General features: G+C 73.3%; 55 protein-coding genes and 1 pseudogene (2 of these 56 running past the window's edge). 29 read left to right on the forward strand and 27 right to left on the reverse strand.

Annotated elements, in window-relative coordinates; genetic code table 11:
* On the forward strand, window positions 1–48 hold the 3' portion of the coding sequence (locus ACZ4M5_RS13200; protein WP_467736555.1) for a LacI family DNA-binding transcriptional regulator. Its footprint begins 939 nt before the window's first position; the window shows 48 of its 987 coding nt (coding positions 940–987); the start codon falls outside the window, past its left edge; it ends in the stop codon at window positions 46–48.
* Between the two features lie 6 nt (window positions 49–54).
* A complete protein-coding gene (locus ACZ4M5_RS13205; RefSeq protein WP_467736048.1) occupies window positions 55–873 on the forward strand; it encodes a hypothetical protein in 819 nt (272 codons plus the stop codon).
* Window positions 874–977: 104 nt separating this feature from the next.
* Here ACZ4M5_RS13205 and ACZ4M5_RS13210 read toward each other — a convergent pair whose 3' ends face one another.
* Complete coding sequence (locus ACZ4M5_RS13210) at window positions 978–2,279, reverse strand: DUF6986 family protein (protein ID WP_467736050.1); 1,302 nt, start codon at window positions 2,277–2,279, stop codon at window positions 978–980.
* A gap of 191 nt (window positions 2,280–2,470) precedes the next feature.
* On the opposite strand from ACZ4M5_RS13210, the gene ACZ4M5_RS13215 reads away from it, so the two are divergent.
* Window positions 2,471–3,376, forward strand: a complete 906-nt coding sequence (locus ACZ4M5_RS13215) for an endonuclease/exonuclease/phosphatase family protein (protein ID WP_467736052.1) — start codon at window positions 2,471–2,473, stop codon at window positions 3,374–3,376.
* A 54-nt stretch (window positions 3,377–3,430) separates the two neighbouring features.
* Here the strand turns inward: ACZ4M5_RS13215 and ACZ4M5_RS13220 are convergent, their stop codons facing one another.
* The 4 genes from ACZ4M5_RS13220 to ACZ4M5_RS13235 form a co-directional block, all read right to left on the reverse strand.
* Complete coding sequence (locus ACZ4M5_RS13220) at window positions 3,431–4,393, reverse strand: electron transfer flavoprotein subunit alpha/FixB family protein (protein WP_467736054.1); 963 nt, start codon at window positions 4,391–4,393, stop codon at window positions 3,431–3,433.
* Between the two features lie 52 nt (window positions 4,394–4,445).
* Window positions 4,446–5,234, reverse strand: coding sequence for an electron transfer flavoprotein subunit beta/FixA family protein (locus ACZ4M5_RS13225; protein ID WP_398108468.1), 789 nt, complete (start codon window positions 5,232–5,234; stop codon window positions 4,446–4,448).
* Window positions 5,235–5,463: 229 nt separating this feature from the next.
* Complete coding sequence (locus ACZ4M5_RS13230; protein ID WP_467736055.1) at window positions 5,464–5,955, reverse strand: flavin reductase family protein; 492 nt, start codon at window positions 5,953–5,955, stop codon at window positions 5,464–5,466.
* Window positions 5,956–6,029: 74 nt separating this feature from the next.
* A complete protein-coding gene (locus ACZ4M5_RS13235) occupies window positions 6,030–6,452 on the reverse strand; it encodes a thioredoxin family protein (protein WP_467736557.1) in 423 nt (140 codons plus the stop codon).
* A 78-nt stretch (window positions 6,453–6,530) separates the two neighbouring features.
* On the opposite strand from ACZ4M5_RS13235, the gene ACZ4M5_RS13240 reads away from it, so the two are divergent.
* Both ACZ4M5_RS13240 and ACZ4M5_RS13245 read left to right on the forward strand, forming a co-directional pair.
* The gene (locus ACZ4M5_RS13240) at window positions 6,531–6,947 is read left to right on the forward strand and encodes a DUF4395 domain-containing protein (RefSeq protein ID WP_467736057.1); all 417 of its coding nucleotides are present in this window, start codon (window positions 6,531–6,533) and stop codon (window positions 6,945–6,947) included.
* A gap of 187 nt (window positions 6,948–7,134) precedes the next feature.
* Window positions 7,135–7,863 carry a lysophospholipid acyltransferase family protein gene (locus ACZ4M5_RS13245; RefSeq protein WP_467736059.1) on the forward strand — a complete coding sequence of 243 codons (729 nt, stop codon included), beginning with the start codon at window positions 7,135–7,137 and terminating at the stop codon, window positions 7,861–7,863.
* A gap of 18 nt (window positions 7,864–7,881) precedes the next feature.
* On the opposite strand, the gene ACZ4M5_RS13250 is transcribed toward ACZ4M5_RS13245, so the two are convergent.
* The 4 genes from ACZ4M5_RS13250 to ACZ4M5_RS13265 all read right to left on the reverse strand — a co-directional run bounded on the left by ACZ4M5_RS13250 (window position 7,882) and on the right by ACZ4M5_RS13265 (window position 12,109).
* Window positions 7,882–8,580, reverse strand: a complete 699-nt coding sequence (locus ACZ4M5_RS13250; protein WP_467736061.1) for a B3/B4 domain-containing protein — start codon at window positions 8,578–8,580, stop codon at window positions 7,882–7,884.
* Between the two features lie 273 nt (window positions 8,581–8,853).
* On the reverse strand, window positions 8,854–9,924 hold the full coding sequence (locus ACZ4M5_RS13255) for a threonine aldolase family protein (protein WP_467736559.1): 1,071 nt from the start codon (window positions 9,922–9,924) through the stop codon (window positions 8,854–8,856).
* A complete protein-coding gene (locus ACZ4M5_RS13260; RefSeq protein ID WP_467736561.1) occupies window positions 9,921–10,670 on the reverse strand; it encodes an SDR family NAD(P)-dependent oxidoreductase in 750 nt (249 codons plus the stop codon). Before ACZ4M5_RS13260 ends, ACZ4M5_RS13255 begins: the two co-directional genes overlap by 4 nt.
* A 41-nt stretch (window positions 10,671–10,711) precedes the next feature.
* Complete coding sequence (locus tag ACZ4M5_RS13265; RefSeq protein WP_467736063.1) at window positions 10,712–12,109, reverse strand: DUF6421 family protein; 1,398 nt, start codon at window positions 12,107–12,109, stop codon at window positions 10,712–10,714.
* 250 nt (window positions 12,110–12,359) lie between these two features.
* Here ACZ4M5_RS13265 and ACZ4M5_RS13270 point away from each other — a divergent pair, with 250 nt between their 5' ends.
* Window positions 12,360–13,043 (forward strand): glycerophosphodiester phosphodiesterase, encoded by a 684-nt coding sequence (locus ACZ4M5_RS13270; RefSeq protein WP_467736065.1) that lies wholly within the window; start codon window positions 12,360–12,362, stop codon window positions 13,041–13,043.
* A 27-nt stretch (window positions 13,044–13,070) separates the two neighbouring features.
* On the opposite strand, the gene ACZ4M5_RS13275 is transcribed toward ACZ4M5_RS13270, so the two are convergent.
* Window positions 13,071–13,610, reverse strand: a complete 540-nt coding sequence (locus tag ACZ4M5_RS13275) for a GNAT family N-acetyltransferase (protein ID WP_467736067.1) — start codon at window positions 13,608–13,610, stop codon at window positions 13,071–13,073.
* A 72-nt stretch (window positions 13,611–13,682) separates the two neighbouring features.
* On the opposite strand from ACZ4M5_RS13275, the gene ACZ4M5_RS13280 reads away from it, so the two are divergent.
* Window positions 13,683–14,075, forward strand: a complete 393-nt coding sequence (locus ACZ4M5_RS13280; RefSeq protein ID WP_467736069.1) for a VOC family protein — start codon at window positions 13,683–13,685, stop codon at window positions 14,073–14,075.
* Window positions 14,076–14,178: 103 nt separating this feature from the next.
* A pseudogene (locus tag ACZ4M5_RS13285) lies at window positions 14,179–14,922 on the forward strand (VOC family protein); the annotation flags it as partial.
* Between the two features lie 77 nt (window positions 14,923–14,999).
* Here the strand turns inward: ACZ4M5_RS13285 and ACZ4M5_RS13290 are convergent.
* Together ACZ4M5_RS13290 and ACZ4M5_RS13295 are read right to left on the reverse strand one after the other, a co-directional pair.
* Window positions 15,000–15,551, reverse strand: a complete 552-nt coding sequence (locus ACZ4M5_RS13290; protein ID WP_467736563.1) for a MarR family winged helix-turn-helix transcriptional regulator — start codon at window positions 15,549–15,551, stop codon at window positions 15,000–15,002.
* Window positions 15,552–15,724: 173 nt separating this feature from the next.
* Window positions 15,725–17,392 (reverse strand): FUSC family protein, encoded by a 1,668-nt coding sequence (locus ACZ4M5_RS13295; RefSeq protein ID WP_467736071.1) that lies wholly within the window; start codon window positions 17,390–17,392, stop codon window positions 15,725–15,727.
* 150 nt (window positions 17,393–17,542) lie between these two features.
* On the opposite strand from ACZ4M5_RS13295, the gene ACZ4M5_RS13300 reads away from it, so the two are divergent.
* From ACZ4M5_RS13300 to ACZ4M5_RS13320, 5 genes are all read left to right on the forward strand, one after another.
* A complete protein-coding gene (locus ACZ4M5_RS13300; RefSeq protein ID WP_467736073.1) occupies window positions 17,543–18,109 on the forward strand; it encodes a DUF5134 domain-containing protein in 567 nt (188 codons plus the stop codon).
* Window positions 18,110–18,516: 407 nt separating this feature from the next.
* Window positions 18,517–19,452, forward strand: coding sequence for a M56 family metallopeptidase (locus tag ACZ4M5_RS13305; protein ID WP_467736075.1), 936 nt, complete (start codon window positions 18,517–18,519; stop codon window positions 19,450–19,452).
* 118 nt (window positions 19,453–19,570) lie between these two features.
* Entirely contained in the window at window positions 19,571–20,260 is a 690-nt protein-coding gene (locus tag ACZ4M5_RS13310) for a phosphatase PAP2 family protein (protein WP_467736077.1), read from the forward strand.
* A 117-nt stretch (window positions 20,261–20,377) separates the two neighbouring features.
* Window positions 20,378–21,067, forward strand: a complete 690-nt coding sequence (locus ACZ4M5_RS13315; protein WP_467736079.1) for an HAD family hydrolase — start codon at window positions 20,378–20,380, stop codon at window positions 21,065–21,067.
* A 195-nt stretch (window positions 21,068–21,262) separates the two neighbouring features.
* On the forward strand, window positions 21,263–21,949 hold the full coding sequence (locus tag ACZ4M5_RS13320) for a TetR/AcrR family transcriptional regulator (protein ID WP_467736081.1): 687 nt from the start codon (window positions 21,263–21,265) through the stop codon (window positions 21,947–21,949).
* Here the strand turns inward: ACZ4M5_RS13320 and ACZ4M5_RS13325 are convergent.
* Window positions 21,937–23,439: an LVIVD repeat-containing protein gene (locus tag ACZ4M5_RS13325; RefSeq protein WP_467736083.1), complete on the reverse strand. Its 1,503-nt coding sequence runs from the start codon at window positions 23,437–23,439 to the stop codon at window positions 21,937–21,939. The two genes, ACZ4M5_RS13320 and ACZ4M5_RS13325, sit on opposite strands and share 13 nt — an antisense overlap.
* Window positions 23,440–23,629: 190 nt before the next feature.
* On the opposite strand from ACZ4M5_RS13325, the gene ACZ4M5_RS13330 reads away from it, so the two are divergent.
* Complete coding sequence (locus tag ACZ4M5_RS13330; RefSeq protein WP_467736085.1) at window positions 23,630–24,289, forward strand: DUF305 domain-containing protein; 660 nt, start codon at window positions 23,630–23,632, stop codon at window positions 24,287–24,289.
* Window positions 24,290–24,349: 60 nt separating this feature from the next.
* Here ACZ4M5_RS13330 and ACZ4M5_RS13335 read toward each other — a convergent pair whose 3' ends face one another.
* Together ACZ4M5_RS13335 and ACZ4M5_RS13340 are read right to left on the reverse strand one after the other, a co-directional pair.
* The gene (locus ACZ4M5_RS13335) at window positions 24,350–24,805 is read right to left on the reverse strand and encodes a DUF6214 family protein (protein WP_467736087.1); all 456 of its coding nucleotides are present in this window, start codon (window positions 24,803–24,805) and stop codon (window positions 24,350–24,352) included.
* Between the two features lie 187 nt (window positions 24,806–24,992).
* Window positions 24,993–25,343 (reverse strand): ArsR/SmtB family transcription factor, encoded by a 351-nt coding sequence (locus ACZ4M5_RS13340; RefSeq protein WP_467736089.1) that lies wholly within the window; start codon window positions 25,341–25,343, stop codon window positions 24,993–24,995.
* Window positions 25,344–25,460: 117 nt separating this feature from the next.
* On the opposite strand from ACZ4M5_RS13340, the gene ACZ4M5_RS13345 reads away from it, so the two are divergent.
* On the forward strand, window positions 25,461–26,540 hold the full coding sequence (locus ACZ4M5_RS13345) for an NADH:flavin oxidoreductase/NADH oxidase (RefSeq protein ID WP_467736091.1): 1,080 nt from the start codon (window positions 25,461–25,463) through the stop codon (window positions 26,538–26,540).
* A gap of 379 nt (window positions 26,541–26,919) precedes the next feature.
* Window positions 26,920–27,708: a pectate lyase gene (locus ACZ4M5_RS13350; protein ID WP_467736093.1), complete on the forward strand. Its 789-nt coding sequence runs from the start codon at window positions 26,920–26,922 to the stop codon at window positions 27,706–27,708.
* Window positions 27,709–27,880: 172 nt separating this feature from the next.
* On the opposite strand, the gene ACZ4M5_RS13355 is transcribed toward ACZ4M5_RS13350, so the two are convergent.
* On the reverse strand, window positions 27,881–28,639 hold the full coding sequence (locus tag ACZ4M5_RS13355) for a PaaX family transcriptional regulator C-terminal domain-containing protein (protein ID WP_467736095.1): 759 nt from the start codon (window positions 28,637–28,639) through the stop codon (window positions 27,881–27,883).
* 74 nt (window positions 28,640–28,713) lie between these two features.
* Here ACZ4M5_RS13355 and ACZ4M5_RS13360 point away from each other — a divergent pair, with 74 nt between their 5' ends.
* Together ACZ4M5_RS13360 and ACZ4M5_RS13365 are read left to right on the forward strand one after the other, a co-directional pair.
* Window positions 28,714–30,378, forward strand: a complete 1,665-nt coding sequence (locus ACZ4M5_RS13360) for an acyl-CoA dehydrogenase family protein (protein ID WP_467736097.1) — start codon at window positions 28,714–28,716, stop codon at window positions 30,376–30,378.
* Between the two features lie 118 nt (window positions 30,379–30,496).
* Entirely contained in the window at window positions 30,497–32,548 is a 2,052-nt protein-coding gene (locus ACZ4M5_RS13365; protein ID WP_467736099.1) for a HEAT repeat domain-containing protein, read from the forward strand.
* 187 nt (window positions 32,549–32,735) lie between these two features.
* Here ACZ4M5_RS13365 and ACZ4M5_RS13370 read toward each other — a convergent pair whose 3' ends face one another.
* Window positions 32,736–33,320 (reverse strand): Rv1733c family protein, encoded by a 585-nt coding sequence (locus tag ACZ4M5_RS13370; RefSeq protein ID WP_467736101.1) that lies wholly within the window; start codon window positions 33,318–33,320, stop codon window positions 32,736–32,738.
* Between the two features lie 168 nt (window positions 33,321–33,488).
* Between ACZ4M5_RS13370 and ACZ4M5_RS13375 the strand changes: the two genes are divergently transcribed.
* Complete coding sequence (locus ACZ4M5_RS13375; protein ID WP_467736103.1) at window positions 33,489–34,646, forward strand: WD40/YVTN/BNR-like repeat-containing protein; 1,158 nt, start codon at window positions 33,489–33,491, stop codon at window positions 34,644–34,646.
* 217 nt (window positions 34,647–34,863) lie between these two features.
* Here the strand turns inward: ACZ4M5_RS13375 and ACZ4M5_RS13380 are convergent, their stop codons facing one another.
* Window positions 34,864–35,541 carry a uracil-DNA glycosylase gene (locus ACZ4M5_RS13380; protein ID WP_467736105.1) on the reverse strand — a complete coding sequence of 226 codons (678 nt, stop codon included), beginning with the start codon at window positions 35,539–35,541 and terminating at the stop codon, window positions 34,864–34,866.
* 163 nt (window positions 35,542–35,704) lie between these two features.
* Between ACZ4M5_RS13380 and ACZ4M5_RS13385 the strand changes: the two genes are divergently transcribed.
* Window positions 35,705–36,676: an N-acetylglucosamine kinase gene (locus ACZ4M5_RS13385; RefSeq protein WP_467736564.1), complete on the forward strand. Its 972-nt coding sequence runs from the start codon at window positions 35,705–35,707 to the stop codon at window positions 36,674–36,676.
* A 110-nt stretch (window positions 36,677–36,786) separates the two neighbouring features.
* Window positions 36,787–37,710 (forward strand): sirohydrochlorin chelatase, encoded by a 924-nt coding sequence (locus ACZ4M5_RS13390; protein WP_467736107.1) that lies wholly within the window; start codon window positions 36,787–36,789, stop codon window positions 37,708–37,710.
* 145 nt (window positions 37,711–37,855) lie between these two features.
* On the opposite strand, the gene ACZ4M5_RS13395 is transcribed toward ACZ4M5_RS13390, so the two are convergent.
* Together ACZ4M5_RS13395 and ACZ4M5_RS13400 are read right to left on the reverse strand one after the other, a co-directional pair.
* On the reverse strand, window positions 37,856–38,875 hold the full coding sequence (locus tag ACZ4M5_RS13395; RefSeq protein ID WP_467736109.1) for a lactonase family protein: 1,020 nt from the start codon (window positions 38,873–38,875) through the stop codon (window positions 37,856–37,858).
* A gap of 92 nt (window positions 38,876–38,967) precedes the next feature.
* A complete protein-coding gene (locus ACZ4M5_RS13400) occupies window positions 38,968–40,458 on the reverse strand; it encodes an FUSC family protein (RefSeq protein ID WP_467736111.1) in 1,491 nt (496 codons plus the stop codon).
* Window positions 40,459–40,655: 197 nt separating this feature from the next.
* Here ACZ4M5_RS13400 and ACZ4M5_RS13405 point away from each other — a divergent pair, with 197 nt between their 5' ends.
* The 3 genes from ACZ4M5_RS13405 (at window position 40,656) to ACZ4M5_RS13415 (ending at window position 42,709) form a co-directional block, all read left to right on the forward strand.
* A complete protein-coding gene (locus ACZ4M5_RS13405) occupies window positions 40,656–41,132 on the forward strand; it encodes an Lrp/AsnC family transcriptional regulator (protein ID WP_467736113.1) in 477 nt (158 codons plus the stop codon).
* A 19-nt stretch (window positions 41,133–41,151) separates the two neighbouring features.
* Window positions 41,152–41,847, forward strand: coding sequence for an HAD family hydrolase (locus ACZ4M5_RS13410; protein ID WP_467736115.1), 696 nt, complete (start codon window positions 41,152–41,154; stop codon window positions 41,845–41,847).
* A 100-nt stretch (window positions 41,848–41,947) separates the two neighbouring features.
* Window positions 41,948–42,709 carry a DUF4142 domain-containing protein gene (locus tag ACZ4M5_RS13415; RefSeq protein ID WP_467736117.1) on the forward strand — a complete coding sequence of 254 codons (762 nt, stop codon included), beginning with the start codon at window positions 41,948–41,950 and terminating at the stop codon, window positions 42,707–42,709.
* Window positions 42,710–42,848: 139 nt separating this feature from the next.
* Here ACZ4M5_RS13415 and ACZ4M5_RS13420 read toward each other — a convergent pair whose 3' ends face one another.
* A complete protein-coding gene (locus ACZ4M5_RS13420; RefSeq protein WP_467736119.1) occupies window positions 42,849–43,733 on the reverse strand; it encodes a LysR family transcriptional regulator substrate-binding protein in 885 nt (294 codons plus the stop codon).
* A 114-nt stretch (window positions 43,734–43,847) separates the two neighbouring features.
* Between ACZ4M5_RS13420 and ACZ4M5_RS13425 the strand changes: the two genes are divergently transcribed.
* Window positions 43,848–44,228, forward strand: a complete 381-nt coding sequence (locus tag ACZ4M5_RS13425; protein ID WP_398108504.1) for a DUF5997 family protein — start codon at window positions 43,848–43,850, stop codon at window positions 44,226–44,228.
* Window positions 44,229–44,547: 319 nt separating this feature from the next.
* Window positions 44,548–45,036 carry a hypothetical protein gene (locus ACZ4M5_RS13430; protein WP_467736566.1) on the forward strand — a complete coding sequence of 163 codons (489 nt, stop codon included), beginning with the start codon at window positions 44,548–44,550 and terminating at the stop codon, window positions 45,034–45,036.
* 61 nt (window positions 45,037–45,097) lie between these two features.
* On the opposite strand, the gene ACZ4M5_RS13435 is transcribed toward ACZ4M5_RS13430, so the two are convergent.
* Entirely contained in the window at window positions 45,098–45,301 is a 204-nt protein-coding gene (locus ACZ4M5_RS13435; RefSeq protein WP_467736122.1) for a hypothetical protein, read from the reverse strand.
* A 242-nt stretch (window positions 45,302–45,543) separates the two neighbouring features.
* On the opposite strand from ACZ4M5_RS13435, the gene ACZ4M5_RS13440 reads away from it, so the two are divergent.
* Together ACZ4M5_RS13440 and adh are read left to right on the forward strand one after the other, a co-directional pair.
* Window positions 45,544–46,767 (forward strand): GAF domain-containing protein, encoded by a 1,224-nt coding sequence (locus ACZ4M5_RS13440; protein ID WP_467736124.1) that lies wholly within the window; start codon window positions 45,544–45,546, stop codon window positions 46,765–46,767.
* Between the two features lie 122 nt (window positions 46,768–46,889).
* Window positions 46,890–48,407, forward strand: coding sequence for an aldehyde dehydrogenase (adh, locus tag ACZ4M5_RS13445; RefSeq protein WP_467736126.1), 1,518 nt, complete (start codon window positions 46,890–46,892; stop codon window positions 48,405–48,407).
* Between the two features lie 88 nt (window positions 48,408–48,495).
* On the opposite strand, the gene ACZ4M5_RS13450 is transcribed toward adh, so the two are convergent.
* Window positions 48,496–49,845, reverse strand: coding sequence for an amidohydrolase (locus ACZ4M5_RS13450; protein ID WP_467736128.1), 1,350 nt, complete (start codon window positions 49,843–49,845; stop codon window positions 48,496–48,498).
* A 173-nt stretch (window positions 49,846–50,018) separates the two neighbouring features.
* Between ACZ4M5_RS13450 and ACZ4M5_RS13455 the strand changes: the two genes are divergently transcribed.
* A complete protein-coding gene (locus ACZ4M5_RS13455; protein WP_467736130.1) occupies window positions 50,019–50,195 on the forward strand; it encodes a thiazolylpeptide-type bacteriocin in 177 nt (58 codons plus the stop codon).
* A gap of 132 nt (window positions 50,196–50,327) precedes the next feature.
* Here ACZ4M5_RS13455 and ACZ4M5_RS13460 read toward each other — a convergent pair whose 3' ends face one another.
* The 4 genes in view from ACZ4M5_RS13460 to ACZ4M5_RS13475 are tightly spaced (at most 29 nt apart) and all read right to left on the reverse strand, a layout consistent with a single transcriptional unit that may run on beyond the window.
* Window positions 50,328–52,388 carry a TOMM precursor leader peptide-binding protein gene (locus ACZ4M5_RS13460; protein ID WP_467736132.1) on the reverse strand — a complete coding sequence of 687 codons (2,061 nt, stop codon included), beginning with the start codon at window positions 52,386–52,388 and terminating at the stop codon, window positions 50,328–50,330.
* The gene (locus tag ACZ4M5_RS13465; RefSeq protein ID WP_467736134.1) at window positions 52,385–53,134 is read right to left on the reverse strand and encodes an ABC transporter permease; all 750 of its coding nucleotides are present in this window, start codon (window positions 53,132–53,134) and stop codon (window positions 52,385–52,387) included. Before ACZ4M5_RS13465 ends, ACZ4M5_RS13460 begins: the two co-directional genes overlap by 4 nt.
* Window positions 53,131–54,063 carry an ABC transporter ATP-binding protein gene (locus ACZ4M5_RS13470; RefSeq protein WP_467736136.1) on the reverse strand — a complete coding sequence of 311 codons (933 nt, stop codon included), beginning with the start codon at window positions 54,061–54,063 and terminating at the stop codon, window positions 53,131–53,133. The genes ACZ4M5_RS13465 and ACZ4M5_RS13470 overlap by 4 nt, the downstream gene beginning before the upstream one ends.
* A gap of 29 nt (window positions 54,064–54,092) precedes the next feature.
* Window positions 54,093–54,729, reverse strand: partial view of a site-2 protease family protein gene (locus ACZ4M5_RS13475; RefSeq protein WP_467736138.1) — the 3' portion only. 617 nt of this gene lie beyond the right edge of the window; only the last 637 of its 1,254 coding nucleotides appear in the window; the start codon falls outside the window, past its right edge; its stop codon occupies window positions 54,093–54,095.

A 54,729-nucleotide genomic window follows, 5' to 3' on the forward strand; every position in this document is an offset into this window, starting at 1 on the left:
ACCCGGCTGATCACCCGCGGCTCGGGCGAGCTGCCGCCGGCGGACTGAGCGGCCGTGGACGGGCAGGCGGACCGCACGCTGCGGGCACTCGGGCTGGACGGGGTGCCGCGCCAGGAGCCGCTGCTCTATCCGGGCGCGTGGCCCGCCGCTTCCGGGCTGCTCGACGGCGACCGGTTCCTGCCGCTGGACCGCCTCCGCCACGAGGACCGCACGCCGGTCCTCGCCATCGGCTCCAACGGCTGCCCGGGCCAGCTGCGGCACAAGCTGCGGGAGGCCGGGGCCACGTCGCCGCTGCCGATGGTGAAGGCGCGGGTCACCGGTGTCGACGCGGGAGTGTCGGCACATGTCAGCCTCGCCGGCTACGTCTCGGCCTCTCCGGTCCTGGCGCCGGGCACGGTACGGGAGTTGTTCGTCCTCTGGCTCGACGGGGGGCAGCTCGCGGCGATCGACGCCAGCGAGGGCGTGCCCATGCCGGGCGGCAACTTCGACCGGGCGTGGCTGCCCGACCCCGGCGTCACGGTCGAACTCGCCGACGGCAGCCGCCTGCCCGGGGTGTTCGCCTACGTCAACCGGCACGGGGTCCTGCACGACGGCACCGGCGCGCGGCGGGTCCACCCGGGCCAGCGGGAGCTGCTCGACGGCCTGCTGGCGGAGCTCCCGCGGCTGCGGGAGCTGTTCGGCTCGCTGCCCGAGGAGTTCTGTGCGATGGCGCGGGCCGACCGGCGGCTGTGCGAGCGGGGAACGCGGCTCTTCGCCGAGGAGGGCCTGGTGACGGCGTCGGGGCTCGAACGGTACGCGGCGGTGTGGTCGGCGCGGGCTCAGCAGTACGGCAGCCCGGGGACCGGTGCGTCGTTGCCGCCGCCCTGGACGTAGGCGTCGCCGACCCACAGGTGCCGGTTGCCGGTCGTCGTGGGTCCCCGGCCACGAGGTGGTCGTCCGGCGGCCGTCGGTCTCCCGACGGCCGCGGTCCTGCTGCCTCAGGCGGACGCCGTCAGGTTCCCGCGCCGGGGCACCGCGAAGCTCTCCAGGTCGGCGCGGGTCAGGCCGGTCAGCCGGGCGACCTCGCCGATGTCCAGCGCGCCGCAGTCGAGGCCGCGCAGCAGGTAGCCGCCGAGGGCCTTGGCGGTGGCGGGCTCGTCCATGACGTCGCCGCCGGAGCGGTTGGCGTAGCGGGTGAGCCGGGCGGCGGCCTGCTCGAAGCCCTCGCGGTAGAAGGCGAAGACGGCCGCGTACCGGGTGGGGATGTGGCCGGGGTGCATGTCCCAGCCCTGGTAGTAGGCGCGGGCCAGGGCGCGGCGGGTGAGGCCGTAGTGCAGGCGCCAGGCGGCGTGGACCTTCTCGGTGGGGCCGACCGGCAGGACGTTGGTGGAGCCGTCGCAGACCCGTACGCCCGTGCCGGCCGCGGCGACCTGCATGACGGCCTTGGCGTGGTCGGCGGCGGGGTGGTCGCCGGCCTGGTGGGCTGCGGAGACGCCGAGGCAGGCGCTGTAGTCGAAGGTGCCGTAGTGCAGTCCGGTCGCCCGGCCCTCGGCGGCCTGGATCATGCGGGCGACGGTGGCGGTGCCGTCCGCGGCGAGGATGGACTGGCTGGTCTCGATCTGGATCTCGAAGCCGATCCGGCCGGGTTCGAGGCCGTGGGTCTTCTCGAAGGCGTCCAGCAGCCGGGCCATGGCCGTGACCTGCTCGGCGTAGGTCACCTTGGGCAGGGTGAGGACCAGCCCGGCGGGCAGGCCGCCGGCCTCGATCAGGCCGGTGAGGAAGATGTCGAGGGTGCGGATGCCGCGGGCGCGCACGGGCGCTTCCATGCACTTCATGCGGATGCCCATGTACGGGGCGGCGGTGCCGTCCTCGTGAGCCTCTGCGATCAGCCGGGCGGCGCGGGCGGCGGCCTCGTCCTCCTCGGCGTCGGGGCGGTTGCCGTACCCGTCCTCGAAGTCGACGCGCAGGTCCTCGATGGGCTCGCGCTCCAGCTTGGCGCGCACTCGGGCGTGGACGGGCTCGGCGAGCTCCTCGGGCAGGCCGAGGACGGCGGCGAAGGAGGCGGCGTCCGGGGCGTGCTCGTCGAGGGCGGCCAGGGCCCGGTCGCCCCAGGTGCGGACGGTGTCGGCGGCGAAGGCGTCACCGGGCACGTAGACGGTGTGCACGGGCTGGCGGGTGCCGGGGTCCCCGGGGTAGCGGCGCTCCAGTTCCGCGTCGACCGGCGCGAGGGCGGCGCTGATCTCCTCGCTGACGGCGCCCGCGAGGCTCGTCGCCACCTTCTCCTGCTGGCCCTGGCCCATTCCGGAACCCTCCTATTTTCCACTCTGCGGAATCAACAATCCGTAGAGCGAAGTTATCGGCCGACCTCCGGCCCGGTCAACACCGTCGTGACCGGGATGGCGCATCCGTGCCCCGCAGTCCCTGCAATCCCGTTCCCTTCTTCCGTATTCAGCAGACAACCATCATCCTGACGTGCAAGGGAGTAGATCACGTGCCGAACGAGGCCGGAGTGACGCGCCGCCACGGGCTCAAGGCGGCGACCGCCGTCGCCGTCGCGGGACCGCTGCTCACCACCGCGGGCCCCACCCGGTCCGCCACCGCCGGCGAGCACCCGGGTGCCCTGGACGTCATGACGTTCAACGTGCGCTTCGCGACCGTCGTCGACGCGACACCGCCGTGGTCCGTGCGCCGGCCGGTGATGCGCGAACTGCTGCGCCGCGAGCGACCGCACGTCATCGGCACCCAGGAAGGGCTCTACCGGCAGGTGCGCATGATCGAGAAGGATCTCGGCGAGCACTACGACTGGATCGGCACCGGACGCGGGGGCGGCAGCAAGGACGAGTTCATGGCGATCTTCTACGACACGCGCAGACTCGACCCGATCGAGTTCGATCACTTCTGGCTGTCCGACACCCCGTACACGATCGCGTCGAACACGTGGGACGCGGACTGGCTGCGCATGGTGACCTGGGTCCGTTTCGCCGATCTCGCCGACGGCGGCCGGGACTTCTACGTTCTCAACACCCATCTGGACAGCGTCAGCCAGTACGCCCGCGAACGCTCAGCGGGGCTCATCGGCGAGACGATCGCCGGCTGGGACCGGTCGCTGCCCGTCGTCGTCACCGGCGACTTCAACGCGGCCGCCCACCACAACCGGGTGTACGACCTCATGCTGGGCATCGGACTGGTGGACGCCTGGGACGCGGCCGCCTCGCGGGGGCCCGCGTACGGGACGCACCACCGCTACCGGGCGCCCGTGCCCGGCGGGCGGCGCATCGACTGGATCCTCACCACCCCCGGGGTGACCACGCACCGGGCCGGGATGAACACCTTCAGCCTGCACGGGACCTACCCGAGCGACCATCTGCCCGTGCAGGCCTCGATGACCCTGGGATGAGCGAGGCCCCCGTGACCGGCCGGTCACGGGGGCCCTGCTGCCGCCGGGAGGCGATCAGCCCTTGCGGGCCTTGATCTCCTCGGTCAGGGCCGGGACGACGTCGAACAGGTCGCCCACGACGCCGTAGTCGACGAGGTCGAAGATCGGCGCCTCGGCGTCCTTGTTGACCGCGACGATCGTCTTCGAGGTCTGCATGCCGGCACGGTGCTGGATCGCGCCGGAGATGCCGTTGGCGATGTACAGCTGCGGCGAGACCGACTTGCCGGTCTGGCCCACCTGGTTGGTGTGCGGGTACCAGCCGGCGTCCACCGCGGCACGCGAGGCACCCACGGCCGCGCCGAGGGAGTCGGCGAGGGCCTCGATGATCGCGAAGTTCTCCGCGCCGTTCACGCCACGGCCGCCGGAGACCACGATCGCGGCCTCGGTCAGCTCCGGGCGGCCCGTCGACTCACGCGGCGTGCGGCCGGTGACCTTGGTGCCGGTGGCCTGGGCGGAGAAGGACACGCTCAGCGCCTCGACGGTGCCGGCGGCCGGGGCGGCCTCCACGGCGGCGCTGTTCGGCTTGACCGTGATGACCGGAGTGCCCTTGGAGACACGGGACTTGGTGGTGTAGGACGCGGCGAACACCGACTGGGTGGCCACCGGGCCCTGGTCGCCGGCCTCCAGGTCGACGGCGTCGGTGATGACGCCGGAGCCCAGGCGCAGCGCCAGGCGGGCGGCGATCTCCTTGCCCTCGGCGGAGGACGGCACCAGCACGGCGGCCGGGGAGACGGCCTCGTGGGCGGCCTGGAGGGCGTCCACCTTCGGCACGACCAGGTAGTCGGCGTACTCGGCGGCCTCGTGCGTGAGGACCTTGACCGCGCCGTGCTCGGCGAGGGCGGCGGCGGTGTCACCGGCGCCGTTGCCCAGCGCGACGGCGACCGGCTCGCCGATGCGGCGGGCCAGGGTCAGCAGCTCGAGGGTGGGCTTGCGGACGGCACCGTCCACGTGGTCGACGTAGACGAGAACTTCAGCCATGGGACTTCTTCTCTCCTGCTTGCGAAAGATGAGGGACGGTCGGCGATCGGGCTCAGATGAACTTCTGGCCCGCGAGGAACTCAGCGAGCTGCTTGCCGCCCTCGCCCTCGTCCTTGACGATCGTGCCCGCGGTGCGGGCCGGGCGCTCGGTCGCGCCGTCGACGACCGTGTAGGCGCCCTCCAGGCCGACCTCCTCGGCCTCGAGGTCCAGGTCGGACAGGTCCCAGGACTCCACCGGCTTCTTCTTGGCGGCCATGATGCCCTTGAAGGAGGGGTAGCGCGCCTCGCCCGACTGGTCGGTCACGGACACGACCGCCGGCAGGGAGGCCTCCAGGTTCTCCGAGGCGGCGTCGCCGTCGCGGCGGCCCTTGACCGTGCCGTCCTCGACCGAGACCTCGGAGAGCAGCGTGACCTGCGGGACGCCCAGGCGCTCGGCGAGCAGCGCGGGCACGATGCCCATGGTGCCGTCGGTGGAGGCCATGCCGGAGACGACCAGGTCGTAGCCGGCCTTCTCGATCGCCTTGGCCAGGATCAGGGAGGTGCCGATGGCGTCGGTGCCGTGGATGTCGTCGTCCTCGACGTGGATCGCCTTGTCGGCGCCCATGGACAGCGCCTTGCGCAGGGCGTCCTTGGCGTCCTCGGGGCCCACCGTCAGGACGGTGATCTCCACGTCGTCGTCGGAGTTCTCGGAGATCTGCAGCGCCTGCTCGACCGCGTACTCGTCGAGCTCGGAGAGCAGACCGTCCACGTCGTCCCGGTCGACGGTCAGGTCATCGGCGAAGTGCCGGTCGCCAGTGGCGTCGGGCACGTACTTCACAGTGACAACGATCCTCAAGCTCACGCCGGCTCTCCTACTGCATCGTCATTTCTCGGCTGCCTCTTGCAGGCAGCATAGGCGCCTCAAGCGGCCGATCCCGGTCGGGGCGACCCACGCTCCGAGCGAAATATTACTCGTCAGTACACAGAGTTCGTTCCCGCTAAGCAAGCGCTTTGAACTGTGACCTTCGCAACGCAGCGTAACCGGAACTCGACGGTCGCGCAGCCCGGTGCCGCGGGGACGGGAGCGCCGGTCAGCCGCCGAGCCGGTGGAAGGAGCCCTGGTGGTAGAGCAGGGGGCGGCCGGTGCCCGTGGCGTCCCCGTGCACCACCTCGGCGATGACGAGCCGGTGGTCCCCGGCGGGCACCCGGGCCGCGATCCGGCCCACCAGCCAGGCGGACACGCCGTCGAGCACGGGAACGCCCTCGGGACCTTCACACCAGATGGTCGGCGGGGCGAAGCGGTCGGCCCCGCTGCGGGCGAAGGTGGCGGCCAGCTCCTGCTGGTGCTCGCCGAGCACGTGGACGCCCACGTGCTCGGCTACGGCCAGCGCCGGCCAGCTGGAGGCGCCGGTGCCGACACCGAAGGAGAACAGGGGCGGCTCGGCGGACACGGAGGTCAGGGAGGTGGCGGTGAAGCCCACCGGGCCGTCCTCGCCACGGGCGGTGACGACGGCGACGCCCGCGGCGTGGCGCCGGAAGACCGAGCGCAGCAGGCCGGTCGTGGTCAGGAGGTCCGCAGGCATGCGGTCAGGCTGACGATAAATGGTCGGCGCAGTCAAGTTCGTTCCCTGTTGTGGGAGATGACTCACTGACGGCCTCACGCCCCGTCCACCGCCTCGCCGAGCGCGGCGATCACGTCTGCCTTGCGGGGCTGCCCGACGGCCCTGCGCACCACCCGGCCACCGGCGTCCAGGACCAGCACGGTCGGGGTCTTGAGGACGTCGAGCCGGCGTACGAGGTCCAGGTGGGCCTCGGCGTCGATCTCCACGTGCGCCACACCCGGGACCAGCCCGGCGACCTCGCCGAGCACCCGCCGGGTCGCGCGGCAGGGCGCGCAAAAGGCGCTGGAGAACTGCACGAGCGTCGCCCGCTCCCCCAGTTCCGCACCCAGGTCCGCCGCGTCGAGCCGCTTGCCGTCGTCCCGCCCGCGCACCCGCACCCTCCCGCTCCGCCGCTTGTGCAGCACTCCGAAGGCGCTCGCCGCCGCGAGCACCGCCACGCACACCACCAGTCCGGTCATCACCTGCTGCAAGCGTTCACGAGACCGCAAAGATTCCCGCGCCCACACGTGCGCCGAGCTGCGGAATGCTTGGTTCCCATGGACATCGACGCAAGAGGGCCGCGTTTCGGCGCGGCCGTCACGACCGTGGTGCTGGCGGTCGTCCTGATCACGGGCAGCGCATGGCTGCTGGCATGGCAGACGCTGGCGTTCCTGCTGGGCGCGGCGGGCGGGGTGCGCCGCTCACCGTACGGCGTGCTGTTCGCCCGGGTCGTGCGGCCCCGGCTGGGACCGCCGAGCGCGTTCGAGGCGCCCGAGCCGCCGCGGTTCGCCCAGGCGGTGGGGCTGCTCTTCGCCGGGCTTGGACTGGTCGGCTTCGCGGTGGGACCCGGGTGGCTGGGACTCGCGGCGACCGGCGCGGCGCTCGCCGCCGCCTTCCTCAATGCGGCGTTCGGGTACTGCCTGGGCTGCGAGTTGTACCTGCTCGTGCGGCGCGTGACGGTGCGCACCGGGTAATGCGCACGTAAAAGCACGAGGTGAGATCCACGGGCGACGTGACGAGAATCTCTCCTGCCGCGGGCACGAGGACTGGCTACCCGGCCGTTCTTGGGGCACCATCTGCGACAAGCCGTAAACCTACGGCTGCGTAACTTGTCCGCTGGGAATCCCTTCCCAGGCAGAGCAGGAAGGGTCCGAACCGCCCATGGCAGAGCTCGTCTACCGTCCCGTCGTCGGCTTCGCCCGCACGCTGTTCAAGGTGTGGGACCTCAAGATCGACTGTCAGGGTTCGGAGAACATCCCGCGCTCGGGCGGCGCCGTGCTGGTCAGCAACCACATCAGCTACCTGGACTTCGTCTTCAACGGCCTGGCCGCGCTGCCGCAGAAACGCCTGGTGCGGTTCATGGCGAAGGAGTCGGTCTTCCGGCACCGGATCTCGGGTCCGCTCATGCGCGGGATGAAGCACATCCCGGTGGACCGCAAGCAGGGCGAGGCGGCGTACGCGCACGCCCTGGACTCGCTGCGCTCGGGCGAGATCGTCGGGGTGTTCCCCGAGGCGACGATCTCGCCGTCGTTCACGCTGAAGAGCTTCAAGTCGGGTGCCGCGCGCCTGGCCCAGGAGGCGGGCGTGCCGCTGATCCCGATGGCGGTGTGGGGCACGCAGCGGCTGTGGACCAAGGGTCACCCGCGCAACTTCAAGCGCAGCCACACCCCGATCACGATCCGGGTGGGCGAGGCGATCGAGGCCTCCCGCGACAAGTACGCGGGCGCCCTCACCCGGCAGGTGCGCGAGCGGGTTCAGGAGCTCCTGGAGGCCGCCCAGCGCGCCTATCCGGTCCGCCCGAAGGGCCCGGACGACACCTGGTGGATGCCGGCCCACCTCGGCGGCACGGCTCCGACGCCGGAGCAGGTCCGGGCGGCGGAGGCGCACTGACACCCCCGCCGCCCCCGCTCAGGCGGGCCCGGGGGCGCGGACGTCGATGTCGGCGCCCGGGCTGAACTTCGCCAGCAGCTCGGCGAGTTCCCCCGCGGCGTCCCGCACCTCGGCGACGGGCAGGGGCGCCATGGCCTCCAGCAGGAAGACACCGGACGTCGTCCGCTCGGTCAGACGCGTGCGCGGCCCCTGGCGCCAGTTCCAGCGGCGGCAGGTGACGCCCCGGTCGTCACACCACACGACCTCGCCCGGGTCCGGGTGCTCGACGGCCTCCTCGCCGCCTGCGACGGTCACGAACTCCTCCTCGCCCGTGGCGCGGACCAGGCGCATCTCGCCCTCGATCCGGTCGAGGTCCTCGCCGCCCACAGGGATCAGACGGGCGACGGACACGGCGTTGTAGAGGTCGACGAGCAGGTTGATGCGGGGCAGCCCGGCCTCCGACAGGGCCCGCCTGGCCAGCGCCTCGGCGGAGTTGCGCGTGCGGGAGGGCTTCGAGCCGAAGGCCGTGTACGTCTCGCGCCAGGCGGCCATGTGCGGGTCCTCGTGCGGGGCGCGGCCGTCCAGGCGGGCCGCGAGCCGTCGGGCCGCGTTGTCCAGCAGGGCCGAACTCGCCTCGGTGCTCGGCCCGTTGACCAGACCATGGGCCTCGATCGCGACATGGGTGAAGCCGGGCGCGAGGGCGCGCACGCCGTCCGACACGGTCAGGGTGAGTGTCATGGTGGGGGGCCTTGCCTCGGGAGTGCGGTCGGGAACGGCCGGCCGGGTGCCGCGCGCGGGGCGCGCAATCCCCCCGACGACCGCTGCGGTGCAGCATACAAGACCACGCAGTTCAGTCGACTGGACGCCAGAGGGCGTGCAGGACGACCCTGCTCCGTCGGCAGCGCCCCTGCCCTCGCACAAGACGTCCGCCGCGCCCTCCGGGGAGGTGCGCGGCGGACGCCCGGATCCGTGAGTACGGCGGATCCCCGTGCGGTCGCCAGCGGGCCCTCGCTAGCGGGCCATCTCTTCCTTGAGCGCCGCGAGGAACGCGTCCACGTCGTCCTCGGTCGTGTCGAAGGAGCACATCCAGCGGACGTCGCCCGCGGTCTCGTCCCAGAAGTAGAAGCGGAACCGCTTCTGCAGACGCTCGCTCACGTCGTGCGGCAGCCGGGCGAACACCGCGTTGGCCTGCACCGGGTAGAGGACCTCCACCCCGTGCACCGAGCGCACGCCCTCGGCCAGGCGCTGGGCCATCTCGTTGGCGTGCCGGGCGTTGCGCAGCCACAGGTCCCGGGCGAGCAGAGCCTCCAGCTGCACCGACACGAACCGCATCTTCGAGGCGAGCTGCATGGACAGCTTGCGCAGGTGCTTCATGTGGCTCACGGCGTCCTGGTTGATCACCACGACCGCCTCGCCGAACAGGGCGCCGTTCTTGGTGCCGCCCAGGGAGAGCAGGTCGACGCCGGCCGCGCTGGTGAGCGTCCGCATGGGGACGTCCAGGGTGGCGGCGGCGTTGGCCAGCCGGGAGCCGTCCAGGTGCACCTTCATGCCGTGCGCGTGGGCGTGGTCGCACAGCACCCGTATCTCCTCGGGCGTGTAGACCGTGCCCAGCTCGGTGGCCTGGGTGATCGACACGACCTGCGGCATCGCGCGGTGCTCGTCGTCCCAGCCGTACGCCTGCCGGTCGATCAGCTCGGGGGTGAGCTTGCCGTCGGGCGTGGGGACGGTGAGCAGCTTCAGCCCGCCGACACGCTCGGGCGCGCCGCACTCGTCGACGTTGATGTGCGCGCTCTCGGCGCAGATCACCGCGCCCCAGCGGTCGGTGACCGCCTGGAGGGCGACGACGTTGGCGCCGGTGCCGTTGAAGACCGGGAACGCCTCGGCCGTCGGCCCGAAGTGGCTGCGCACGAGGTGCTGCAGGTTCTCGGTGTACACGTCCTCGCCGTAGGCGACCTGGTGCCCGCCGTTGGCCACGGCCAGGGCGGCGAGCACCTCCGGGTGGACGCCGGCGTAGTTGTCGCTGGCGAAACCGCGGGTGTCGGGGTCGTGGTGGCGTCGTGCGTCGGTCTTCGGCGGGTTCACGGCTTCTCGGTGAGCCACAGACGTTTTCCGTTCACTTCGGCGGCGGGCTTGTCCCAGACCTCGGTGATGGCCTCGGCCAGATCCTTGACGTCGGTGAAGCCCGCGAACTTCGCGTTGGGGCGGTCGGCGCGCATGGCGTCGTGCACCAGTGCCTTCACCACCAGGATCGCAGCCGCCGAGGTCGGGCCCTCGGGGCCCCCGGCCTTGCGGAAGAAGTCGGCCATGGCCAGGGTCCACGCCTCCGCGGCCGCCTTGCCGGCGGCGTAGGCGGCGTTGCCCGCGGTGGGCTTGCTGGCTCCCGCGGCGCTGATCAGGACGTAGCGCCCGCGGTCGCTGCGCTGCAGCGCCTCGTGGAAGGCGAGCGAGGTGTGCTGCACGGTGCGCACCAGCAGCATCTCCAGGAAGTCCCAGTCGTCGAGGCTGGTCCTGGTGAAGGTCTCGCTGCCGCGCCAGCCGCCGACGAGGTGGACCAGGCCGTCGACGCGGCCGAAGTCCTTCTCGATGCGGTCGGACCAGTCGCGGGTGGCCTGCAGGTCGAGCAGGTCGACCGTGTCACCGGTGACGGTCGCGCCGCCGGTCGCGTAGCCCGCCGCGTCGACGGCCTCCGCCAGTCGCTCCGGATCGTTGTCGGAGCCGATGACGGTGGCTCCCGCCTCGGCCAGCCTGAGCAGTGCGGCCCGGCCCGCGGGCCCGCCCGCTCCGGCCACCGCGATCACCGCACCGCTGAGCGCCCCGTTCCCCGCCATGTTCTTCGCCTCCTGAGCAGTGTTCTCGGTACGCCGATCGCTCACGCGGCGATCCGCTCGGTGCTGTCCGCCGTGATGCCCTTGGTGGAGGCGATCACGTTCTTCAGCTTCTTGGACAGTGCCTCATAGAACATGCTCAGCGGAAACTCGTCCGGAAGCACGTCATCGACGAGCTTGCGCGGCGGCTGCGTCAGGTCCAGGGCGTCGGGGCCCTTGGCCCACGTGGAGCCCGGGTGCGGGGAGAGGTAGGTGGAGACGAGCTCGTAGCCGGCGAACCAGTGGACGAGCTTGGGACGGTCGATGCCGTCGCGGTACAGCTGCTCGATCTCGCCGCACAGCTCATTGGTGACCTGCGGGGCGCGCTCCCAGTCGATGGTGAGCTTGTTGTCGGTCCAGCGGACGACGTCGCGCTTGTGCAGGTACGCGAAGAGGAGCTGGCCGCCGAGGCCGTCGTAGTTGCGCACGCGCTCGCCGGTGACCGGGAAGCGGAACATGCGGTCGAAGAGGACCGCGACCTGGACGTCACGGGCCTGCGGGACGCCCTCCTGGGCGAGCTTCACGGCCTCCTTGAAGGCGGTGAGGTCGCAGCGCAGCTCCTCCAGGCCGTACATCCAGAACGGCTGGCGCTGCTTGATCATGAACGGGTCGAAGGGCAGGTCGCCGTGGCTGTGGGTGCGGTCGTGGACCATGTCCCACAGGACGAAGGCCTCCTCGCAGCGCTTCTGGTCGTGGACCATCGCGGCCACGTCCTCGGGCAGCTCCAGGCCCAGGATGTCGACGGCGGCGTCGGTGACGCGCCGGAAGCGCGCCGCCTCGCGGTCGCAGAAGATGCCGCCCCAGGTGAACCGCTCCGGGGCCTCGCGCACGGCGATCGTCTCGGGGAAGAGGACGGCCGAGTTGGTGTCGTAGCCGGTCGTGAAGTCCTCGAACGTGATGCCGCAGAACAGCGGGTTGTCGTAGCGGGTGCGCTCCAGCTCGGCCAGCCAGTCCGGCCAGACCATGCGCAGCACGACCGCTTCCAGGTTGCGGTCCGGGTTGCCGTTCTGCGTGTACATCGGGAAGACGACCAGGTGCTGCAGGCCGTCCGCCCGGTTCGCGGCGGGCTGGAAGGCCAGCAGCGAGTCGAGGAAGTCCGGCACCTGGAAACCGCCGTCGGCCCAGCGCGTGAGGTCCTTGGCGAGGGCCTCGTGGTAGGCGCGGTCGTGCGGGAGCAGCGGGGAGAGCTCCAGGACCGCGTCGACGACCTCGCGGACGGCGAGCTCGGCGTCGGCTGCGCCGGGCGCACCCTCGGCCTCGAAGTCGATCGACCCGTCCTTGGACTGCCAGGGCCGTATCCGCTCCACGGCATCCTTGAGCACGGGCCACGCCGGGTGCTCCACCACCCTGGCCACGGGAGGAACCGTTTCCCCCGAACCCACTTGCACAAGAATTTCCGTCATGTCACACCCTCCACGGGAGAATCTCACGTATGCAGACCGTATACACACGAGGTTCCGTCCAGCAAGGGCCGCCTCGGGAAATTATCCTGCCTCACCCTGGTCTTCACCGCACTTTTTCCTGTCGACGATGCTTGTGCCCGCGCCCGAGCCGGGCATGCCCGCACCTCTGCGCAGGGGGCCGGTGCAGGCGATACGGTCGGGTGGGCCGTCAGGCCCCCACAGCCGCCTGTCGACGGAAGAGAGTCGCGTCTTGAACTTCCTCACGATCGGTCACCGCGGAGTCATGGGTGTGGAGCCCGAGAACACCCTCAGGTCGTTCGTCGCCGCCCAGGAGGCGGGGCTCGACGCCATCGAACTCGATCTGCACCTGAGCAAGGACGGCGCGCTCGTCGTCATGCACGACGCGGACGTGGACCGCACCACCGACGGCACCGGGCCGATCGCCGAGAAGACCCTTGCGGAGCTGCGGACGCTGGACGCGGGCCGGGGAGAGCGGGTGCCGGTCTTCGAGGAGGTCCTGGAGGCCGTGCGGGCGCCCCTCCAGGCGGAGATCAAGGACGCGCAGGCGGCGCGCGCCCTGGCGGAGGTGATGAACGCGCGCGGGCTGGCCGGCCGCGTCGAGGTCTCCTCGTTCCATGACGAGGCGGTGGCCGAGATCGCCCGTCTGGTGCCCGGGGTGCGCACCGCGCTGGTGGCCAGCCGCTACGGCACCGACGTCGTGGACCGCGCGGTGGCGGTGGGGGCGGCGACCGTCTGCCTGAACATCCGCCGGCTCACCCTGGAGATCGTGGAGCGGGCCCGCGCGGCCGACCTGCGGATCCTCGGCTGGGTGGTGAACACGCAGGATCACCTGCGTCTGGTCCGGGCGTTCGGCCTCGACGGCGCGACCACAGACCACCCGGACATCAAGCGCACGGGCCGTTTCACGGCTTAGGGCCGGGAACCGGCGGGCCCGGGGCCGCTATCCGAGCCGCTTGACCAGCAGTTCGAACTCCAGGTCGTCGCGCTGCGGGACGCCGAACCGCTCGTCGCCGTACGGGAACGGGGTCGTCCGGCCCGTGCGGCGGTAGCCGCGCCGCTCGTACCAGGCGATCAGGTCCTCCCGCACGGAGATCACCGTCATCTGCATCTCCGTCACGCCCCAGGTCTCCCGGGCCTGCCGCTCCGCCTCCGCGATGATCAGCTTGCCCAGCCCGGCGCCCTGGAGCGCGGGGCTGACCGCGAACATCCCGAAGTAGGCGTGCTCGCCCTGGTGCTCCAGCTGGCAGCAGGCGACGATCCGGCCGTCGCGCTCGACGGTGACCAGCCGGCTGTCGGGCGACTTGACGACCTCCAGCACCCCCTGCGGGTCGGTGCGCTGCCCTTCGAGGATGTCCGCCTCGGTGGTCCACCCGGCCCGGCTGGAGTCACCCCGGTACGCCGACTCGATCAGCGCGACCAGTTCGTCCACGTCGGCGTCCGTGGCGTCCCGGAAGGTCAGTGCGGTGGCGGCGGTCTCCATGGGCGTGCGTCTCCGTTTTGCTGGCGCGGCTCGGGCAGGGACGAGCGTAACCCCGCCGGTAGGCTCCGCTGCATGGTGCATGTACTCGGCAGCCGCATCCTGCTCCGCCCCACCGACCCCGAGCGGTCCCGGGCCTTCTACGGCGAGCAACTGGGCCTCGCCGTGTACCGGGAGTTCGGCACGGGCCCCGAGCGCGGCACGGTCTACTTCCTCGGCGGCGGCTTCCTGGAGGTGTCCGGCCGGGCCGCCTCCCGCCCGGAACCTGCGGCACGGCTGTGGCTGCAGGTGGACGACGCGGCGGCGGCGGAGGAGGAACTGCGGGCCAAGGGCGTGGAGATCGTGCGGCCCCCGGTGCGCGAACCGTGGGGGCTGATCGAGATGTGGATCGCCGATCCGGACGGCACCCCGATCGTCCTGGTCGAGGTCCCGGCGGACCACCCGATGCGTCACCGGCCCGGCATCTGAGGCGACCGGCACCCGGTGCGCCCCACCGGCGTTCCCGGATGGCACACGCTCCCGGCGGCCGCTCAGCGTGCTGGAGGGGGTCGTCCCCCGCGGAAGGAACGCCTTGAAGCTCGACGCACCGGTGACCGGCGGGCCCTGCTGGGCGGAGCTGGGCACCAGCGACCTGGAGGCGGCCCGGCGGTTCTGCACCCGCCTGTCCGGCTGGCGGCCCGAGACCGACCCCCGCCAGGAGGCGGGCGGCTACGCCGTCGCCCACCTCGAGGACGCGGCCGTCGCCGCCCTCGCTCCCCCGTACCAGCCGGTGGCGTGGAACGTGTCGTTCGCGGTGACGGACGCGGACGCCGCGGCCCGTGCGGTGACGGAGGCGGGCGGGGTGGTGCTGCTGGGCCCGGTGGACGTGTTCGACACGGGCCGCTTCGCGGTCGCCGCCGATCCGGGCGGCGCGGTGTTCGAGCTCTGGCAGGCGCGGGCCTCCCCGGCGCCGGGCTGTTCAACGCGCCCGGGGCGCCGGGCTGGGTGAAGCTGTTCACCCGCGACCCCGAGCAGTCCGTGGCCTTCCACGGCCGCGCGTTCGGCTGGGGCGTCAGCGCCTCACCGCTACACGCAGTGGGGACTGGACGGCGCGGACTTCGGCGGCATGGTGACGAGGGACGACAGGTCCCCGCCGGAGGTGCCGCCGCACCGGCTGCCCTGCTTCGCCGTCGCCGACGTGGACGGGGCGACCGCCGTCGTCCAGCGGCACGGCACCGTCCTGATGGTCCCGACGTCCGTGCCCGACGGTCCGCGCATCGCGGTGCTGCGGGACCCGCAGGGGGCGATGTTCGGGGTGTGTCCGGCGGAGTACGAGTTCTGGGCGAGGGGGCGCGGGACGCGGGAGCCGGACGCGTCGCCCCCGCTCCCGCGCCCCGTGCTCCGGTGGTCCGCTCAGGGCCGCAGCGCGCCCAGACGGCCCTCCAGCTGGCCGAGCAGGTCCCCCAGCAGTGCCGCCAGTTCGCCCTGGTCGCGGGCGTCGAGTCCGGACAGCGCGGCGGCCTCGTAGGCGAGCTGGGAGGGCAGGATCGCGTCGACCAGGTCGCGGCCGGCCTCGGTGAGGCGGAGGTGGACGACCCGGCGGTCGCGGTCGTCGCCGCGGCGCTCGACCAGGCCGCGCTCGGAGAGCAGCTTGAGCCGCTTGGTGACGGCGGCACCGGAGGAGAACGTCTCCCGGGCCAGCTCTCCGGGGGTGAGCTCGTGCCCGGTCCGGCGCAACGCGCCCAGCAGGTCGAACTCCGGCCGGCTGAGCCCCGCCCGGCGCAGGGGCGCGTCCTCGGCCTGCTGGAGGAGCGCGGCGCAGCGGTTGATCCTCCCGATGACCTCCATCGGACCGGTGTCGAGCTCGGGATGCACCGACCGCCACTGGTGGACGACCGCGGCCACGGTGTCGCCCCGGCGGCCGGGGGCCGGGCCGGACGCGGTGCCCTCGCCGGCTCGGGGAATCCCCGCGGGCGGGCTGCCGGCGACCGGACCCTCGCCGCCGGTGCCGGCCCGCGCGGTCCCGGCGGCCCGGTCCGCCGTGGACGGCCGGTCCCGCGCGGCCGGCCCCGCTCCGGCCCCCTCGCGGGGTCCGGCCCCCGGGCCGTTCCCTGCGGGTGACGATCCCTCGGTCGGCGTCATGCCCGTGCGTCCTCCGTCTCCGTGCCCGCGCTCCGCCGCGGGAGCAGCCCCTGGCGTCGTGCCGTAGCGGCGAGCGTACGGTGTCCGGACTGCTCGGTGAGCACGACCCTCTCGTGGGGCAGCGCCCGCTGCCACCACTCCCCGGCCGCGGCATCGGCGGTGGCCCGGAGGGCGGCCAGGGCGACCGCGAGGGCTCGGCGGGCCGATTCCAGCGCGGCCGGGGCGGGGTCGGGCCCGGCCAGCAGGCGGGCGGCGTCCTCACGGGCCCGGTCGGCGGCCGCCAGCGCGCGCTCCACCCGGTCGCCCGCGCGGCGGTCGGTCACCGCCACGGCGGCGGCGAGACCGACCAGCGCCCCGACGACGGTGTCCACGACCCGCTCCTTCATCAGCTCCCCCGGCGCCTGGTACCCGGCGAACTCCGTGATGAGCAGGGCCATCGGCGTCACGCACACGCTGCCCAGCCAGTAGTTCCGGCTGATCAGCACCTCGGCGCCGAAGCTGAACACCAGGCAGCTCAGCACGAGGGCCGCCGGACCCAGGTGCGCCAGGGGGACGACGGCCAGGAAGACGAGGACGCCGGCGACGTTGCCCACCACGCGCTGCACCGCGCGGCTCCAGGTCAGGGTGATGTTGGCCTGGTAGAGCGAGGCGGCGGTGACCAGCGCCCAGTACGGCCGGCCGACGCCCAGCACGAGGGAGGCGTAGCCGGCGAGCGCGCAGCCGAGTGCCGTGCGGGCGGCGAGCGGGGTCAGCGGGCCGAGGCGGGCCCACAGGGGCCGGGCCGCCTCGACGCCGAGGAGTTCCTCGGCGGCGGCCGGCGGGAGCCCGGCGTGCGGTACCGGCCCGTTGCCGCGCAGCTCGCCGGCCCAGGCGCGCAGCCGTGCGGCGTCCGCTTCCGCCGGTGCGGCGAGGGCCACCTCGGCGCGGACGACGAGCCGCTCCAGTGCCCGCCGGGTGCGCGAGGGGGCCCTGGTGGACAGCAGCGACTGCCAGGCGGCCTGCACGGCGGCGTACCCGGCCGTGCGGGCCCGGTCGCCGTCGGTGCCCGTCGTGGCGGTGGCGGCGCAGGCGGCGGCCGCCTTCAGTGCGGCGGCGGTGGCCCGCCGCTCCGGGCCGTGCGGTCGCAGCAGTCCCGGCGCCATGCAGACCAGCCACGCCCAGGCACCCGTGGCGGCGGCGAGCGCCAGGTGGCCGGGGACCTGGGCGAGGCTCTGCGGCACGAACAGGGACGCCGAGGTGACGAAGGCCAGGACGACGTTGCCCGGCGGGCCGACGCGGGTGGCGTCGCACAGCACCTTCTGCGCGGCGGCGAGCAGCGCGCCGACGGTGACCAGGAGGGCGGTGCTGTCGGTGAGCGAGGCCGCGACCAGGGCCACGGCCAGACCGCCGACCATGCCGAGCACCACCCAGACCAGGGCCCGGGCCCGGGCCGCGTAGGGGCGGTTGTGCGTGTACAGGGCGCACAGGGACCCCGCCATCGTGTACATCGCCAGGTCGAGTCGCCCGAGCGCGAGCAGCGTCAGGTTGGGCGGCGCCATCGAGGCGACCACACTCAGCGCGGGCTTGAACCAGATCTCGGAGGGCCGGCCGGGGCGCAGCACACCCGCCAGTGGGAGACGCCGTGGAGTGGTCGAGGCGGTGGGGGTGGGGGGCGCAGTGCTCATGGCCTTCAGATTAACAGGTGTTTTACTCGTGAAACTTATCCTTCCTCTCGCCGTGCTCCCCGGAACGCTCCCCGTGTACACCCTTGCGCTCGCGTGCGCACCGCCCGGCCCGGGCATCGAATGACCGACCGCCGAACGGGGGAGGTACGCGTGCACGGACCGGCATCGTCCGGCTGGCTGCTGGTGGCGCTCTGCGCGGTGACCGGCGCCTACTGCCTGGTGCGGATGCGCAGCGGGGCCGAGGGGGAGCGCGGCACCGCGGGCGGTGAGGCGCTGATGGGTTTCGGGATGGCCGTGATGGCGGTTCCGGCCGCGGTGTTCACTCCGCCCGCGTGGGCCTGGCCGGCGTACGCGGCGGTGTTCGGGGCGGCGGGCCTGCACGCGCTGTGGGCCGCGCGGGCCGGGGCGCACCACCTGCACCATCTGGTGGGAGCCGGGGCGATGGTCTACATGTCCGTCGTCATGGCGGGGTCCCCCGGCCACGCGCACGGCGGGGGCGGCTCGGGGATTCCACTGCTGACGGGGGTGCTGCTGCTGTACTTCGCCGGTTACGTGCTGCTGGCCGGGGCACGGCTGGTGCCGGTCGCGGCCGTGGCGGGGAGCGGCGGCGCGGGCCGGGGGACGGCCGCGAGCGGCTGGGGTGATCGGCCGGAGCTGGCGCGGGCCTGCCGCCTGTCCATGGGGATGGCGATGGTGGCGATGCTGCTGACGTTGTGACACCGCGCCGGTGCGTCCGGCCCGGACGGCGGGCGCCGGTGTCCGCGGGCGGCACCCGGTGCGCGCCGGCCGCTGCTCCCTGGCGGCGGGCCCGAGTCCGGCGACAGCCACGCGCGCACGGACTCGGCCGCCGTCGGGCGCGACGGAGACGGGTACGGCCGCCCGACGCCGGTTCGCCGGCCTTTCCGGCTCGGCGGCACCGAGGCTCCAGGCCCCACTCCCTCCCGAGGCCCCAGGCCCTCACGAGGCCCCAGGCCCCACGCCCTCCATGACCTCGCGGCTCCGAGTACCCGGAGGCCCGGGCCGACGGTTGTGGCATGCGCCGACGGCTGCGGATTTCGTTGCCTGCGTCACTTCGGCCCCACGAGCCGTACCGCCGGCAGGCACCGCCCTCATAGGCTGCGGCCATGATGCTCCCCGCGGCGCTGCTGCTGCTCGGCGCCCTGACGGCCGTGGCCGCTCCCCGGCTGCTCGCCCGGGCGGACTGGCCGGACCGCGAGCCCGTGGTGGCGCTGTGGGTCTGGCAGTGCGTGGTGGCGGCCGTCCTGGTGTGCTGCGCGCTGTCGATGACGCTGAGCGCGGCGGCTGCCTGGCACGCGGTCGGCGGGCACGTCTTCGCGACGGCGCCCGGCCCGGTCGTCGAGGCCTACGCACTCGGCACGGCGGGCACCTGGGCGGCGAGCACCGCGGTGACGCTGGCCTGTGCCGGGTTGTGGAGCGCGGCGATGCTGGTCCGCGAGATCGTCCGGGCCCGGGCGCGGCGCCGCCGGCGCCGCGCCGACCTCCTGGTCCGGGCCCCGCTGATGCCGGGCGAGGTGGCGGTCCCGGGCCGGCTCGTCGTCCTGGAGAGCGAGCGGCCCGACGCCTGGTGGGTTCCCGGAACCCCCGCCCAACTGGTCGTGACCACGGCGGCGTTGCACCGGCTGAAGGGCCGGCAACTGGACGCCGTCCTGGCCCACGAGCAGGGTCACGCCCGTGCCCGGCACGACTGGCTGCTGAACTGCTCCTCCGCCCTCGCGGGCGGCTTCCCGCAGGTGCCGGTGTTCGCCGCGTTCCGCGACGAGATGCACCGCCTGGTCGAACTCGCCGCCGACGACACGGCCTCGCGGCGCTTCGGCCGGCTGACCACGGCCCTGGCCCTGGTCGAACTGAACGAGCACCGGGGCGTGTTCGGGCCGTGCCCGACGCCGCAGGCCCATGTCCCGGCCCGGGTGCACCGGTTGCTCACGCCCCCGGACCGCCTGTCCCCCTCGCGGCGGCTGCGCCTGACGGCGGCGGCCGCGCTGGTTCCGGTGGTGCCGGTGCTGGTGGCGTTCGTGCCGGGGCTGCGCGCGCTGGGCTGACCGGGGCCCGGCCGGGGCGGGGCCGGGTGGACGGGAGGCGTCCGGGACCGGTCGTCCGGGTGGCGGGAGATCGTCCCCGCGCTGGTTTCGGAACCCCGGGTTCGGCGACTATCGCTGTATGCACACCTCGTCCGTCGACTCCCCGCCCCGCCCGCAGCACCACGTCACCGCCACGCTCGCCGGTGCCCTGGCCGTGTGCTCGGCCCTGCTGCTGACCCTCGTCGCGGCGAGATGGAGTCCGCTCGTGACGGCGGACGGCGACATCGCGGCCACCACCCATCGCTGGGCGGTCGAGGAGGGCGGTGTCACCCAGGCGTGCCGCATCCTGACCGACTGGGTCTGGGACCCGTGGACGATGAGGCTGCTGTGCGCGGCCGTCGTCGTGGCGCTGGTGGTGCGGTTCGCGGCGCGCTGGACGGCGGTGTGGCTGGCCGTGGCCGTGGCGTTCGGCACGCTGCTGCAGCAGGGCGTCAAGGCGGCCGTGGACCGGCCTCGCCCCGTGTGGCCCGATCCGGTCGACTCGGCCCACTACGCGGCCTTCCCGTCGGGCCACGCGATGACCGCCACCGTGGTGTGCGGACTGCTGCTGTGGCTCCTGCACCGCCACGGCGTCACCCGCGCGGTGTGGCGTACGGCCCTGGCCGTGGCCGTCGTCTCCGTGGTGGGCGTCGGGATGACCCGGATCTGGCTGGGCGTGCACTGGCCGTCGGACGTGATGGGCGGCTGGCTGCTGGGCGCGACGGTCGTGGCCCTGGCGGTGTGGGCGCACACCCGGTGGCAGCCGGGGCGGCTGGACGAGCGGGACTGAGCGGGTCCCCGCCCCGCTGGTCACCGACCGCCCGGCCCCGTCACGCCCCGAGGGCGTCGGCCGCCGGGCTCCCGGAATGACCGACGGGCGTAGGGCAGTGCCTCGTAGGATCGCCCCATGAACGCCGTGCTGTTCGACTTCTCCGGGACCCTCTTCCGGGTCGAGTCCACCGACGCCTGGCTGCGCGGGGCGACGGCGGGCAACCGGTCCCCGCTCTCCGAGGCCGAGTTGACCGCCGCCGCACGGGCTCTGGAGGCGGTCGGGGCGCTCCCCGGCGGTGGGGATCCGGCCCGGATCCCGGAGGAACTCGCCGAGGCCTGGCAGGTCCGTGACCGCAGCGCCGCACTGCACCGGGCCGCCTACACCGGCCTGTCCCGCCAGGTTCCGCTGCCCGATCCGGCGCTGCACGACGCGCTGTACGACCGGCACATGACCCCGGCCGCCTGGACCCCCTACCCGGACGCCCCGGAGGTGCTGCGGGCCCTTCGGGAGCGCGGCATTCCGGTGGGGGTGGTCAGCAACATCGGCTGGGACCTCCGGCCGGTCTTCCGCGAGCACGGCCTGGACCGCTACGTGGACACCTACGTGCTGTCGTTCGAGCACGGCATCCAGAAGCCCGATCCGCGGCTCTTCGCGACCGCGTGCGAGGCGCTGGGCGCCGATCCCCGCAGGACGCTCATGGTCGGGGACAACCGCGTGGCGGACGGCGGCGCCGGCGCCCTGGGCTGCGCGGTGCACTTCGTGGACCATCTGCCGGTGGCCGACCGGCCCGCCGGGTTGCTGCCCGTCCTGGAGCTGGTGAGCTGACCCCCCGCGGGCGTGGGCCCGGTGTTCGGCCGAGAGGTGGTAGCCCGAGGCGACCACTGGGGCGTTCGCACGTCTGCCTCGGACGATCCCCCGCGTCGCCCGAGGCAGACGGCATTGCCGGCCAGGACCGAGCGGGTCCGGCCGGACACCTCCGAGTATAGTTGGCTGGCAGCCAGTCAACGCAGGAGTTACAGGATGTCCCCGCGCAGCGCCTCGGTCAATGAAGAGTTGCGGCGGCGTTCCCGGGAGCGGCTCCTGCAGGCGGCGGTCGAGCTCGTGAGCGAGCGCGGCTACGAGGCCACCACACTCGGCGACATCGCGGACCGGGCCGGCTCGGCGCGCGGTCTGGTGTCGTACTACTTCCCGGGCAAGCGGCAGTTGGTGCAGTCCGCCGTGCACCGGCTGATGCACCGCACGCTGGAGGAGGCGCTGGAGCGCGAGCCGCGCACCGACGACGGCCGGGAGCGGATGGCCCGGGCCATCGACGCCGTCCTGGGCCTCGCCCGCGACCGGCCGGTGCTGATGCGCCAGCACATGGCGGGGATCCTGGACACCGAGGGCTTCATGCAGTGCCCGGAGCAGCGCCGGCTGGCGGAGCTGCTGCGCGACACGATGGCGCGGCACGGTTCGCGGGACGTCGACAGCGACTACCCGATGATGCGGGCCCTGCTGATGGGCGCGGTGTACGCGGCCCTGGTGCCGGGCGCGCCGATGCCGGTCCCGGTGCTGCGGGCCGAGTTGTTCAAGCGCTACCGGCTCGACTGGGAACTGGGTCTCCCGCCGGAGACCGGAGCCTCCGGCGGGAGCGGCGACGACGATCTGTCGCGGTTCTTCGCGACGGGGGCCGCACCGCGGTGCGGCCCGGCGGATCAGTCGAAGTAGTCGGGCTGGGTCTGCACGTTGAGCTCACGCTGGTGGACCCGGCGGGCCGGATCCGTGCGCCGGTCGTCGACCTTCAGGACGTCGAAGCCCCGGGCGATCTCGTTCGAGTAGATGTAGCCGTTGTAGTAGTACGCCGACCAGGAGCCGGCCGTCGTGATGGTGTCGGTGGTCAGCGGGCCGCGGTCGAAGTAGGCGATCTCCTTCGGCCGGTCCGAGTCCGTGAACTCCCAGACGGAGACACCGCCCTGGTACCAGGCCTGGACCATGATGTCCCTGCCCCTGACCGGGATGAGCGAGCCGTTGTGGGCGACGCAGTTCTCGGTGTCCGCCTGGTGGCGGGGGATCTTGAAGTAGCTGCGGAAGACGAGCTTGCGCTTGTCGCCCTTGCCGACGACGTCGTAGATGCCGTCGGCACCGCGGTCCGGGCCGACCTCGGCGTTGCAGGTGGCCGCGCCGCCGCCGCCCAGCTCGTCGGTGAAGACGACCTTGTCGGCCCTCTGGTTGAACGTCGCGGAGTGCCAGAACGCGAAGTTCACGTTGTCCTGGACCCGGTCGATGACCTTCGGGCGTTCCGGGTCCTTGATGGAGAAGAGGATGCCGTCGCCCATGCAGGCGCCCGCCGCCAGGTCCTCGGAGGGGAGCACCGTGATGTCGTGGCAGCCGGTGGTCTTGGAGACCCCCGGGTTGACCGGGCCGCCCGGGTTGCCGCCGCCGTCCGGGCCCTCACCGGGGAACAGCACGGGGAAGCCGACGACCGCGGCCTTCTCGGGGGCGTGGCGCGGCACCTTGATGACGGAGATGCCGTCGTGCGGCGGCTGGCAGTCGGGGTAGGCGGCGTTCGGCGAGTACGAGGAGACGTACACGTACACGTTGCGGCGCTCGGGCACCAGCGTGTGGGTGTGCGAGCCGCAGGCGGTCTCGACGGCGGCGACGTACTTCGGGTTGCGCTTGTCGCTGATGTCGAAGACCTTCATGCCCTCCCACGAGGACTTCTCGGTCGCCGGCTGGGTGGTGCTGGAGCAACTGCTGTCGCTGCGCGAGGAGTCGGTGGACAGGAACAACAGGTCGCCGGAGACGGAGATGTCGTTCTGCGAGCCGGGGCACAGGACTTCGGCGACGGTCCGCGGTGCCCGGGGGTTGCTGATGTCGAAGATGCGGAAGCCGTCGTAGTTCCCGGCGAACGCGTACCTGCCCTGGAAGGCGAGGTCCGAGTTCGTGCCCTTCAGGACGTCCTTGGGGACGTGCGCCACATGCCGGATGTTGTCGGAGCGGACGATCTCGTCCTGGCCGGGTATGTCGCCGTTCCGGATGGCGTCGCGCACCTCGGCCTGGGCGTTCCTGGACACCTCCTTCGGCGCGGGCGGCGCGTCCCCGGGGTCGGGGGTGGCCCCTGCCGGAGCAGCCGTGAGGAGCGCGGCCAGCAAGCCGCCGGCGGCTGCGACGACTCCCAGTCGTCTGCGGCGTGTTCTGCGGTCGTTCAACAGGATCACTGTTTTCCTCCCTGGTTCCGTTCACTGCGGAACGGTTCACGCACCACGCAGTATCGTCTTCGCCATGCACATACCAATAGGGGGCAACAGAATCGCAATGAAGTTTTGCGATCAATGACCCGCGGAAGCGTGCCAGTACGCCGTCCGCAACACGAGGTGCGCCCCAACCCGCCCGCCCCAGGAGGTCGTTGTGCTCTTCCGCCGTGCGTCCCGTACGTCCCGCGCGTCCGCCGTCGTGACGGGGCTGGTCGTCCTGACCGTGCTCGGCGCGGGAGGCTGCGACTCGGACTCGGACGGTGAGGCGGCGGCGGACGGTCCGGCGGTGATCGCGCCGGGCGAGCCCGGTGAGGCCAACCGCACCCTCTCCCCCGAGGAGGCGGCGGACCGGAGCACGGAGAACGACTCCCCCAACTCGGCCGACGTCTCCTACGTCCGCATGATGATCGAGCATCACGCGCAGGCGCTGGAGATGACCGGGCTCGTGCGGGGACGGGCCGAGTCGAAGGACGTCGCGCGCATCGCCGAGCGCATCGCGGCCGGGCAGAAGCCCGAGATCGAGGCCATGAAGGGCTGGCTGAAGTCGTACGGCAAACCGCTGAAGGCCGAGCGGCACGACCACGCGGCGATGCCCGGCATGGCGACCGAGGCCCAGCTGAAGAAGCTCCGCGCGGCCGAGGGCGGCGCGTTCGACCACCTCTTCCTCACCCTGATGACGACCCATCACCAGGGCGCGATCACCATGGCCACGGAGGTGAAGGGGCAGGGCAACAACATCCGCGTCGAGGAGATGGCCGACGAGGTGATCGCGCAGCAGACGAGCGAGATCACACGTATGCGGAAGATGCTCTGAGCGGCTCGCCCGGCGCCCGTCCGGGTGAGGGCCCGGCCGGCTGCCGTGCGGTCCGGCAGGTCAGCGCCTGGCGCGGCGCGCCGGCAGCAGTCCGGCGTCCCTGGCCTGGCCGATCAGCCGGAGGGAGGTGCGGCGGCCGTGGCCGGTCGCGGACATCACGGCGAGGACCGGGTCGGTTCCGGACCGTTGGGCCGCGCGGTACTCCCGGGCGACGAGCTGCCGGCCCTCGGCGCCGCGCGGGGGCACCGGCCGGGCCCGGCGGCCCGGGCCGTCTCCCCCGCCCTCGGGCCCGGTGGCGCACGCCCCGGCGACCGACTCCTCGATCCAGTCGGCGAGCACGGCCAGATCGTCCAGGGTCAGCGCGGGCTGGGCGCGCACCTCCTCCACGCAGACGGTTCCGCCGGCCACCAGTACCAGCGCGTCGACACGGGCTCCGTCCGCGAAGGCCAGACGGAACTCGAACCAGCGCGTGGCGCCCGCGCTCTCCCGCACTTCCCACGCGGGGCGCACGGACACCGCACCGTCCGCCGGAGAGCGATCAGAAAGATGAAGAAAGGATGCTTCGAGCACACACGGAACGTAACCGCATGATCACATTCCCTACAGATCGGACACGCGCCCCCGGCGACGCACTGCACCCTGTCAGCGGAGCCGCGACGGCGCCGCACGCGCGCCGCCGGACGCCCGGACACCCTTCGCGCCGTCAGTCCGCGAGGCGGGCGGTCTGCCGGTCCGCGGCCTCCAGCAGCGCGTCCAGCAGGCCGGGGAACAGGGCGTCCAGATCATCGCGCCGCAGTCCGTTCATCTTGGCGGTCCCGCGGTACACCTGCCGGACCACCCCGCTCTCCCGCAGCACCCGGAAGTGGTGGGTCGTGGTCGACTTGGTCACCGGCAGTTCGAAGTGGGAGCAGGACAACTCCCCTACCGCGGCGGCCAGTTCCCGCACGATGCGCAGCCGCATCGGATCGGACAGCGCGTGCAGCACACCCTCCAGCCGGACCTCGTCCCGTGCGGGATGCGGCAGAGCACGGCTACTCACGGCGGGGGTCGTCACGGCGGCCTCACTTCCTCGGGGCCTCCCATGGTACGAGAACCTTCGTAGTTTGACACTCGCCGTACTACGAGGTCTATCGTACGAGTCGACCTCGGCCCCTGACGAACGGAGTCCGCCGTGACCGCGCTCTTCGAGCCCCTCACCCTGCGCGATGTGACGATCCCGAACCGCGTGTGGATGCCCCCGATGTGCCAGTACTCGGCCGCTCCGGAGGGCCCGGAGGCCGGCGCTCCGACCGACTGGCACTTCGCCCACTACGCCGCCCGCGCCACCGGCGGCACGGGCCTCGTCGTCGTCGAGGCCACCGGCGTGTCCCCGGAGGGCCGCATCTCGCCCTACGACCTCGGCATCTGGAACGACACGCAGGTGGCGGCCTTCCGCCGGATCACCCGCTTCCTGCGGGAGCAGGGCACGGTCCCGGCGATCCAGCTGGCCCACGCCGGCCGCAAGGCGTCGACGGAGCGCCCTTGGAGGGGCGGCGCCCCGGTCGGCCCGGAGGGCCACGGCTGGGACCCGGTCGCCCCGAGCGCGATCGCCTTCGACGACCGGCACCCGGTCCCGGCCGAGCTGACGGCCGAACAGATCGGGGACGTGGTGCGGCAGTTCGCGGACGCGGCCCGCCGCGCGCTGGCCGCCGGCTTCGAGATCGCGGAGATCCACGGCGCCCACGGCTACCTGATCAACGAGTTCCTCTCGCCGCACTCCAACCACCGCACGGATGCCTACGGCGGCTCCTACGAGAACCGCACCCGCTTCGCGCTCGAGGTCGTCGACGCCGTCCGCGCCGTCTGGCCGGACGACAAGCCCCTGTTCTTCCGCGTCTCGGCGACCGACTGGCTCGACGAGGGCGGCTGGACGGCGGACGACACCGTCCGTCTCGCCGGCGATCTGCGCGCGCACGGCGTCGACCTGCTGGACGTCTCCACCGGCGGCAACGCCTCCGGGGTGCACATCCCCACCGGCCCCGGTTACCAGGTGCCCTTCGCCGCCCGGGTCCGCAACGAGACGGGTCTGCCGGTCGCCGCGGTCGGCATGATCACCGAAGCGGAGCAGGCGGAGAAGATCCTGGCCAACGGCGAGGCGGACGCCGTCCTGCTGGGCCGCGAGCTGCTGCGCAACCCCTCGTGGGCCCGGCACGCCGCGCGGGAGCTCGGGGGTGAGGTGCACGTGCCGGACCAGTACCACCGCTCGGTCTGAGCCGGCCTCCGCACCCGCCGTCGACCGGCCGCGCACGCCCCCCGGGGCGCCGGCGCGGCCGGTTTCGGCGTTCCCCAGCGAGCGTTCGACCACCGGGACACCCGACCGGGACCGGCCGGACGGACGGCCGGATGTGGTCTGTGCGAAGCGTTGACCAGAAAGCGCTTACCGTCTACGTTCCGTTCAGCGGGTTGACCCGGATGTGCCTCAGCGGGGCACCTGTCGCGCCCTGCCCGACCCCAGGAACTGCACATCGTGGCCTAGGCAGGCGCACGCCGGGACACACGCGCAACCGCACAACGGACGACAGCATGACCATCGTTCATGTACATGAAGCACCCGAACCTGATCCGCCCCCACGACAGAAGGAATCGGGACCATGACGTCTGCGACCCGACCACGCGCCCGCGGGCGCGCACTGACCGGCACACTGGCCACGCTCGGCCTCACGGTTGGCATGATCATGACCACGCAGGCCCCGGAGGCGAGCGCCGCCACCTGGCCCACCCCCAACGGCAGCCAGGGCACCTCCTCCACCATCTCGGTGTCCGGCACCAAGGACTACGGGATGAAGCGGTACTACGGCACCGGCGACCTGGCCGGCGACGGCCAGGAGGAGGGCCAGGACCCCATCTTCCGGCTCGCGGACGGCGCGGTGCTGAAGAACGTCGTCCTGGGCGCCCCGGCCGCCGACGGCATCCACTGCGAAGGCAGTTGCACGCTGCAGAACGTCTGGTGGGAGGACGTCGGCGAGGACGCCGCGACCTTCCGCGGCGGTACCGGCGCCACCTACCACGTGATCGGCGGAGGGGCGAAGAAGGCGGCGGACAAGGTCTTCCAGCACAACGGCGGTGGCACGCTCAACATCTCCAACTTCGCCGTGCAGGAGTTCAAGACGCTCTACCGCTCCTGCGGCGACTGCTCCACGCAGTACACCCGCAAGGTCAACCTCAACACCATCGACGTGACCGGTACGGGGTCCACCGCGCGGCTCGTCGGCATCAACGTCAACCGGAACGACGTGGCGACCCTGCGCGGCATCACGATCCGCAACGACTCCGCGCGCAAGGTCGTCCCCTGCCAGAAGTACAACAACAACACCGCGGTCGGGTCCGGCCCGGACAGCAAGAACTGCCTGTACTCCACCTCGGACATCACGTACCGCTAGTCCGGGGAGACTTCCCCCCACGGTGACGGCGGCCGTGCGGAGCGCCCCGGCGGGCGTTGCGCACGGCCGTCCACGCTGTTGCCTCCGCCCCGTCCCGACCGGTCGGACCGTCCGGGTCGAGCCGTGCGGGTCGGCCTGTGCGGGTCGAGCCGTGCGGGACGAGCCGTACGGGTCATGTGCCGCGCACGCGCGCGTGCACCGCCCTGGTCAACTCCCACTGGTAGGCGGTGTAGGCGGCGCGCAGTTCGTCCCCGGGCCAGTCGGCCGGCAGGAGTTCCGGGGGCAGCACCGGGTCGGCGAGCAGATGCCGGACGACCGCGGCGTACACGGAGAGGCGGTCAGCGGGCCGGTCCGCCCCGGCGATGTGGGCCAGGAGGTCCCGGGCCGTGCCGTACCAGGTGTCCAGCGGCCACAGCGACGCGGCGAGTTCGCGGGCGGGGCGCTCGGGACGGGCCGTGTACCGCTGGACGACCTCACCCAGGTCCGTGGGGAGTTCCCGGGCGAGATTGGCGGGCCTGAGCCAGACGCCCTCGCGCAGTTCGGCCAGCCGCAGGCCGGTCAGCCGGGCCCTCAGGTCGGCGCGCTCGGCGGGCCCCCGGCCGGTCGCGGTGACGACGGCCATCTCCCAGTCGCCGTCCCACGCGCGCGTGCGCGGCCGTACGGCGTCGTCCTGGCGGCGCTGACGGTCCAGCAGGCGGTCGTTGAGCCGGTAACCGGCGTCGGTGCGCCGCAGATCGCCGGCGGCCACCATCCGGCTGAGCGCCGCGCGCAGGGTGGAACCCCCGACGCCGAACCCCTCGACGAGCGGCACCAGCTCCCGGGCCGCCAGCTCCGGGGGGTGCGTGCCGAGCAGGAGGCTCAGCACGACCGACCGCGCGGACAGGGGGCGCAGACCGAGCGCGCCGGACCGCGCGGGCACGTTCCTGGGCATGGTCACGTACTGTACGCGGCGACCTCCGCTGTTGCACTATTGCTGCGACCGCAGACGAAGTGCAACACTCGGGCATGGTCTCGACACCGGAGGAACCGCGGGCGTACGGCTCACCCGCCACGCACGACGTCACCAACCAGGCCCCGCCCCTCAATCCGTACGACGCCTCCGAGGACGCGGCCCTGCTGGAGGGGCTGCGGCGGGAGGGCGCCGGCTGGGCCGAGGCGGACCTGCGGCGGCTCGGCCGGCAGGCCGGCAGCGTCCAGGCGCAGGAGTGGGCGGATCTGGCCAACCGGCACGAGCCGGAGCTGCGCACGCACGACCGGTACGGCAACCGCGTCGACGAGGTCCGCTTCCACCCGAGTTGGCACCACCTGATGCGGACGGCCGTCGCGGAGGGGCTGGCGGGGGCGCCCTGGGCGGACGGCCGGCCGGGCGCGCACGTCGCCCGGACGGCCGGCGGCCTGGTCTGGGGCCACACCGAGGCCGGACACGGCTGCCCGACGTCGATGACGTACGCGGCAGTCCCCGCCCTGCGCCGCCAGCCGGAGCTGGCCAAGCTCTACGAGCCGCTGCTGACCAGCCGCGAGTACGACCCCGCCCTGCGCGAGCCCACCGAGAAGCGGGGGCTGCTCGCCGGCATGGGGATGACCGAGAAGCAGGGCGGTTCCGACGTCCGCACGAACACCACGACGGCCACACCCACGGCCGAGCCCGGGGTGTACACCCTGCGCGGGCACAAGTGGTTCACCTCCGCGCCCATGTGCGACGTGTTCCTGGTGCTGGCCCAGGCCCCGGAGGGCCTGTCCTGCTTCCTGGTACCGCGCGTGCTGCCGGACGGCTCCCGCAACACGTTCCGCATCCAGCGCCTGAAGGACAAGCTGGGCAACCGGTCCAACGCCTCCTCGGAGCCCGAGTTCGACGGCACGGTGGCCTGGCTGGTCGGCCCCGAGGGACAGGGCGTCAAGACGATCATCGAGATGGTCAACTGCACGCGTCTGGACTGCGTGATGATGTCGGCCGCGCTGATGCGCAAGTCCCTCGTGGAGGCGGGGCACCACGCGCGGCACCGCAGGGCGTTCGGCGCACGGCTGCTGGACCAGCCGCTGATGCGCAACGTACTGGCCGATCTCGCGCTGGAGTCGGAGGCCGCGACGGCGCTGACGGTGCGGCTGGCCGGGGCGGCCGACCGGGCCGTCCGCGGGGACACGCGGGAGAGCGCGTTCCGCCGGATCGCCACGGCGGTGGGCAAGTACTGGGTGACCAAGCGGGGTCCGGCCTTCACCGCCGAGGCCCTGGAGTGCCTCGGCGGCAACGGCTACGTCGAGGACTCGGGCATGCCCCGGCACTACCGCGAGGCCCCCCTGCTGTCCATCTGGGAGGGCTCCGGGAACGTCAACGCGCTCGACGTGCTGCGGGCGCTGGGCCGCGAACCCGGCACGGCCGACGCCCTGTTCGACGAACTCGCCCTGGCACGCGGCGCGGACGCCCGGCTGGACGCGGCGGTGGCACGGCTGAGGCAGCAGCTGACGGAGGCGACACCGACGACGGCACGCCGCCTCGTCGAGGAGATGGCCCTGGCGCTCCAGGGCTCGCTGCTGGTGCGGCACGCCCCGCCCGCGGTCGCCGACGCCTTCTGTGCGACCCGGCTCGGCGGCGACTGGGGGCACGCCTTCGGGACACTGCCGGAGGGGGCGGCTCTCGACGCGGTGGTGGAGCGGGCGCTGCCCGGGCACTGACCGACAGTCAGCCAACCAGCAGACAGATTGCGCACAGTCACCCCCTGCTTCCGCTTCGTTGTCGGTGCCGTGGTGCAGACTCCCCGTCAGTCGGCACTTCGCGCCTGGGGAGGACAACGTGTTCAGGGGGATCGACGAGGTCGACTGGGCCTCGCTGCGGCACGCGGACGGCAGTGCGGGCGATGTGCCCGGGCTGCTGCGGGGACTGGCCTCCGCCGATCCCGCCGAGCGGGAGACCGCGCTCGACGGGATGTACGGCGCCGTGCACCGACGGGGGGAAATGTACGACGCGACGCTCGCGTGCGTCCCGTTCCTCCTCTCGCTCGCCGTCCGCGAGGAGGTGCCGGACCGGGCGGAGGTGGTGGAACTCCTCGTCAGCATCGGGGACCTCGGCGGTGACGGCGACGCGCTCGCGGCCCGGGCCCGGGCCGCGCTCCGCGCGCGTGCCGAGTTGTTCGTACGGCTCGCGGGGGACGCCGACAGCGGGGTGCGCCGGGTGGCGCCGGGGGCGCTCGTGCGGTTCCTCGACGGGCCGGCCCGGGTGCTGTCGCTGCTGCGGGAGCGCATCCTCGTGGAGCGGGACGACCGGGTGCTGACGGCCCTGGCGGAGGCCCTCGGCCTGTTCGTCCGGCGGCACGGACACGCCGCGGCGGCCCGGTGGCCCCGTCGGCACCGGTTACGCCTCGGCCCCGATCACGGCGCCGAGGCCGTGCGCCTGCTGGAGGCGCTGAGCGGGCCCCCGTACGGCCCGGCCCTGCGGCTCGCCGCCCTCGGCCAGCTCGCCGGGTGCGCCCCCGAGCGGCTGCCCGGCGACCTGGTCCAGGTCGCCGTCGGGCTGCTCAGGGAGAGATCCGGTCGGCGGGCGGTGGCCGGCCCTGCCTGCGGCGATCCCGGTCCCGAGACCCTCGCCGGGCGGCTGCGGCGGCTGCGTCCCTCCGACGAGGAGGGTTCCCGGCTGCTGCGCACACTGCACTGCGCGCTCGGGAGCCGCGTGGCCGACCGGTCCGAGCTGCTGTGCGGGCAGTTGACCAGCCCCGACGCCCTCGACCGGTGCAACGGGGTGTGGATGGCGGCCGGGTTCTTCCGGAAGTGGCGCGACGGTCACGAGCGGCCGGTCGCCCTCATCGGTGCGCAACTCGGGTGCCGCGAGGACCGGTTGCACGATGCCGCGGTGACCGTCCTGGCGGAGTTGCACGCCCTCGCGGCGCCCGCCGCAGGGCCTCTCCACGCCCTGGTGACGTCCCGCCCCGAGTTCCGCGTACGGCACGGCGAGCGGGGCGGCCCCGCGCTGGGCGGTGCGCTCAAGGCCCTCGCGAGAGCGGGGGACGTGCGGGCCACGCCGGTGCTGGCCGAGGTGCTGGCCGGCCCGGTCGTGCCGCACGATCTCGGCCGGGTCATACCCCACCTGGGCCGGGCGGCCGCGCCCCTTGCCCCGGCCCTGCGACGGCGGCTCGCCCGCGTGCCGCCGGACAGCCCCCGCACCCACGAGCAGGCCGTCCCCCTGCTGACGGCACTCGGGTCCCTGGGCGACGTCTCGTCCCTGCCGGAGGTTCTGCGGCTGCTGCGCGGCATGCCGGAGCGGGCGCGGGGCCGTGAGGCTGTCGTGCACGCGGCGGTCGCGGCCCTGGGTGCCTTCGGTGGGCCGGCGCGGGAGGCGGTCCCCGACCTGCGGGCGCTGCTGGTGACCGGTTGTGCCGGCGCCGCCGCGGAGGCGCTGTGGTCGGTCACGGGGGACGCGGACGCGGTCGTGCCCACGCTGCTGCGGGAGGTGACGGGGCCGGGGCGGGACCGGCGGCGACGCGCGGCGGCCGTCCTCGCCCGGCTCGGACCGGCGGCCCGTCCGGCCCTGCCGGAACTGCGCCGCATGGCAGGCTCCGGCGACCCGTTGGACCGTGCGACCGCAGCGTGCGCGGTGTGGCGGACCACGGGTGAAGCGGACCGGGTCCTGCCCGTCCTGCGCGCCGGATGGACCGACCACCCGCACACGCGCGTGGTGATCGCCGGGTGCGCCGCCGCCCTGGGGCCCGGAGGCACGCCTCTGCACGACCTGCTCCGCGAGGAAATCGCGTCTCCCCGACGGCACAGGACCGACCTGGCAGGCGGCCGCGCCCTCCACGAGGACCTGGTGCTGCTGCGGCTCTGCGAGGAGGCGTTGGGGGCGGCGATGTAATCGCGTCGGGGGCCGGGGCGCGGCGCGTCACGGGCTGTCGGGCCCTGGGAGAGGAGAGGTTCCGCTGTGCGTCACGGGTCGCCGCGGCGTCAGGGGGACGGGAGCTGCGGCGTGTCACGGGTTCGTCCGGACCTCGACGGGGCGAGGGTCGGCGGCGCTTCGGACCCGCTCCCGGCAGGACGGGTCCTCACCCCGTCGTGCGGCCCCACAGCGGGCCGAAGCGGGCCCACTCGGCGTCCCAGGAGTCGATGCGGCGGCGCTCCAGGCGGCGGCCCACCGCGCCGCCGAAGAGCAGCGGCACGGTCGCGGCGCAGACGCCCGCCACCCCGCCCGTCAGCACCGCGCGGAAACGTGCCTGGGACGCGGACAGCGGGCGGGTCACCTGGCGGCCCTCCGGGTCCGTCCACACGGTGACGGGCGTCCCGGCGGGGGTGCCCGCCGGGACCCGGAGGCTGCCGGTGTGCCCGGAGCCGTCGGGCGCCGTCCATCGCGCCGTCGCCCAGACCTGGTCGGCACGCGACGCGCCGCGGTCCCGGGCCGCCGCACCGGGAGCCCGCTCGTCGAGGCGGGCCACCGCAGGGCGCCACTCGACGCGCTCACGGGCCAGCCCCTCCTCGACCGAGCGGCTCACCCTCGTCCCGGCGAGCACCCCGGCGACGACGGTGAACGTCCACACGCCCAGCAGGACCCAGGCCTCCAGCCTGTCGGCCGGGCGTTTGAGCGGATTTCGGCGCCAGCGCCACAGCCACACCGTCGGACCCCGCAACGCCATGGAAGGCACCTCCTCACCGGCGGCCGGCGAAGCCGCCGTCCTCCCCATACGCGCCGGGGCGTGCCGATGCTCAGTGCATGTACCCGGGTGGCACGCGTGACACTGCCGCGGCTCAGGTCGCGACACCCCGCTGACCTGCGCCGCAGCCCGGTCCGGAGGTGACTGTCAGTGGTGGGGTGCAGACTGGCCGATGTCGGAGGAGAAGGCGTCGACGGTGACGCCGCGGAGGTGATCGGCATGACCGAGGTACTGCTCGCCGTGGGCACGCGCAAGGGCCTGTTCATCGGGCGCCGCCGGGACGGCGGGGCCTGGGAGTTCGACGAGAGTCCCTACTTCAACGCGCAGGCCGTGTACTCGGTCGCCATCGACACCCGCACCGCGTCCCCGCGGCTGCTGGCCGGCGGCGACAGCGCGCACTGGGGCCCGTCCGTGTTCCACTCCGACGACCTCGGCCGGACGTGGACCGAACCGGCCCGGCCGGCCGTCAAGTTCCCCAAGGACACCGGCGCTTCCCTGGAGCGGGTGTGGCAGCTGCACCCGGCGGCGGCCGAACCCGACGTGGTGTACGCGGGCACGGAACCGGCCGCGCTGTACCGCTCTGAGGACCGGGGCGAGACGTTCGACCTTGTGCGGCCGCTGTGGGAGCACCCGACGCGCTCGAAGTGGGTGCCGGGCGGTGGCGGCGAGGGGCTGCACACGGTGCTCACCGACGCGCGCGACCCGAGAGCGGTGACGGTGGCCGTCTCGACCGCCGGAGTGTTCCGCACCCTGGACGGCGGCGCGAGCTGGACACCCTCCAACTCCGGTGTGTCGGCGGTGTTCCTGCCCGACCCGAACCCGGAGTTCGGCCAGTGCGTGCACAAGGTCACCCGGGACGCAGCGGACCCGGACCGGCTGTACCTGCAGAACCACTGGGGCGTGTACCGCAGTGACGACGCGGGCGCGCACTGGACGGACATCGGTGAGGGCCTGCCCTCGACGTTCGGTTTCGCGGCGGCGGCCCATCCGCACCGGGGCGACACGGCGTACGTGTTCCCGATCAACGCCGACGCCGACCGGGTTCCGGCGGACCGCCGTTGCCGGGTCTACCGGACGGCGGACGCGGGCAAGAGCTGGGAGCCGTTGTCGGCGGGCCTGCCCCGCGACGACCACTACGGCACGGTGCTGCGGGACGCCATGTGCACGGACGACGCAGACCCGGCGGGCGTCTACTTCGGCAACCGCAACGGCGAGGTGTTCGCTTCGGCGGACGACGGGGACAGCTGGCAGCAGCTGGCCTCGCACCTGCCGGATGTGCTGTGCGTACGCGCGGCGGTCGTCGGCTGAGCTGAACAGGGCGTCCACGTCCGGCGTCCGGTGTCCGGGTGTCCGGCGTGCGCGAGCCGCCGGGCCACCGGGTCGCCGAGCCACCAGGTCGCCGGGTCACCCCAGGGTCGGCCCGCGTCCTGCGGGGGTCTGCGGGCCCTGCCCGTGGTGCGGGGCACCCCCGCCGAGCGCGGGTTGCGGGACTCCTCAGGCGGGCGGTCCCGGCGGCGCGGCAGGGTTACGGAAGCCGCCAGTCGACCGGCTGGCCGCCCAGCTTCATCAGCAGGTCGTTGGCCCGGCTGAACGGGCGTGAGCCGAAGAAGCCGCGGTCCGCCGACATCGGTGAGGGGTGGGCCGACTCGATCGCCGGGAGGTCGCCCAGCAGGGGTCGCAGGTTGCGCGCGTCGCGGCCCCACAGGATCGACACCAGCGGCTTGCCGCGTGCGGCCAGCGCCCGGATCGCCTGCTCGGTGACCTCCTCCCAGCCCTTGCCGCGGTGCGCGCCCGGCTTGCGGGGCGCGGTGGTGAGGGCCCGGTTGAGCAGCAGGACGCCCTGCCGGGTCCACGGGGTCAGGTCGCCGTTGGACGGGCGGGGCAGGCCCAGGTCGGAGTGCATCTCGCGGAAGATGTTCTCCAGGCTCCCCGGCAGCGAGCGCACCTCCGGCGCCACGGCGAAGCTCAGGCCGATGGCCATCCCCGGCGTGGGGTAGGGGTCCTGGCCGACGATCAGGACGCGGACGTCGTCGAAGGGTTGCTGGAAGGCGCGCAGGACGTTGGCGCCGGCCGGCAGGTAGGTCCGGCCCGCCGCAATCTCGGCGCGGAGGAAGTCCCCCATGGCGGCGATGCGTTCGGCCGCGGGTTCCAGGGCCTTCGCCCACCCTGCTTCGACAAGTTCGTGCAACGGTCGTGGTGCCACGACGCGTCACTCTACTGGCAGACACCGTGCACCGGCGCCGGTCACGGGTCGTCGCCCCGTGCCGGGGCCACGCCGCTAGTGTTCCTCCCCGTCGAGCTCGCGGGCGCGGCCGGGCGGAAGGCGCGGCCGCGCCCGCCGTGAAGGAGGGGTCGTGTCGCGTCCCGTGGACTGCGGGTTCCTCGCCGTGGACTCCGGCGGGTCCGGACTTCGGGTGGTGGTGGGAACCGCCGAGCGCGGACCGCTGGCCCGGCGGGCCTCCGCCGAACCGGTCCGCACCGGTGCCAGGGGCATCGACCCCGAGCACTTCATGGCGCAACTGATCTCGCTCGTGCGCGCGTTGACGGCGGAGACCGGCCCGGTACGGCTGACCGCCGCCGTCGTGGGCGCGGCCGGGCTGGCCACCCTGGGCGCGGGACTGCGCGCGGAGGTGCCGGGCGCCCTGGCGCGCGAACTGGGTGTGCGACGGGTGGCGCTGGCCGCCGACGCGGTGACGGCGTACGCGGGGGCCCTGGGTGCCCGTCCGGGTGCCGTCGTCGCGGGCGGCACCGGTCTGATCGCGATCGGCACGGATCTGACCGGCTGGCGCCGGGCGGACGGCTGGGGGCACCTGCTGGGCGACTGCGGGGGCGGGGCGTGGATCGGACGGGCCGGGCTGGAGGCCGCGCTGCGGGCGCACGACGGCCGGGAGGGCGGCTCCGCCCGGCTGCTGGCCCGTGCCGAGGAGGCGTTCGGGCCCGCGGCGGGCCTGCCCGGCGCGCTGTACCCGCGTCCCGACCGCCCCGCCGTCCTCGCGTCCTTCGCACCCCGGGTGGCCGACTGCGCGGACGAGGACTCGGTCGCCGCGGGCATCCTGCGCGCGGCGGCCCGGCACATGGCCGACTCCGTGGCAGCGGTGTGCCCCCGCGGCGGGGAACCCTACGTGGCCGCGACCGGCGGACTGTTCGGGATGGGCGAGGTGCTGCTCGGCCCCCTCGACGAGGAACTGGCGCAGCGGCTGCCGCGGGTGCGCAGGGTGCCCGCGGAGGGAGATCCCCTGCACGGCGCGGTGCGTCTGGCGGCCGAGCTGAGCACCGGCTCCCTCGCCCTGCCGGGTGACGAGGCCCTGCTCAGCGTCACCACCCTGACGGGCGATTGACCCCATCACACCCGAACCGTCCGCAACTCATCCGACAAAACGGGACGGATACCGCTCACCTGGACCCTCCCCGAACAGGGGAGCCCAGGAAGCCAGTAACATGCGACGCCATGAGTTCCCCCACTGGGCCCGCGTCCGGCCTGCCAGTACGAATGCCGCGCCCCCGCCAGCCCGGACGGCACCGCCGCCCCGAGCCGCTGGTGGCTCCCGAGGGCGCGCCGGCGCTCGTCCTCGCGGTCCCGGGCACGCCCAGCAGCGCCACGCGAGGCCTCGCCGAGGAGGTCGTGAGCATCGCCCGCTCCGAGCTGCCCGGCCTCGACGCCCGCATCGGGTACCTGGACGGGGACAACGAGGAGTTCCCGACCCTGCAGTCGGTGCTCGCGTACGCCGCCGAGGAGCGCACCGCCCGCTTCGAGCAGGCGCGCGCCGCGGGCCTGGACGTGCGCGAGCCGGACGGGCCGGTCGCCGTCGTCGTGCCGTTGCTCGCCGGTCCGGACAGCGCGCTGCTGCGCCGGGTCCGTCAGGCCGTGATGGAGAGCCGGATCGCCGCGGAGCTGACGGACGTGCTCGGTCCGCACCCGCTGCTCGCCGAGGCGCTGCACGTGCGGCTGTCGGAGGCCGGTCTGGCGCGTGCCGACCGTGCCCGGCTGTTCACCGTGGCGACCGCCGCCGACGGCATCGTCCTGGCGTCCGTGGGCGGTGACGAGGCGGTGCAGGCGGCCGGGATCACCGGCATGCTGCTCGCCGCCCGCCTTGCGGTGCCGGTGATGGCGGCGGCCCTGGACCAGGAGGGTTCCATCGCGTCGGTGGCCGAGCAGCTGCGTTCCTCCGGGTCGCAGCAGCTGGCCCTCGCGCCCTACCTGATCGGCCCGGAGATCGAGCCGGGGCTGGTCCAGGAGGCCGCGAAGGAGGCGGGTTGCTCGGCCGCGGAGTCGCTCGGCGCCTACCCGGCGATCGGAAAGCTGGCCCTCGCCAAGTACACGACGGCCCTCGGCATCACGCCGCAGCAGGCGCAGAGCACGCCGGCGCGCTGACGCGCCGCACGGCACAGCACGACGAAGGCCCGTTCCGGCGCGGAGCGGGCCTTCGTCGTGCGTGCGGGACCGGCCAGCCGCTGATCACGCTGGACGGTCAGCCGGTGATCACGCACGCCGGTCAGCCGATGATCACGCAGGCCGGTCAGCCGATGATCACGCAGGAGGCGGCCGGGAGCTCGACCGAGCCCTCGCGGTGCGGAACGCCCGTGTCGGGGTCCACCGTGAACCAGGTGACGTCACCGGAGCGCTCGTTGGCGACGTACAGCCGGCGGCCGTGGGCCGTGAGGGCCCGCGGCCAGTGGCCTCCGCAGGGCACCGTGGTGACCAGCCGCAGGTCCTCGCCCTCGACGGCGAGGACGGACAGCACGTCCTCGCCGCGGGTGGCGGTCCACACGAAGCGGCCGTCGCAGGACACGGCGATGCCCGACGGGTAGGCGTCGCCCGCCGGCGCGCCGGGCAGGACGCCGGTTTCCGCGAGGGGAGTGAGCACGCCCCCAACCGCGTCCCAGCGGCAGACGGTGACGGACGGGCGCAGTTCGTTGACGACGTACGCGCGCGTGCCGTCCGGGTGGAAGGCCAGGTGCCGGGGCCCCGAGCCGGGCTCCAGGGCGGTCTCCCGGTGCAGGACCGGGACACCGTCGGCCAGGGTGCACACCCGCACCGAGTCGGTGCCGAGGTCGACGCTGACGGCCCAGCGGCCGCTGGGGTCGGGCTGCACCTGGTGGGCGTGCGGTTCTCGCTGGCGCTGCGGGCAGGGCCCGGATCCGGTGTGCCGCAGCGCGCCGGACGCCGGCCCGGTGAGGGCGCCGTCGGGGTGCAGGGGGACCGCGGTGACGCTTCCGGAGCCGTAGTCGGCGGTGAGGACGTGTCCGGCGAACACGCCGAGGTGCGTCGGCCCGTCCCCGACCCGGACGGCGGGCCCGGCGGGCTCCGGTTCGTCCCCGCCGACCCGGTACGCCGTCACCGTGCCCTCGGAGGTCTCGCTGACGGCGTAGAGGATGTCGCCGCCGGGTGAGAGGGCGAGATAGGAGGGGTCGGCGGGGTCGTCCAGGCGGCTCAGGACGGTCAGTGCGCCGCTGTGGGCGTCGACGCGCGCGGTGACGAGGCCGGGGCCGCCGGCCGTCGTGAACGATCCGATGTACGCCCGGCTGCCGTCCGTCACCGCTGTCCCCTCTCATCGCGAGCCGTCCGGAAGGACCGCGCAGCCGATCATGCGCGGTCTAGACCAACGGGTCAAGGGGGCCCCTGGTGTCCTCAGGCCCCGACCAGTGGGGAGCCGGAGGGGGCGTGCAGGGGCCGGGCGAGTTCGGCGAGGGCCCTCTCCAGGCCGTGGAGGTGGGCGAGAGCGGGCTCCGAGACGGCCGGCCCGTCCGCGTCGAGGGCGATGTCGCGGCCCTCGGTGAGGGCCTCGACCGCCGTCTCCACGCGCGCGCAGGCCGCGGCGAGGCGGGCGTCGTGGGAGGCCTCCGGGTCGGCGGCGACGGCGACCAGGCCGCGGATCTCCCGGGCGCAGTCGTCGAGGAGGTCCAGTACGTGCCGGGCCCGCCGCTTGCGCCCGAGCACGGGGTTCAGGGGGTGCACCAACGGGGCGACCGAGAGCCGCACCCGGGCGAGGAGCTGCTCCAGTTCCGCCACCCGCGGGGCCGGGTCGGCGTCGGGCGCACCCGCCAGGCGCCGGGCGGTCTCGGTGGCGCAGGCGTGCACACAGCCCAGCGCCCGCCGGATCCAGGCGTCGGTGACGCTGTGGGTGGTGACGGGCAGGACCAGGATCACGGCCAGGACCGCGCCCAGCGCCCCGACCACCGTCTCGGCGAGCCGCAGGGCGAGCAGGCCGGGGCCGAGCACCCCGAGGAGGCCGTAGAGCAGCCCGGCGAGCAGCGTCACCCAGAGCATCATCCAGGTGTAGGAGACGGCCGCCGTGTAGAAGATGCCGAAGACGCAGACGGCGGCGAGCAGGGCGGTGCCGACCGGGTCCCCGTGGACGGGCACGGCGACCAGCAGGCCGAGGCCGATGCCGATGACCGTGCCGAGCAGCCGCCGGAAGCCGCGGACCAGGGTCTCGCCGCGCGAGGTGGTGTTGACGAAGATCCACCAGGTGGCGCCGACGGCCCAGTACCAGCGTTGGCCGGACACCAGCTGCCCCACGATCAGGGCGAAGCCGGCGCCCGCGGTCGCCTGCACCGCCTGGCGGGTGGTGACGCGGGCCAGACCGGTGCCGCCCGGCGGGGCGGGCGGGACGGGCAGGGGCAGGCGCCGCTCGTAGCACCACAGGCCGAAGCGCACCGCGGCGGCGGCCAGTACGGACAGCAGGACCGCGGCGTACAGCTCGGGCAGCTGACCGGTCGTGGCGTGCAGGAACTGCGCCACGAAGAAGTTCATGAAGGCGAAGACGCCGAGGCTGTGGCCGCGCGGGCCCCACCGGCGCGCGTACACGCCCGCGCCGACCACGGCGAGGAAGGTGAGGTCCCGGGCGACCGGGTGGTCGTGCAGGACGGCCGCCGCGGTGAGGACGGGCAGGCCGACGACGGGCAGCAGCGCGGTGGTGACGGCCTGACCGCGCACGGTGGCGTCGGTGACGGTGAACAGGGCGAGCAGGGCGGCGAGGCCGCCGGTGACGGCGCCCGTCAGGGAGTGCCCGGCGAGGCCGCTCAGCGCGACCGCCAGTGCGATGCCGAGCACCGCGCGCGTGGCGAACCGCAACCTCGTCCGCCCCGGATCCGGAGCCGTGAACACCCTCTTCAGCACCGCTTACCGCCCCCTTCGTCCCGGCACGTGGCCCGGGCATGGAAAAGGCGCCGCGGGGTCCGCAGCGCCATCGACTCACCTATATCAGCATCCCGTCCGCCAGTGGCTCAACCGGCTCCTTCTAGACTGGGCCATTGGCACAGCCAGGACCGCATGGGAGCGGCCATGGCAGAGCCATCGGACGAGGAGGACGTGCGATGCCCGTGGACGCGCTCGACACCCGCATCCTGCGGCTGCTGCTGGAGCAGCCCCGTACGAGCGTGCGCGAGTACGCCCGGATCCTCGGCGTCGCCCGGGGCACGCTCCAGGCGCGGCTCGACCGGCTGGAACGGACCGGGGTGATCACCGGCACCGCGCCGGCCCTCTCCCCCGCCGCGCTCGGGCACCCGGTGCTGGCGTTCGTGCACGTCGAGGTCACCCAGGGACATCTCGACGAGGTGGGTGACGCGCTGGCGGCCGTCCCGGAGATCGTCGAGGCGTTCTCGATCACGGGCGGCGGGGACCTGCTGGCGCGGGTGGTGGCGCGGGACAACGCGCACCTGGAGGACGTCGTCCAGAAGCTGATCAGCATGCCCGGGGTCGTACGCACCCGCACGGAGGTCGCCCTGCGCGAGCGCGTCGCGCACCGGCTGCTCCCGCTGGTGGAGTCGATCGGGCGGTCTGCCCGGCAATGACCTTTGAGAGCATGGCGGCATGAGCAGGCTCCGCGGCATATCGGTCGTCTTCGATCTCGACGGAACGCTGGTGGACAGCGAGCCGAACTACTACGAGGCCGGCCGACAGACTCTCGCCGCCCACGGCGTCCCGGACTTCACCTGGGCGGACCACGAGCGGTACGTCGGTATCAGCACGCAGGAGACCGTCGCCGACTGGAAGGACCGGTACGCCCTGCCGGCCACGGTGGAGGAACTGCTCGCCGCGAAGAACCGGCGCTACCTGGAGCTGGCGCGCGGCGCCACCCGCGTCTACCCGGAGATGCGCGCCTTCGTGGACCTCCTGGCCGCCGAGGGCGTGCCCATGGCGGTGGCCTCGGGGTCCTCGCCGGAGGCGATCACGGCGGTGCTGGCCGGCACCGGCCTCGACGCGCACCTGCGCACGGTGGTCTCGGCCGACGAGGTCGCGCACGGCAAGCCGGCACCCGATGTCTTCCTCGAGGCGGCCCGCCGTCTCGGCGCGGCCCCGGCCGGCTGCGTCGTCGTCGAGGACGCGGCGCCGGGCGCCGCCGCCGCGCACGCGGCCGGCATGCGCTGCATCGCCGTCCCGTACGTCCCCGCGCAGGCGGACGCCCCCGAGTTCGCCACGGCCGGCCTCCTGCTGCGGGGCGGGCAGCGGGAGTTCACGGCGCGCATCGCGTACGACTGGCTCGTGCGGTCGGCGGCCCTTTCCTGACGACCGGGCGGGTGTACGAAGTTTTTTGCGGCGGAGGTGATTGTTTCGCCTGCGCCGTCCGTACCTCCTGGTGTTGGGCCGTTCATCTCCAGGAGGCACGATGCGCATCTCGCGCAGCACGGCAGGAACCGCGTTCGTGGGCGGTGCGATGATCCTTACGCTCACCGCGCTCGCCTATCCCAGCATGCTGGGCGTGCAGAACACGGCTTCCAGCCAGGACCGCATCATCGCGAACACCCAGTGGGGCCCGCTGACCGAGGCGGACCGCGACTTCGTGGTCCGGGTGCGTGCGGCCGGGCTGTGGGAGTACCCGCTGGGTCAGATGGCGATGGAGAAGGGCACGACGCCGGCGATGAAGGAGGTCGCCAAGCACCTGCTGGTGGGCCACGGCCGCCTCGACGCGTCGTGCCGCAAGCTCGGTACGGACCTGGGCATCACGCTGCCGAACGAACCCTCCCCGCAGCAGCAGCAGTTCGTGGCGACGGCGGAGAGTGCCTCGGGCAAGGAGTTCGACTCCACGGCGGTGACGATCATGCGGGTGGCGCACGGGGGCATCTTCCCGACGATCGCCAAGATCCGGGCGACCACCCGCAACAGCCTCGTGCGGGAACTCGCCGACCAGACCAACGACACCGTGCTCGACCACATCACGATCCTGGAGAAGACCGGACTGGTCAATCACGAGCAGGTGGCCTTCCAGATCACCGCCCCGGCGAAGCTTCCGCAGGACCAGACGACGCCCCCGCCGCCGCAGGCGGGCGCGCCGGTCCGGGTGCTGCCGGTCCCCGAGAACCTGAAGGACTTCCAGACGGTCGCCCCCAACCCGACCCTCGCGCCGCAGCCGTCCCCCACGGCGGGCTGAGCGGTAAGGGAAGGGAAGGGAAGGTCAGGGCGTCCGGCCCGGGCCGGGCCCCCATCCGTGCGGACGGCCCAGGTGCGCCCAGGTCACGGGCCGAACGGCATCCGGGCCGGTCGTCGGGACGGGTGCCCGGCCTCGTGTGTCAGGAGCGCCGACGGGGCTTGCCGCGCTTGCCGCTCCCCTTTCCGGCGTCTGAGCCGGCCTGCCGCGTGCCTCCTGCGCCCTTCGAGGTGCCGCCTCGGGACGTGCCACCCTTCGATGCCCCGCCCTTCGCGCCGCCCTTCGCGCTGCCTTTCGCGCCGCCGCCGGCGCCGCTCCCCCGGCGGTCGGCTCCGGGGCGTCCGCCTGCCGCCGGCTTCCGCCGTGCCCCGTCCTGCTCCGCCCGCCGGGATTTCTCCTGGGCCGGGGGCTGCGTACGGCCCCGTGTGCTGTTGACCGTCCGGCCGCGGACGATGCCGATGAAGTCCTCGACGAGGTCCGTCTTCGCGTCCTCGGGCCAGGCGAGGGCCACGCTCGAACCCGGTGCATCCTCCAGGGGGCGGTGGGTGAGGTCCTTGCGGTGGTGCAGCCGGGCCAGGGACAGGGGGACGATCAGGACGCCGATGCCGGCCGCGACCAGCTCGACCGCGTCGGCCGTGGTGGCGGGCCGTTCGAGGGCGGGCCGCCCGGGCAGGCCCTGCTCCCAGTCGAGGACGTCGTCGAGGGGGTGCAGCACGATGTCGTCGGACAGGTCCTCCGGCGTGACCTCGTCGACGGCCGTGACCAGATGGTCCTTCGGCACGACGACGACCGTCTGCTCGGTGTACAGGGGGATCGCGCTGAAGACCGCGCGGTCCACGGGCAGCCGGACGAGGCCCGCGTCGGCCTCCCCCGCGCGCAGCCGTCCGGCCGCGTCCGGCGCGGGTACCTGCGTGAGCGTCAGCGGGACCTCGGGGTGCCGCCGGCTCCAGACGCGCACCCACTTGTCGGGCATCACCCCGGGGACGTAGGCGAGCCGGAACGAGGGGGATGCTGCCGAGTCTGTCACCCGGCCAGGTTACCGGCCCTGGTCAGCGGCCGTGACGCCACGGAACCGTCCCCGTCCGGCCGTGGGCGGTGGCCGTGGTCGGAGGCGGGGCGCGCGGTCGATACGCTGGACGGCATGACGTCGCACCAGAGCACCCAGACGATGAAGCCCGCCACCGCGGCGAAGAAGCTGGGTGTGTACCTCGAGGCCACCCCCGCCGAGTTCCGGGAGGGTGTCGTCTCACGCGCCGAGCTGAACGAGCTGCAGGCGAACCCCCCGCAGTGGCTGCGGGAGCTGCGGCGCGACGGCCCGCACCCCCGCCCCGTCGTCGCGGCCAAGCTGGGCGTCTCCATCGCGGGTCTCGCCCGCGGCGGCGTGACCGAGCCGCTCACCACCGAGCAGATCGAGGCGCTGAAGCAGGAGAACCCCGAGTGGCTCCAGCGGGAGCGCACGACCCAGGCGGAGGTCCGCAAGGAGGCCGCCCGCATCAAGAAGAAGCACGCCGAGCGCGGCTGATCCGGCCCGCTCCCGTACGGCCCCGACCGGTCCGCCCGGTCGGGGCCGTCGTCGTGACGCCACGGTCCGCCGATGTGCCGGTCCGGACAGGGGCACCCGGTGGTCCGGAGTTGACCGGCGCCTTACGGATCGCGCACGCGGCCGCCCGCTTCCGACCGTTGCCCGACCGGCCGGGACGCCAGGCCGCGCCACCCCTTCCGGGACGTAGAAATATCTACCAGCATGGTTGTGGCCGGGCGGGACGCGGAACACCGCGGGCCCCCGGTCCGTGTCCCGCGCGCCCGCGGACGCGGAGCCGCCGACCGTGCCTGGGGTGAGCATGCGGAGCGTCATGGGGAAACAAGCCGTCGAGTGGCTCGCCGCGGCCGCCACGGACCCGCAGGCGTGCAAGCGGGAGTGGGACCACGGCACGGGCACGATGCTCGTGGAGGCCGGGCGGTACTGGGACGTGCTCAGTGTTCCCGACCGGCTGGGGCTGCTCGCCCTGGACATCCTGTGGCGCGATCCGCTGAGGCTGCCCGGCCCCACCCTGGTGGACTCGGCCGCGCGCAGGGTGGGGTTCTTCCTGCCGCCCGACCCGGTCAGCGAGTGGGTCGGGGACGGGGTCCGGCACGTGGGGCGGGGCTCCTGGATCGCCGTGCCCCCGCCGTACCGGCCCGCCGGTCGGCTGGAGTGGCTCGTCCCGCCGGACGGTTCCGGGGCGCTGCACGCGCCCGGCACCCTCGAAGCGGCGCTGCGGAAGGCCACCGGCACGCTCGCCGTGCTGACTCCGGCCAGTGCGGAACCCGCCGTGCCGGACGGCTGGTGAGCGCTCCGGAGGGGGCGGCCCGGCCCGGGTGCCGGCCCGCCGTCCCGGCGCCGTCCGCGGGTCAGATCTCGCTGTCGGCCGGGGCGGCGAAGGAGACCCATTGCCCGTCGCGGTGTCCTGGCGCGGCGTCGTGAGTGACCGGCCCTTCGGCGGCCGGTGCCGCGCGAAGTGCCGGATGCCGGGCGTATCCGCTGGTGAGTTGGGCGTACGAGCGGGGCGCGGCCTCGTCACCGGGCGGGCGCCGCGCCGTCTGCGTGCTGTCCATGCTCGGTGAACGCGGCAGCGCGCGCCGGTGGTACGCGGTGCCGGCCCCGATCCGTCGGTCCGGGTGAACCCGTCACCCGGACGGCGGCACCCGGGGAGCCGGGCCCAAGTGCCGCCGGACCAGTCGCTGTTGCCGCTGCCGGACCATTCGCCGTCCGCGCTGCCCGACCGCTCGACCGGGGCGGGCGCGTCCGGTAACACTGACCTGACGCCGGGACGACGGTACGACGGCAGGGAGAGGCCATGTCACAGCGCCCTGACCTCCGGGAGCGCAGGAGTGTGCTGGAGCACGAGTGGTCACGCTGGGTGCCGCGGCTGAGCGTCCCGGGGACGCGGCCGGGCGGCAGCCCGAGCCTGCGGCACGAGGTGACGGAGTCCTGGGCGCGTTCGCTGGGCAGTGTCGATCCGGGCCGGGACAGCGCCCCGATCGCCGACGGCGGGGCGGTGCACCAGCGGTGGACGTCCTCGCCGCTGTACGGCCCGGTCACCGGCCTCGCCGGGGAGTTGCGCAGCATCGCCGAGGACGCCGGGTTCGTCACCGCCGTCACCGACGAGTCCGGCACCATCCTGTGGACCTGCGGCGGCCCGACCATGCGGCGGCGGGCCGAGCGGGTCAACTTCGCCCCCGGCGGCCGCTGGGACGAGCAGGCGATGGGCACCAACGCCCTGTCGCTCACGCTGCGCACGGGACGTCCCAGCTCCGTCTTCTCCGCCGAGCACCTGGTGTCGGCCCTGCACGGCTGGGTCTGCTACTGCGCGCCGGTACGGGCTCCCGACGGCCGGGTCCTCGGCGTGCTCGACCTGTCCACCACCTGGGACCGCTCGCACCCGCTGGCGATGTCGACCGTGCGGACCCTGGTGTCGACCGTCGAGGCCCGCCTGACAGCCGAGCAGCCCCGGCCGGGGCGGCTGCGGATCAGCTGCCTGGGTGCCGGGCATGCTGTGCGGGGAGAACGCCGACTGGCCCTGCGGCCAAGGCAGTTGGAGATCCTCACCCTGCTCGCGCTGGAGCCGGGCGGCTTCTCGGCGGAGCGGCTGCGCGCCGCGCTCTACGGAGACCGGCCGGTCACCTCCTCCACCGTCAAGGCGGAGATCTCCCATCTGCGCCGGGCCCTGGGCGGTGGCGTCTCCGCCCGGCGCTACGCCCTGACCGTCCCGGTGGCCTGCGACGCCGTCGAGGTGCTGCGCGCGCTGGAGCAGGGCGACATCGACGGCGCGCTGCGCCACTACGGCGGCCCGCTCCTCCCCCGCTCCGAGGCCCCCGGTATCGGCGAGTGGCGCATGCGCCTGGAGGTGGCCGTCCGCGAGGCCGTCCTGGCGAGTCCCCGCCCGGAGCACGCGCTGCGCCACGGCGAACGGGCCCCGTACGACACGGAGATCCACGAGCACGCGCTCAGGCTGCTCGGTCCACGGGACGCCCGGCGCGCGATCGCGGCGGGCCGGCTGACGGCGGCCCTGCGCGACTGACCCTCCGGCCGGGCACCGGGCGCTGTTCCGGCGCACCAACCTTGCGCCAACCTCCGCGGAGCACAGTGCGGGGTGTCACGACGGCACGGGCCGTCGCCAGCCCTTCACCGAGGAGAGCCGCCATGGTGTACGCGCAGCCCGGAACGGACGGCAGCATCGTCACCTTCGCCCGCCGCTACGACAACTTCATCGGAGGCGAGTGGACAGCCCCCGTCGAGGGCCGCTACTTCGAGAACCCGACTCCCGTGACCGGCACGGTGTTCTGCGAGGTCGCCCGCTCCACCGCGGCCGACGTCGACCTCGCCCTGGACGCGGCGCACCGGGCCGCCGACGCGTGGGGCCGCACCTCCACCGCGGAGCGCGCGAGGATGCTCAACCGGATCGCGGACCGCATCGAGGTGAACCTGGAGAGGATCGCCGTCGCGGAGACCTGGGAGAACGGCAAGCCGGTCCGCGAGACCCTGGCCGCCGACATCCCCCTGGCCGTCGACCACTTCCGGTACTTCGCCGGGGTGGTCCGCGCCCAGGAGGGCAGCATCGCGGAGATCGACGCCGACACGGTCGCCTACCACTTCCACGAACCGCTGGGCGTGGTCGGCCAGATCATTCCCTGGAACTTCCCGATCCTGATGGCCGCGTGGAAGCTGGCCCCCGCGCTGGCCGCCGGCAACTGCGTCGTCATCAAACCGGCCGAGCAGACACCCGTGAGCCTCCTCTACGTCGTCGACCTGATCGCCGACCTGCTGCCGCCGGGTGTGCTCAACGTGGTCAACGGCTTCGGTGTCGAGGCGGGCAAGCCCCTGGCCTCCAGCCCGCGGGTGGCGAAGGTGGCGTTCACCGGCGAGACCACGACCGGCCGCCTGATCATGCAGTACGCCAGTGAGAACATCATCCCCGTGACGCTGGAACTGGGCGGCAAGAGCCCGAACATCTTCCTGCCCGACGTCATGGCCGCCGACGACGACTTCCTGGACAAGGCGGTCGAGGGATTCGTGATGTTCGCCCTGAACCAGGGCGAGGTCTGCACCTGCCCGTCCCGCGCGCTGGTCCCGTCGTCGATCTACGACGACTTCATGGCTCGCTGCGTCGCCCGCACCGAGGCCATCGTCGGCGGCGATCCGCTGGACCCGGCCACCATGATCGGCGCACAGGCGAGCAACGACCAGTACGAGAAGATCCTCTCCTACCTGGACATCGGCAGGAAGGAGGGCGCGGAGGTCGTCACGGGCGGCAGGCCCCGCGCGGTGCCCGGCCTCGATGGGGGCTACTACATCGAGCCGACCATCTTCCGCGGCACCAACGACATGCGGATCTTCCAGGAGGAGATCTTCGGCCCGGTCGTCTCGGTCACGACCTACGACTCGGTCGACGAGGCACTCAAGATCGCGAACGACACCTTGTACGGTCTGGGCGCCGGTGTCTGGAGCCGGGACGGCAACACCGCCTACCGTCTGGGCCGCGAGATCAAGGCGGGCCGCGTGTGGACCAACTGCTACCACGCGTATCCGGCGCACGCGGCGTTCGGCGGCTACAAGAAGTCGGGCATCGGGCGCGAGACGCACAAGATGATGCTGGACCACTACCAGCAGACCAAGAACATTCTCTGTTCTTACAGCCCTCAGAAGCTTGGGTTCTTCTAGAGCCTGCATTCGGGTTGCTTGGAGGTATGTTGCGCTCCAGGCAACCCGACATCACGGGTACCCACTGTGATCAATCGGGTTCTTCGAGCTACTGTCTGGCATCCGAAGGAGATAGCGCCGGATCACCCACTCCGCTCGGCGGTCGGCGCGCGTCCAGATGAGCCAGGGCGGCCACCGCCAGGGCCGATATCCCGGTGGGCAGAGCGGTCCGCACATACGGTGCGAACCTCGGGGAGTGGTTGGGCTGCGGGCCGTGCTCCCAGGCCCGCTCCGGCGGAGCGGGACCGGCGGCAGGCGGCGGTGCGGCGCAACCCAGCATCCAGTAGGCGCTCGTCACCCCGCTCCTCCCATGCAGGGAGTGTCCCGCGTCCCCGTAGAGCGGGAAGTCCTCGGTCGCCATCGAGGGCGGCGAAGTGGCCACCCGTCGCGCGCCGAAGTGGGCTTCGTGGGCGGCTCGCACGACCGCGGAGGCCGAGGGATCGGGGGCGTTAACCGGTGACCGGGAGACGACGCGGATGTCCGGGTCCTTCTCGCACCCCGAGGCCGCGCACTCCGCCCGTACGATCCTGCGGACCGCATTCGTCATGCGGTCGAGCACGGCTTCGGAGAATCCTCGGACGGTGAGCCCCAGGGTCGCGCACTCCGGCACCACGTTCACGCTGGTTCCCGCATGCAGGGACCCGACGGTGAGCGTGACGGGCTCGGCAGGGGCGGTCTCCTGAGAGACCACGCCCTGCAGACGCAGGACGACGGCCGCGGCGGTGAGCACCGGGTCCACTGCCAGATGGGCGGTGGCCGCGTGCCCTCCGCGGCCGTGGACGACGATCTCCAACGACACGCTGCCGGCCATCAGCGGTCCCGCCCCGTGCGCCACCAGGCCGGAGGGGTACGGCGCCGCGTGCTGGGCGAGCACCACGTCGGGAGCCGCACAGCGGGTGTACAGACCGTCCTCCAGCATGGCCCGCGCCCCGCTGAGGGTCTCCTCCGCCGGCTGGCCCACGACCATCAGCGTGCCTCGCCACCGATCCGCCGACCGGGCCAGCAGGGCCGCCGCTCCGGCCGCGGCGGCCAGATGCAGATCGTGCCCACAGGCGTGCATCACCGGGATCCGCCCGCCGTCGGGCCCGGGAGCGGTCACCGAGCTCGCATACGCCAGCCCGGTGCGCTCCTCGACGGGCAGGGCGTCGAGTTCCGCGCGGAGCAGCACCACCGGGCCATCACCGTTGCGCAGGACGCCGGCCACCCCGTGGCCGCCGATCCCCGTGGTCACTTCATAGCCCTCGGACCGCAACCGCACACCGAACTCCCGCGCGGTCCGCTCCTCGCAGCCTGACAGTTCGGGGTGCCGGTGCGTGTCGAGGTAGAAGGTGGTCGCGGACAGCAGAATGTCCGGAAGGGCCGTCAGCGCGGTTTCGTACGGGCTTTTCTGCTGCGGCATCGACAACTTCCGTTCTCACGGCCCTTGCCGATGCCGTGTCGATCGGGTGGTGAAGGACAGAGGTGTGACAGCGGAATGACTGCTTCCGTGACAGCGGGGCCCGGTGGAATGGAGTCGTCAATCAACGACGGGCGGCACACCGTTGCGGCCGGTCCACAACCGATGGAGACGACATGGCACCGAAGAACGAGCTGGCTTCCCTTGCCCAGGAGATCCTCGAGCTGGAGTCCGAGACCTTCGAGATCTCGGACTACTCGGACGAGAGCGAGGTCCTCCTCGCCGGGTCGACCAGCTGCAGCAGCACCAGCACCACCAGCAGCACGACCAGCACCACCAGCTGCAGCGCCTGAGCAGTGACGCCACGGGCGTCCGGGGTCGGGAAACCGGTGCCGGGCGCCCGTCCGCCGTCTCCCGGCGCACCCGTCCGTCTGGCATGCTCCGCCGGACGGGGCCGCGTACCTGACCGGTGATCCCTTCCCCGGTCAGGGGAAGGGGTGCGGTACACAACGGATCTCGGCGTCGGAGAGATCGGTGTCCCGCCACCCCGCCCGGCGGAAGGCGGAGCGCAGTCGCGGCGTCCGCAGGGCGCGCTGCCGGGGCCATCCGAAGTCGATGGGCAGCAGCCCGGGCACGATCGTGCAGACGGTCCGCAGCCCGATGCGCTCCTGCTCCGGTGTCGTCTGGTCGACGACGACGACGTCGAACCCCGCGTCCACCAGGGCGTCACGGCAGTGCCGTACGTCGTCGAGCAGATCCGGCCGGCCGCCGGTGCCGCGGCGCGTCCGTCCCGTCCCGTAGAGCTCCGCCATCGGCAGCGTGCGCGCGGGTGCGAGGTACTCCGGAGCGTGTCCGGCCATCCCGGGCAGCCCGAACAGCCGGGGGTGGTCGCTCAGATTCCGGACGAGGGAGAAGTCGTTCGCCATCGCTTCGAGCGCGTCGCGCTCCTCCTGGACCTGCCCCGGAAGATGCGGGATGTAGGTGAGGACCTCGGAGAGGGCCGCCTCGACGGCGTGTTCGGGTTCGAGGGCGGAGCCGGCGGCGAAGGAGAGCCTCCCGGGCCCGCCGTCCCGGCGCGAGGCGAGGGCGGTGACCACCGGTACGGGCAGGTCGATCCGGTTGTCGAAGACGTGGATGTCGTAGCCGAGGAGCGCCGCACGGTCCACCATGCCCCGGATGACGGCGCTGTCCAACGTGTCCAGGTCGATCCGGGGAAGTTCCGCCCGGCCGTACCAGGCGAGCAGGAAGGCGTCCCGCTCGATGAGTTCGAGGAGCCCGTGCAGCACGGCTTCCTCCAGGCAGCTGCCGATGGCGCAGCCGTTGGAGCACTCGAAGACGAAGTTGTCCGCGGCGATCCCGGCGCTGTAGTGGGCCAGCCGCGCAGGCACCAGGATCGGCCGCTCGTCCCGCAGCGAGTACCCCCGCACCCACGGGATGGCTGCCGCGGGGTCGAAGGGGCTGACCATCGGGTCGTCCCGGTAGGTCTCCTCGCTGTACTCCCCGCAGCTCCTCGGGTCGAGGGCCGCGTCCGCCAGGTTGTCGTAGGAGTCCACCAGGAGCGGCTCCCTGCGGCGGCGATGAGTGCCGGCGTACCGTTCCAGGCCTTCGAGGAAGGCCAACCCCCTGCTGGTGTCGAAGGAGTTGCCCTGGCCGCTCCAGGTCACGTCGGACAGGCCCGCGTAGCCGCGTACGAACACGCTGCCCGCCACCGGGGAGGTGGTCGGCGACGTCACATTGATCCAGGTGCCGGCGCCGAGCGCGCCGCAGACGGGGTTGGCCAGCGCGAGGCTGGGCAACTCGTAGGCGGTCACCGGGCGCAACCGGTAGGTGTCTTCCGCGGGCTTGGGCCGGGAGCGCAGAACGGGTTCGGTCGCCTCCGCCGCCGGGTGCAGGGGAGCGCAGGCCGGGCAGAGGGGTTCCGGCAGCAGGGGGAAGGTCCGGACCCGCAGTGTCTCCAGGTCGATCCGGGAGACCCGCGGCAGCTCCGCGTCCCCCGGTCCCCACGGCCCGGCGAACTCCTCCGCCGGCGTGGCCGGCGCCAGGACGACGGCCTCGTACAGGTCCCACACCGCGTCCACGAGGTACCCGGGGAACAGCGGCCAGCCGGCCGGCGGCGTGCAGGGGGCCGGCTGCCACCCCTGCCCCGCGGCGGCGTGCGGGGCGGCGAGTCGGGTCCGGCCGCCCGTCTCCAGGGCGTCCCGCTCGGAGCGGGAACGCAGCCGTTGCCAGCGCATCGCCAGGCACTGGCCGCATGCCTCGGACGCGCCACCGCCCCAGGGGCCGACAAGCACGGCCTGGGCCGTCAGATGGACGTCGGCCGCGCGGCGCAGCGCGATGTCCTGCGCTGCCGCGGCGTCGAGCGCGTCGGCCGCGCCCAGGGCCGCGACCCGGGGCGGTGATGTGCCGGGCGGGCGGGCTGCCGGGGAGGCGGCGAAACGATCGGCCAGCGCCCGTTGCAGGGTGCGCCGGGCTGTCTCCAGTGGCGTTTGCGCGTCGTTCGCCGGCAAAGGGAGATCGGCTTCGAGAGTCGACGAGTCAGTGTTCATGTGGAGTTGCTCCAGCGGAAGGTCTTGGCGGCGATCACGGAGAAGACGATCCCGAATACCGCCAGGACACCGCAGGACACGGCGATGCCCGCAAGGTCGTGGCGGCCGGTGAGCGCACCTGCCACCGCATCGTTCATGGGACGCAACGGCAGGATGTTCGACAGCGTCCGCACCCATGGCGGCAGGTACTCCAGGGGCAGGAACGATCCGGAGAGGAAGGCCATCGGCACCATCAGGCAGTTGGCGACCGCCGCGACCGCCTCGGGCGTGTTGGCGAGGGAGCCGATCACGGCACCGATGGCGAGGAAAACGGTGACACCAAGGATCATCACGGGGACGAGCAACGGCCAGGGTCCGTCGATACGCAGACCCAGCAGAACGCCCACGGCAACGGTCAGCAGGGTCTGCCAGCCGGCGACCCGGAGTGCCACGGTGTAGCGGGCACCGAGCACGGAGCGCAGCGGTGCCGGCGACATCCTGATCAGCCGCAGCAGGTCGTTGTTGCGCCACTGCATGAGCGTGAAGCCCACACCGAAGACAGCGGCGTTGGCCACGCCCCAGGACAGGACGCCGGAAGCGATGTTGTCGATGTATGCGCCGCCGTTCCCCGACACCTCCTGCCCCCGGTAGAGCAGCCCGAAGATGCAGAGGAAGACGAGGGGGAAGACGAAGGTGAAGAACCGCGCGGTCCAGTCGCGGGAGGCGGCGCGGGAGGTGGCCCGGGTCAGGACGGAGTAGGCGCTCATGATGCGTTCCTCGTTCCGGTGAGTTGCAGATAGACGTCCTCGAGCGTCGTGGACCTGGTCCGGACTCCGTCCAGCCCCGCGATCTCGCCGATCGCAGCGAGCACGGCGCCGCTGCTGCGGGTCCGCAGGACCACCGCGCCGCCTTCGACGGTGACTTCCTCGACACCGGCAATGGCCTGCGCGCGTTCCACCGAGAGCCGCTCGGCCGGAACCAGGAGGCTGGTGGCACCCGAGTGTTCGCCCACCAGGTCGTGCGGGGCTCCGAGGGCGACGACCGAGCCATCGACGACTATGGCCACCCGGTCGCACAACGCCTCGGCCTCGTCCAGGTGGTGGGTGGTGTAGACGATGGTGCGGCCCATCGCCTTGAGCGTGCGCAGCGTCTCCCACAGGGCGCGGCGCGCCTGCGGGTCCAGTGCGGCGGTCGGTTCGTCGAGGAACACCAGCTCCGGCCCGTGGACGAGGGCGGAGGCGATGGCCAGCCGCTGGCGCTGGCCGCCGGAGAGGTCCTCGACCCGTTCCTCGGCCTTGCTCTCCAGCCCGACCAGGGACAGCGCTCCGTCAGCGGCGGCGGCCTCGCAGCCGAAGAGCCCGGCGACGGTGACCAGGTGCTCCCGGGCCGTCAGCCGGGGGAAGAAGGCGGACTTCTGCGTCTGGGCCCCGATCCGCGGCAGCAGGGCCGGGTTGCGGGGCCACGGCTTCCGTCCCAGGACCGAGATCTCTCCGGAGTCCGCGATGCGCAGCCCTTCCATGAGCTCGACGAGGGTGGTCTTCCCTGCGCCGTTGGGGCCGAGTACGCCGAAGAACTCGCCGCGTTCGACCTCCAGCGATACCCGTTCGAGGGCCTGCACCTTCCCGTACCGTTTGCTGACGCCGTCGAGCATCAGGGCCGGTCCCGAAGTGGTGTCCACTTCGCTCACCTCATCCATTCGTTCCGTTGCTGCGCGGTACTGCGGGTTCACCCGGGCTCTACCGTCCTTCCTCGTGGCCTTGCGACCGTGGCCGCCACCATCAGCGCGAGCAGCACGGTCGGCACGACCGTCGCTGCCGCACCGAACCGGTCGGTCAGGAAGTGCCGGCAAAGCAGCACCCCTGCCGTACAGGCACCGAGGACCAGCAGCGCGGAGCCGATCGCGTAGCCCAGATAGGCGAGCCGGACAGGGCGTGGATAGTCGGACACCATGGACCTGGAGGCCTGTTGACGTCTCGTCAGCAAAAGCAGGTACGTACGGCTCTCGGCCGCGTAGTCCGACATCCCCAGGACATGGCTGAGGATCTGGTAACCGTCCAGCGGGGGCAGCGGGACCAGGTTCAGCAGCGCCTGGCCGGTACCGGCCAGGAGCAGGGCCGCGGTGGCGTCGCGTACGGGGTGGCCTGGCGGCAGGAGAGCCCAGAGCGGGTAGAAGGGAAGCAGGAAGAGCAAGTTCGCCGCGGCGCCGGCGGCGGCGGTCGCCACCTGGTGTCGGCGGCGCGGGAGATACATGTAGTTCTCGACCTTGCAGTACATGATGATCATGGGCAGCCGCCAGCGCAGGCCGATCTCGGAGACGGAACCGCCGAACCAGCCGGCCACCACCCCGTGCGCGAGTTCGTGC

Source organism: Streptomyces sp. NPDC026246 (assembly GCF_055567995.1).

What these genes read in the sequence shown, in the direction of transcription:
- ACZ4M5_RS13210 (WP_467736050.1), bottom strand. Translation starts at nt 2,279, where the DNA reads ATGGGCCAGGGCCAGCAGGAGAAGGTGGCGACGAGCCTCGCGGGCGCC.
- ACZ4M5_RS13220 (WP_467736054.1), bottom strand. Translation starts at nt 4,393, where the DNA reads ATGGCTGAAGTTCTCGTCTACGTCGACCACGTGGACGGTGCCGTCCGC.
- ACZ4M5_RS13230 (WP_467736055.1), bottom strand. Translation starts at nt 5,955, where the DNA reads ATGCCTGCGGACCTCCTGACCACGACCGGCCTGCTGCGCTCGGTCTTC.
- ACZ4M5_RS13235 (WP_467736557.1), bottom strand. Translation starts at nt 6,452, where the DNA reads ATGACCGGACTGGTGGTGTGCGTGGCGGTGCTCGCGGCGGCGAGCGCC.
- ACZ4M5_RS13240 (WP_467736057.1), top strand. Translation starts at nt 6,531, where the DNA reads ATGGACATCGACGCAAGAGGGCCGCGTTTCGGCGCGGCCGTCACGACC.
- ACZ4M5_RS13245 (WP_467736059.1), top strand. Translation starts at nt 7,135, where the DNA reads ATGGCAGAGCTCGTCTACCGTCCCGTCGTCGGCTTCGCCCGCACGCTG.
- ACZ4M5_RS13250 (WP_467736061.1), bottom strand. Translation starts at nt 8,580, where the DNA reads ATGACACTCACCCTGACCGTGTCGGACGGCGTGCGCGCCCTCGCGCCC.
- ACZ4M5_RS13260 (WP_467736561.1), bottom strand. Translation starts at nt 10,670, where the DNA reads ATGGCGGGGAACGGGGCGCTCAGCGGTGCGGTGATCGCGGTGGCCGGA.
- ACZ4M5_RS13265 (WP_467736063.1), bottom strand. Translation starts at nt 12,109, where the DNA reads ATGACGGAAATTCTTGTGCAAGTGGGTTCGGGGGAAACGGTTCCTCCC.
- ACZ4M5_RS13275 (WP_467736067.1), bottom strand. Translation starts at nt 13,610, where the DNA reads ATGGAGACCGCCGCCACCGCACTGACCTTCCGGGACGCCACGGACGCC.
- ACZ4M5_RS13280 (WP_467736069.1), top strand. Translation starts at nt 13,683, where the DNA reads ATGGTGCATGTACTCGGCAGCCGCATCCTGCTCCGCCCCACCGACCCC.
- ACZ4M5_RS13295 (WP_467736071.1), bottom strand. Translation starts at nt 17,392, where the DNA reads ATGAGCACTGCGCCCCCCACCCCCACCGCCTCGACCACTCCACGGCGT.
- ACZ4M5_RS13305 (WP_467736075.1), top strand. Translation starts at nt 18,517, where the DNA reads ATGATGCTCCCCGCGGCGCTGCTGCTGCTCGGCGCCCTGACGGCCGTG.
- ACZ4M5_RS13310 (WP_467736077.1), top strand. Translation starts at nt 19,571, where the DNA reads ATGCACACCTCGTCCGTCGACTCCCCGCCCCGCCCGCAGCACCACGTC.
- ACZ4M5_RS13315 (WP_467736079.1), top strand. Translation starts at nt 20,378, where the DNA reads ATGAACGCCGTGCTGTTCGACTTCTCCGGGACCCTCTTCCGGGTCGAG.
- ACZ4M5_RS13320 (WP_467736081.1), top strand. Translation starts at nt 21,263, where the DNA reads ATGTCCCCGCGCAGCGCCTCGGTCAATGAAGAGTTGCGGCGGCGTTCC.
- ACZ4M5_RS13350 (WP_467736093.1), top strand. Translation starts at nt 26,920, where the DNA reads ATGACGTCTGCGACCCGACCACGCGCCCGCGGGCGCGCACTGACCGGC.
- ACZ4M5_RS13355 (WP_467736095.1), bottom strand. Translation starts at nt 28,639, where the DNA reads ATGCCCAGGAACGTGCCCGCGCGGTCCGGCGCGCTCGGTCTGCGCCCC.
- ACZ4M5_RS13360 (WP_467736097.1), top strand. Translation starts at nt 28,714, where the DNA reads ATGGTCTCGACACCGGAGGAACCGCGGGCGTACGGCTCACCCGCCACG.
- ACZ4M5_RS13370 (WP_467736101.1), bottom strand. Translation starts at nt 33,320, where the DNA reads ATGGCGTTGCGGGGTCCGACGGTGTGGCTGTGGCGCTGGCGCCGAAAT.
- ACZ4M5_RS13390 (WP_467736107.1), top strand. Translation starts at nt 36,787, where the DNA reads ATGAGTTCCCCCACTGGGCCCGCGTCCGGCCTGCCAGTACGAATGCCG.
- ACZ4M5_RS13405 (WP_467736113.1), top strand. Translation starts at nt 40,656, where the DNA reads ATGCCCGTGGACGCGCTCGACACCCGCATCCTGCGGCTGCTGCTGGAG.
- ACZ4M5_RS13410 (WP_467736115.1), top strand. Translation starts at nt 41,152, where the DNA reads ATGAGCAGGCTCCGCGGCATATCGGTCGTCTTCGATCTCGACGGAACG.
- ACZ4M5_RS13415 (WP_467736117.1), top strand. Translation starts at nt 41,948, where the DNA reads ATGCGCATCTCGCGCAGCACGGCAGGAACCGCGTTCGTGGGCGGTGCG.
- ACZ4M5_RS13425 (WP_398108504.1), top strand. Translation starts at nt 43,848, where the DNA reads ATGACGTCGCACCAGAGCACCCAGACGATGAAGCCCGCCACCGCGGCG.
- ACZ4M5_RS13430 (WP_467736566.1), top strand. Translation starts at nt 44,548, where the DNA reads ATGCGGAGCGTCATGGGGAAACAAGCCGTCGAGTGGCTCGCCGCGGCC.
- ACZ4M5_RS13435 (WP_467736122.1), bottom strand. Translation starts at nt 45,301, where the DNA reads ATGGACAGCACGCAGACGGCGCGGCGCCCGCCCGGTGACGAGGCCGCG.
- ACZ4M5_RS13440 (WP_467736124.1), top strand. Translation starts at nt 45,544, where the DNA reads ATGTCACAGCGCCCTGACCTCCGGGAGCGCAGGAGTGTGCTGGAGCAC.
- adh (WP_467736126.1), top strand. Translation starts at nt 46,890, where the DNA reads ATGGTGTACGCGCAGCCCGGAACGGACGGCAGCATCGTCACCTTCGCC.
- ACZ4M5_RS13450 (WP_467736128.1), bottom strand. Translation starts at nt 49,845, where the DNA reads ATGCCGCAGCAGAAAAGCCCGTACGAAACCGCGCTGACGGCCCTTCCG.
- ACZ4M5_RS13455 (WP_467736130.1), top strand. Translation starts at nt 50,019, where the DNA reads ATGGCACCGAAGAACGAGCTGGCTTCCCTTGCCCAGGAGATCCTCGAG.
- ACZ4M5_RS13460 (WP_467736132.1), bottom strand. Translation starts at nt 52,388, where the DNA reads ATGAACACTGACTCGTCGACTCTCGAAGCCGATCTCCCTTTGCCGGCG.
- ACZ4M5_RS13465 (WP_467736134.1), bottom strand. Translation starts at nt 53,134, where the DNA reads ATGAGCGCCTACTCCGTCCTGACCCGGGCCACCTCCCGCGCCGCCTCC.
- ACZ4M5_RS13470 (WP_467736136.1), bottom strand. Translation starts at nt 54,063, where the DNA reads ATGGATGAGGTGAGCGAAGTGGACACCACTTCGGGACCGGCCCTGATG.